Annotated in this window: 52 protein-coding genes (1 of these 52 running past the window's edge); 12 read left to right on the forward strand and 40 right to left on the reverse strand. The window is 64.8% G+C overall.

Annotated features, from left to right (window positions below; genetic code table 11):
- Positions 1-178: 178 nt before the first annotated feature.
- Positions 179-856, reverse strand: coding sequence for an NAD(P)H-binding protein (locus HMPREF3227_RS11925; RefSeq protein WP_066493275.1), 678 nt, complete (start codon positions 854-856; stop codon positions 179-181).
- A gap of 53 nt (positions 857-909) precedes the next feature.
- Between HMPREF3227_RS11925 and HMPREF3227_RS11930 the strand changes: the two genes are divergently transcribed.
- Positions 910-1179 (forward strand): ACT domain-containing protein, encoded by a 270-nt coding sequence (locus HMPREF3227_RS11930; protein WP_066493272.1) that lies wholly within the window; start codon positions 910-912, stop codon positions 1177-1179.
- A gap of 6 nt (positions 1180-1185) precedes the next feature.
- Positions 1186-2550, forward strand: coding sequence for a PFL family protein (locus HMPREF3227_RS11935; protein ID WP_066513322.1), 1365 nt, complete (start codon positions 1186-1188; stop codon positions 2548-2550).
- 55 nt (positions 2551-2605) lie between these two features.
- Here the strand turns inward: HMPREF3227_RS11935 and HMPREF3227_RS11940 are convergent, their stop codons facing one another.
- From HMPREF3227_RS11940 to HMPREF3227_RS12005, 13 genes are all read right to left on the reverse strand, one after another.
- Positions 2606-3685 (reverse strand): ATP-binding cassette domain-containing protein, encoded by a 1080-nt coding sequence (locus tag HMPREF3227_RS11940; protein ID WP_066513326.1) that lies wholly within the window; start codon positions 3683-3685, stop codon positions 2606-2608.
- Positions 3676-4356 carry a CbiQ family ECF transporter T component gene (locus HMPREF3227_RS11945; protein ID WP_066493265.1) on the reverse strand — a complete coding sequence of 227 codons (681 nt, stop codon included), beginning with the start codon at positions 4354-4356 and terminating at the stop codon, positions 3676-3678. The genes HMPREF3227_RS11940 and HMPREF3227_RS11945 overlap by 10 nt, the downstream gene beginning before the upstream one ends.
- A gap of 4 nt (positions 4357-4360) precedes the next feature.
- Positions 4361-5122 (reverse strand): glycosyl transferase family 9, encoded by a 762-nt coding sequence (locus HMPREF3227_RS11950; RefSeq protein WP_066493263.1) that lies wholly within the window; start codon positions 5120-5122, stop codon positions 4361-4363.
- Positions 5123-5221: 99 nt separating this feature from the next.
- Complete coding sequence (locus HMPREF3227_RS11955; protein ID WP_066493261.1) at positions 5222-5431, reverse strand: hypothetical protein; 210 nt, start codon at positions 5429-5431, stop codon at positions 5222-5224.
- 188 nt (positions 5432-5619) lie between these two features.
- Positions 5620-6561, reverse strand: coding sequence for a nucleoside hydrolase (locus HMPREF3227_RS11960; RefSeq protein ID WP_066493259.1), 942 nt, complete (start codon positions 6559-6561; stop codon positions 5620-5622).
- Positions 6561-8192 (reverse strand): ABC-F family ATP-binding cassette domain-containing protein, encoded by a 1632-nt coding sequence (locus HMPREF3227_RS11965; RefSeq protein ID WP_066513327.1) that lies wholly within the window; start codon positions 8190-8192, stop codon positions 6561-6563. Before HMPREF3227_RS11965 ends, HMPREF3227_RS11960 begins: the two co-directional genes overlap by 1 nt.
- 594 nt (positions 8193-8786) lie before the next feature.
- Complete coding sequence (locus HMPREF3227_RS11975; protein WP_066493253.1) at positions 8787-9197, reverse strand: metal-sulfur cluster assembly factor; 411 nt, start codon at positions 9195-9197, stop codon at positions 8787-8789.
- Positions 9194-9652, reverse strand: coding sequence for a Fe-S cluster assembly sulfur transfer protein SufU (gene sufU / locus HMPREF3227_RS11980; RefSeq protein ID WP_066513331.1), 459 nt, complete (start codon positions 9650-9652; stop codon positions 9194-9196). The genes HMPREF3227_RS11975 and sufU overlap by 4 nt, the downstream gene beginning before the upstream one ends.
- 11 nt (positions 9653-9663) lie before the next feature.
- Positions 9664-10932, reverse strand: coding sequence for a cysteine desulfurase (locus HMPREF3227_RS11985; RefSeq protein ID WP_066513334.1), 1269 nt, complete (start codon positions 10930-10932; stop codon positions 9664-9666).
- A gap of 118 nt (positions 10933-11050) precedes the next feature.
- On the reverse strand, positions 11051-11809 hold the full coding sequence (gene sufC / locus HMPREF3227_RS11990) for a Fe-S cluster assembly ATPase SufC (RefSeq protein WP_066493245.1): 759 nt from the start codon (positions 11807-11809) through the stop codon (positions 11051-11053).
- Positions 11810-11862: 53 nt separating this feature from the next.
- Positions 11863-13062, reverse strand: coding sequence for a Fe-S cluster assembly protein SufD (sufD, locus tag HMPREF3227_RS11995; protein ID WP_066513336.1), 1200 nt, complete (start codon positions 13060-13062; stop codon positions 11863-11865).
- A 3-nt stretch (positions 13063-13065) separates the two neighbouring features.
- Complete coding sequence (gene sufB, locus HMPREF3227_RS12000; protein ID WP_141629215.1) at positions 13066-14472, reverse strand: Fe-S cluster assembly protein SufB; 1407 nt, start codon at positions 14470-14472, stop codon at positions 13066-13068.
- 55 nt (positions 14473-14527) lie between these two features.
- Entirely contained in the window at positions 14528-15328 is an 801-nt protein-coding gene (locus HMPREF3227_RS12005; RefSeq protein ID WP_082723336.1) for a helix-turn-helix transcriptional regulator, read from the reverse strand.
- 232 nt (positions 15329-15560) lie between these two features.
- Here HMPREF3227_RS12005 and mptB point away from each other — a divergent pair, with 232 nt between their 5' ends.
- From mptB to HMPREF3227_RS12030, 5 genes are all read left to right on the forward strand, one after another.
- Entirely contained in the window at positions 15561-17348 is a 1788-nt protein-coding gene (gene mptB, locus HMPREF3227_RS12010) for a polyprenol phosphomannose-dependent alpha 1,6 mannosyltransferase MptB (protein WP_066493239.1), read from the forward strand.
- Between the two features lie 6 nt (positions 17349-17354).
- Positions 17355-18278 carry an ABC transporter ATP-binding protein gene (locus tag HMPREF3227_RS12015; protein WP_066493325.1) on the forward strand — a complete coding sequence of 308 codons (924 nt, stop codon included), beginning with the start codon at positions 17355-17357 and terminating at the stop codon, positions 18276-18278.
- Between the two features lie 25 nt (positions 18279-18303).
- A complete protein-coding gene (locus HMPREF3227_RS12020) occupies positions 18304-19086 on the forward strand; it encodes an ABC transporter permease (RefSeq protein ID WP_066513338.1) in 783 nt (260 codons plus the stop codon).
- A gap of 166 nt (positions 19087-19252) precedes the next feature.
- On the forward strand, positions 19253-20188 hold the full coding sequence (locus tag HMPREF3227_RS12025; protein WP_082750362.1) for a COX15/CtaA family protein: 936 nt from the start codon (positions 19253-19255) through the stop codon (positions 20186-20188).
- A gap of 20 nt (positions 20189-20208) precedes the next feature.
- Positions 20209-21174, forward strand: coding sequence for a quinone oxidoreductase family protein (locus HMPREF3227_RS12030; RefSeq protein WP_066513344.1), 966 nt, complete (start codon positions 20209-20211; stop codon positions 21172-21174).
- A 96-nt stretch (positions 21175-21270) separates the two neighbouring features.
- Here HMPREF3227_RS12030 and HMPREF3227_RS12035 read toward each other — a convergent pair whose 3' ends face one another.
- Complete coding sequence (locus tag HMPREF3227_RS12035; protein ID WP_066493320.1) at positions 21271-22215, reverse strand: heme o synthase; 945 nt, start codon at positions 22213-22215, stop codon at positions 21271-21273.
- Positions 22216-22568: 353 nt separating this feature from the next.
- On the opposite strand from HMPREF3227_RS12035, the gene tkt reads away from it, so the two are divergent.
- From tkt to pgl, 5 genes are all read left to right on the forward strand, one after another.
- Positions 22569-24701 carry a transketolase gene (gene tkt / locus HMPREF3227_RS12040; RefSeq protein ID WP_066513346.1) on the forward strand — a complete coding sequence of 711 codons (2133 nt, stop codon included), beginning with the start codon at positions 22569-22571 and terminating at the stop codon, positions 24699-24701.
- 35 nt (positions 24702-24736) lie between these two features.
- Positions 24737-25822 carry a transaldolase gene (gene tal, locus HMPREF3227_RS12045; protein WP_066493226.1) on the forward strand — a complete coding sequence of 362 codons (1086 nt, stop codon included), beginning with the start codon at positions 24737-24739 and terminating at the stop codon, positions 25820-25822.
- Between the two features lie 198 nt (positions 25823-26020).
- The gene (gene zwf / locus HMPREF3227_RS12050) at positions 26021-27559 is read left to right on the forward strand and encodes a glucose-6-phosphate dehydrogenase (RefSeq protein WP_082750359.1); all 1539 of its coding nucleotides are present in this window, start codon (positions 26021-26023) and stop codon (positions 27557-27559) included.
- Between the two features lie 48 nt (positions 27560-27607).
- Positions 27608-28591 carry a glucose-6-phosphate dehydrogenase assembly protein OpcA gene (locus tag HMPREF3227_RS12055; protein WP_066493224.1) on the forward strand — a complete coding sequence of 328 codons (984 nt, stop codon included), beginning with the start codon at positions 27608-27610 and terminating at the stop codon, positions 28589-28591.
- Positions 28592-28620: 29 nt separating this feature from the next.
- A complete protein-coding gene (gene pgl / locus HMPREF3227_RS12060; protein ID WP_066493219.1) occupies positions 28621-29382 on the forward strand; it encodes a 6-phosphogluconolactonase in 762 nt (253 codons plus the stop codon).
- A 431-nt stretch (positions 29383-29813) separates the two neighbouring features.
- Here the strand turns inward: pgl and secG are convergent, their stop codons facing one another.
- From secG to carB, 25 genes are all read right to left on the reverse strand, one after another.
- Entirely contained in the window at positions 29814-30050 is a 237-nt protein-coding gene (gene secG, locus HMPREF3227_RS12065) for a preprotein translocase subunit SecG (protein WP_066493216.1), read from the reverse strand.
- 158 nt (positions 30051-30208) lie between these two features.
- Entirely contained in the window at positions 30209-30988 is a 780-nt protein-coding gene (gene tpiA / locus HMPREF3227_RS12070) for a triose-phosphate isomerase (protein ID WP_066493214.1), read from the reverse strand.
- Positions 30989-31054: 66 nt separating this feature from the next.
- The gene (gene pgk, locus HMPREF3227_RS12075; RefSeq protein WP_066493312.1) at positions 31055-32272 is read right to left on the reverse strand and encodes a phosphoglycerate kinase; all 1218 of its coding nucleotides are present in this window, start codon (positions 32270-32272) and stop codon (positions 31055-31057) included.
- Positions 32273-32525: 253 nt separating this feature from the next.
- A complete protein-coding gene (gene gap / locus HMPREF3227_RS12080; RefSeq protein ID WP_066493213.1) occupies positions 32526-33533 on the reverse strand; it encodes a type I glyceraldehyde-3-phosphate dehydrogenase in 1008 nt (335 codons plus the stop codon).
- A 664-nt stretch (positions 33534-34197) separates the two neighbouring features.
- Positions 34198-35181 carry a DNA-binding protein WhiA gene (gene whiA, locus HMPREF3227_RS12085; protein WP_168162235.1) on the reverse strand — a complete coding sequence of 328 codons (984 nt, stop codon included), beginning with the start codon at positions 35179-35181 and terminating at the stop codon, positions 34198-34200.
- Positions 35182-35328: 147 nt separating this feature from the next.
- Entirely contained in the window at positions 35329-36312 is a 984-nt protein-coding gene (yvcK, locus tag HMPREF3227_RS12090) for a gluconeogenesis factor YvcK family protein (RefSeq protein ID WP_066493207.1), read from the reverse strand.
- Positions 36313-36480: 168 nt separating this feature from the next.
- Entirely contained in the window at positions 36481-37362 is an 882-nt protein-coding gene (rapZ, locus tag HMPREF3227_RS12095; RefSeq protein ID WP_066493206.1) for an RNase adapter RapZ, read from the reverse strand.
- A 29-nt stretch (positions 37363-37391) separates the two neighbouring features.
- On the reverse strand, positions 37392-39506 hold the full coding sequence (gene uvrC / locus HMPREF3227_RS12100) for an excinuclease ABC subunit UvrC (protein ID WP_066513350.1): 2115 nt from the start codon (positions 39504-39506) through the stop codon (positions 37392-37394).
- 8 nt (positions 39507-39514) lie between these two features.
- Positions 39515-40057, reverse strand: coding sequence for a PH domain-containing protein (locus HMPREF3227_RS12105; protein WP_066493202.1), 543 nt, complete (start codon positions 40055-40057; stop codon positions 39515-39517).
- Positions 40058-40077: 20 nt separating this feature from the next.
- Positions 40078-40566, reverse strand: coding sequence for a 6,7-dimethyl-8-ribityllumazine synthase (gene ribH, locus HMPREF3227_RS12110; RefSeq protein WP_066493198.1), 489 nt, complete (start codon positions 40564-40566; stop codon positions 40078-40080).
- Positions 40567-40578: 12 nt separating this feature from the next.
- Positions 40579-41838: a bifunctional 3,4-dihydroxy-2-butanone-4-phosphate synthase/GTP cyclohydrolase II gene (locus tag HMPREF3227_RS12115; RefSeq protein WP_066493196.1), complete on the reverse strand. Its 1260-nt coding sequence runs from the start codon at positions 41836-41838 to the stop codon at positions 40579-40581.
- A gap of 30 nt (positions 41839-41868) precedes the next feature.
- Positions 41869-42504 (reverse strand): riboflavin synthase, encoded by a 636-nt coding sequence (locus HMPREF3227_RS12120; RefSeq protein WP_066513352.1) that lies wholly within the window; start codon positions 42502-42504, stop codon positions 41869-41871.
- Positions 42505-42628: 124 nt separating this feature from the next.
- Positions 42629-43648, reverse strand: a complete 1020-nt coding sequence (gene ribD / locus HMPREF3227_RS12125; RefSeq protein ID WP_066493192.1) for a bifunctional diaminohydroxyphosphoribosylaminopyrimidine deaminase/5-amino-6-(5-phosphoribosylamino)uracil reductase RibD — start codon at positions 43646-43648, stop codon at positions 42629-42631.
- Positions 43648-44313 (reverse strand): ribulose-phosphate 3-epimerase, encoded by a 666-nt coding sequence (gene rpe / locus HMPREF3227_RS12130; protein ID WP_066493190.1) that lies wholly within the window; start codon positions 44311-44313, stop codon positions 43648-43650. Before rpe ends, ribD begins: the two co-directional genes overlap by 1 nt.
- Positions 44314-44353: 40 nt before the next feature.
- Positions 44354-45898: an RsmB/NOP family class I SAM-dependent RNA methyltransferase gene (locus tag HMPREF3227_RS12135; RefSeq protein WP_066493189.1), complete on the reverse strand. Its 1545-nt coding sequence runs from the start codon at positions 45896-45898 to the stop codon at positions 44354-44356.
- Positions 45895-46842, reverse strand: coding sequence for a methionyl-tRNA formyltransferase (gene fmt / locus HMPREF3227_RS12140; protein ID WP_066513354.1), 948 nt, complete (start codon positions 46840-46842; stop codon positions 45895-45897). Before fmt ends, HMPREF3227_RS12135 begins: the two co-directional genes overlap by 4 nt.
- Before the next feature lie 14 nt (positions 46843-46856).
- Positions 46857-47366: a peptide deformylase gene (gene def / locus HMPREF3227_RS12145; protein ID WP_066493184.1), complete on the reverse strand. Its 510-nt coding sequence runs from the start codon at positions 47364-47366 to the stop codon at positions 46857-46859.
- Between the two features lie 448 nt (positions 47367-47814).
- Positions 47815-49845: a primosomal protein N' gene (locus tag HMPREF3227_RS12150; protein WP_066513356.1), complete on the reverse strand. Its 2031-nt coding sequence runs from the start codon at positions 49843-49845 to the stop codon at positions 47815-47817.
- Positions 49846-49872: 27 nt separating this feature from the next.
- Positions 49873-51099: a methionine adenosyltransferase gene (metK, locus tag HMPREF3227_RS12155; protein ID WP_066493180.1), complete on the reverse strand. Its 1227-nt coding sequence runs from the start codon at positions 51097-51099 to the stop codon at positions 49873-49875.
- Positions 51100-51212: 113 nt separating this feature from the next.
- Positions 51213-52466 carry a bifunctional phosphopantothenoylcysteine decarboxylase/phosphopantothenate--cysteine ligase CoaBC gene (coaBC, locus tag HMPREF3227_RS12160; protein ID WP_066513358.1) on the reverse strand — a complete coding sequence of 418 codons (1254 nt, stop codon included), beginning with the start codon at positions 52464-52466 and terminating at the stop codon, positions 51213-51215.
- A 77-nt stretch (positions 52467-52543) separates the two neighbouring features.
- Positions 52544-52840 carry a DNA-directed RNA polymerase subunit omega gene (gene rpoZ / locus HMPREF3227_RS12165; RefSeq protein WP_066493173.1) on the reverse strand — a complete coding sequence of 99 codons (297 nt, stop codon included), beginning with the start codon at positions 52838-52840 and terminating at the stop codon, positions 52544-52546.
- A gap of 56 nt (positions 52841-52896) precedes the next feature.
- Positions 52897-53475 (reverse strand): guanylate kinase, encoded by a 579-nt coding sequence (gene gmk / locus HMPREF3227_RS12170; protein WP_066493168.1) that lies wholly within the window; start codon positions 53473-53475, stop codon positions 52897-52899.
- 25 nt (positions 53476-53500) lie between these two features.
- Complete coding sequence (gene mihF, locus HMPREF3227_RS12175; RefSeq protein ID WP_066493167.1) at positions 53501-53821, reverse strand: integration host factor, actinobacterial type; 321 nt, start codon at positions 53819-53821, stop codon at positions 53501-53503.
- A 372-nt stretch (positions 53822-54193) separates the two neighbouring features.
- Positions 54194-55039, reverse strand: a complete 846-nt coding sequence (gene pyrF, locus HMPREF3227_RS12180) for an orotidine-5'-phosphate decarboxylase (RefSeq protein WP_197418412.1) — start codon at positions 55037-55039, stop codon at positions 54194-54196.
- A gap of 22 nt (positions 55040-55061) precedes the next feature.
- Positions 55062-57671: the 3' portion of a carbamoyl-phosphate synthase large subunit gene (carB, locus tag HMPREF3227_RS12185; RefSeq protein ID WP_066493161.1), read on the reverse strand. The gene runs 726 nt beyond the window's last position; the window shows 2610 of its 3336 coding nt (coding positions 727-3336); its start codon lies off the right edge, out of view — the gene reads right to left on this strand; the stop codon is at positions 55062-55064.

Genomic DNA, 57671 nt, shown 5'->3' on the forward strand with positions numbered 1-57671 from the left:
CTGCCCGAAATCGCCAACTATAGTGTGCAACCGAAAAGGTCATCCACAGGCTTTCCTGAGAAAAACTTGCGTTGTGGTGCGGATTCGGTACTATGGCGCGCCCGCGCGAGGCACCCTCATGGTGGGCGGAAAAACTACGGCCCGGCGGCCTGCAGAAGACCGCCGGGCGGATACGGATCTAGATGGACGCGACGGAGTCGGAGCCGTCAATGAACGCCAGCGGCGACTCCGGGAATGAGTCGCGGGAAACGACCTCCGTGACGACGTCGGCGACAAGCTCGCGCGAGGTGTGCGTGTCCTTGGCGCCGGAAGCCTCGTCCGGCACGACCTTTAGGCCGCCGGCGGGTTCCTCGGTGAGCGCGGAGGGGCCGAGAATGAGGTAGTCGAGCGAAGAGATGTTAAGGCGGGCATCGACAGTCTTCTTCGCCGAAACGTAGGCGTCCCAGGAGTTGCCCTCCAGCGACGGGGAATTCTGAGTCGCCCCGATGTAGGAAATCATGACCAACTTAGGGACAGCGCGGTCCGAGGCGGCGAGAGCCTCCAAGGCGTCGATGACGGTGAGCGCACCATCGCGGTCCACGGCGGTGGTCAGCTCAGCGCCGCCGCGGCCGCCGTTGCCGGCGCCCCAGACCACGACGTCGACGCCGTCGAAGAGCTTCTCCCAGTCCGTCTGCGTCAGCGAAGTAATGTCGCCGAGTACCGGCTGCGCCCCCAACTCCCGCAGCTCGTCGAAGTATTCTTTCTTGCGCACGAGCGAGCGCACGGTGTGACCCGCGGAGACGAGCTTCGGTGTGGAAAGTAGCCCGATCTTGCCGTGGCCGCCGATGTACATGACAGTTTTAGTAGTAGAAGGCATGCCGCCCCACCGTACCACCGACGTAGGAGCGCAGCCGTATAGAATACACAGACATGTATGCCATCATGACTGTCACCGGTGCAGACTCCACCGGCATTATCGCCGCCGTCACCACCGCGATCGCGGAGAAGAACGTCAACGTCGTCGACGTCTCGCAGACCCTCATGTCGGGTTTCTTCACCATGATCCTGCGCGTCGAGTTCGACGAGAAGGAAACGACCATCGCGGACCTCCAGACGCACATGGCTCCGGTCGCCGAGGCCACCGGCCAGGCCATTCGCCTGCAATCCGAGGCCATCTTCACCGCTATGCACGAGGTCTAAGCAGCCATGTCGACACGTTTTAATACCTCCGGTGTCATCGACACCATCGAGATGATCGACAAGTACCGTCTCGATATCCGCACCGTGACCATGGGCATCTCCCTGCTCAGCTGCGCGCGTTCCACCATGGCGGAGACCGCGCAGGCCATCTACGACCACGTCACCCGCCAGGCTTCCCGCCTCGTCGAGGTGTGCGAAGGCATCGAGGCCGAGCTTGGCATCCCCATCGTCAACAAGCGCATCTCCATCACGCCCATCGCGCTCGTCACCGCCGGCGTGGACGGCAGCCCGGTTGAGGCCGCCAAGGCGCTCGACAAGGCGGCCAAGGAAGTCGGCGTCAATTTCGTCGGCGGCTACTCCGCCCTCGTCGAGAAGGGCGCGACCACTGCGGACAAGCGTCTCATCAACTCCATCCCGGAGGCCCTCGCCAACACGGACGTCGTCTGCTCGTCGGTCAATATCGCGTCGTCGCGCGCCGGCATCAATATGAACGCCGCCAAGCGTCTCGGCGAGATTATCAAGGAGTCCGCGGAGCTTACCAAGGACGATTCCGCCATCGCGTGCGCGAAGCTCGTCGTCTTCGCCAACTCCGTAGGCGATAACCCGTTTATGGCCGGCGCCTTCCACGGCATCGAGGAGCCGGATTGCGTCGTCTCCGTCGGTGTCTCCGGCCCTGGCGTCGTCGACCGCGCGCTCGGCTCGCTCGAGGGCGCCACCCTCGACCAAGTCGCCGAGGAAATCAAAAAGGCCGCCTTTAAGATCACCCGCGCCGGCCAGCTCGTGGGCAACCTCGCGGCGGAGCGTCTCGGCGTGCCGTTCGGCATCATCGACCTCTCGCTTGCCCCCACCGCCGAGCTCGGCGACTCGGTAGCGCACATTCTCGAACACATGGGCCTGGACCAGGTCGGCACGCACGGCACCACCGCGGCGCTCGCGCTGCTCAACGACGCGGTGAAGAAGGGCGGCATGATGGCCTGCTCCCGCGTAGGTGGCCTCTCCGGCTCCTTCATCCCGGTCTCTGAAGACAAGGGCATGATCGACGCCGTGCGCTCCGGCAGCATGAAAATCGAGAAGCTCGAGGCCATGACGGCCATCTGCTCGGTGGGCCTCGACATGATTGCGATCCCGGGCGACACCTCGGCCGAGCTTATCGCCGGCATGATTGCGGATGAGGCAGCCATCGGCGTCATGAACCATAAGACGACCGCCGTGCGCGTCATCCCGGTTCCGGGTACGCAGCCCGGCGACGAAGTCAACTTCGGCGGACTCCTCGGCTACGCCCCGGTCATTCCGGTCAACCAGGTGGGCAATTCCACCTTCATTCACCGCGGCGGCTTCATCCCTGCCCCGGTCCACGGTTTCCGCAACTAGCTTGCCGATGCCCCCTTCTCCCCGCCGCCGCAGCCCAGCGCGAGCCCAAGGACGGTCACACGGTGTTGATGCTGCACTCGCGCACCGTGGCATAGGCCGTGATCTCTGCGACGAATGCTGGGTCATGGCACGTGATGATAAGCGCGGAGCCGGCGCTGAGCGCGCGGTGCAGGAGAGAGTGCAGGGCGGTGCGGCCGGTGGCATCGGCAAGCGTGTCGGGCTCGTCGAAGACCACGACTTCGCGGCCCTGCGCTACGGTGGCCGCGACCTGGGCTACGCGCAACTGCGAGGCCGACGCGTCGAGGGGATGCTCGTCCGGCGGAAGCCCTAGCTCTGCGGTGAGCGCGGCGTCGCCCACGAGCTGCGCGAGCGTTGGGGTAATCGCCTGGTCCATGGGCGATTGAAGGGCCATGCCGAGCGAGGAGTGCGCGGGCTCGTGGCCGTCGAGTCCCGCGGCGGCGCGCAGAAGCGTCGTCTTGCCCGAGCCGTTGCCACCGCGCAGCCACGTGACACCGCCATGCTGCACCGGGATGGTGACGGGGCCGACGGCAAACTCGGCGTGCTCGGGGGCTTTGAGCTTCCACCAGCGTCGGCGCTGCGTGCCGCGGGTGGCGCTGAGCGGCCCGAGGGTGAATCCGTCGCCGGGCGCGACGGGCGTGAGGTCGGGTCGGGTGGAACGGGTGTCCGCCTGGACGAGGACGACGGCGGTCTCCCCCAGCCCGTGGAGCAACAGTTCGACTTGGGCGCGCGAGTTGGGATCGAGGCCGGCGTAGGGCTCGACGACGATAAGCACCTTGGGATGTGCGATGGCGACGGCCGCGCAAACAAGGCGGCGGGTCTGGCCGCCGGAGAGCCGGGCCGGGTCGCGTTCGGCCAGCTCGGTGAGACCGACGGCGGCGAGCATGTCATCGACGCGTGCGGCCATCTCGGCGCGCGGGGTTCCGCGGTGCTCGAGGGCCAGGGCGAGTTCTTCGCGGACGGTGGCGCGCAGGAGCGAGACGTGGGCAGAGGCGTCGGCGCCGATGACGGTGTCGACGCCCCACTGCGTCGCGAGCTGGTGGGCGACCTCGTCGGCGTTTTCGTCGAAACCGACCGTGACGGTCGTGACCTCGCCGGGAATGGGTTCTAGAACCATGCGATAACCACCGTAGCGAGAACGAGGAAGCAGCGCAGCGCGCGTTGTGCTGCAGAGTCTGGGACCGGTTGAAGGAGGGTGCGCGGGCCGGGCTCGTCGAAGCCGATGGCGGCGAGAGCGTGGCCTCGCTGGGCGCCCTGCGTGAGCAGTCGCGCGATGACCGGGATGATGACGCGCGGACCGACGTTGCGCAGGCCGATCTTCACACCGGCGAGGCGATTGGCGTCGCGGACTGCGGACATGGCCTGGCGGCCCTGCGGCAGGGACTGCAGGGACGCACCGACGACGTAGGCGGCCTTATATCCGACGCGAGAGACCTGCATCCACTTGGAGACCTCGGAGACAGACAGCGCGGCGGCCGCGGCGAGGACGCAGCCCATAAGGGCGGCGAAGCGCAGGGACAGCGAGCCTGCGAGCGCCAGGCCATCGCTGGTGAGGAGGGGTGCGATGCGGTGCTCGCCGTAGGGGGCGTGGATGAGCACCATGGACAGCGCCGCCGGCACGGTAAGCGCCAGCGTCGTGGCGATGACGGCGACCGAGCGCGCAGCCCAGGTGCCGAGCACGAGTGAGAGGGAAAGGATAAGCGCCGAGGATAGCGGCGTATTAACCGCCACCACGAGGAACCAGCCGCACGCGGCGGCGAGCAAGACGGTGGCGGGGTGTGGGGACATGGGGTTAGGCGGCATCGGCAGGCTGGGGGCGCAGGGAGGCCAGCGTGCGCTTGGGCAGGGCCTTGAGTGCGGCCCAGACGATGAGGAAGACGATGGCCTTATCCAGCGGATCCGAGATGAAGGACTGCATGGTCACCGAGGCGAGCAGCGAATTGCCGAGCTCGCGGAAGAGCGAGACCACGGCGCCGGTACCTACGCCGGCGGTGCCGCCGTAGACGAAGGCCGCGACGGGGGCGGCGATGGCGCCGGTGATAATGCCAATGATGGCGCCGGAGACGATGACAGACCACCAGTGCTTGAACGCGCCAGACTTGACGGCCAACCCGGCGAGCCAACCGGTGGCGGCGGCGCCTGCGGCGAATGGGAGGGCCGCGGGGTTAATGAGGCCCCAGACGACGGACGAGAGCGTGCCGGTAGCCAGGCCCGCAATGGGGCCGGCGAGCGCGGAGACGAGGACCGTGCCCACGGAGTCGAGGTAGAGCGGCAGGCCGATGGTGCCGACGATCTCGCCGACTACGATGTTGAGCACGAGCGCGACGGGGATGACGGCGATGGTGCGTGCGGGCAGCGACGGCAGGGAACCAGCGAGGAGCAGGATGGCGCCTCCGACGTAGCCGCCGAGCGTAATGAGTGCGGAGCTCGAGCCCGCCACGGATTCCCAATCGGTGGGTCGGGCGAGGACGAGGTACAGCCAGGTGAAGAGAACGAGCAAGCCGCCGATAACGACGAGCGTCCGGCGCGCGGGAGTAAGCGAGAGTTGTGACATGTGTTCCTTAAGAGGTCGGCCGCGCGGGGCGCGGCACACGAATGGAGCACGTGCGCGTTCCTATGTCACCTCGGACGCGGCGTGCAAACAGCCCATAGTTTACGACGCGAGCGCGGTGGCACAAACTTGAGGCACGCGGGGGTGACGAGAAAGGCCGAAGGCCTGCCGCTGGTTGTGCTGGCGGCAGGCCTTCTTGGAGTTGAGCTTCTTCTTGTCCGGTATCCGTGTTGCGCGGGCACGCAGGACAAGATGCTCCTGGAGTTGCTCGGGGTTCATCTTCCACATGGAGCGGTCTTTCTTTTGCGCCATCACACCTCCTTTCGCGGTCAGAGTCTTCAGAGACGTGGCTTAGTCTAGCGTCTGCGACGTGTCCGCGATGTACAGGTCAAGCGCCTTCCAGACTTTTCCTGCCGAAGAGGATGATGCAGAACAGCTCGGGAAGCCCGATGGCCATGGTCTTTCGCAGAAAGGGGTGGACTCCCCGACCCTAACACCCGCTACTCGGCGAGGAAACGGGCTGCGCGGAGAAGTTCGGTGTGGGCGGCGTCGATGTCGGCGGCCGTGACCAGACGGGCGTTGTGCGGGGCGTCCCAGTGACTGCGGAGGTCGGCGACGGAGGTGCCACGCAGGAGCGGCGAGTCGGCCTCGACGGCGATGGTGGTATCGACGGCGTCGAAGGTGATGCGGTCGAGCGCGATCATCGTCGTGAGGAGATCGTGAATCTGGGCTTGGTAGCCCTCGCCTTGGGCCTCGTGGAATTCGAAGTAGAAACGCAGCAGTTCGGGCAGGACGGTCGCGATGGGCGCGTCGCCTAGGACGTCAATGAGTTTGTCGAGACGCGGCGAGTCTATGAGGAATTGTTCGGTGACCTCGAGCGAACACAGCGTGGCTAGGTGGCCGGAGTGCCCTAGTTTCTCAAAGAAGCGCGCGGCTGCGTGCGGATCCACATGGAAATTCCACTCCGCCGTGGGCGTCGTGTTGCCGCGGTAGTTCACGGCGCCGCCCATGACGGTGAGCGACGCGAAGTCGTCGAAGCTGCGGCCGGCGGCCCACGTCGCGGCGTTCGTAAGCGGCCCCGTGATAATGAGGTGCGCGCCGACTGCTTGCGCACGCCTCCAGATGGCCCGCCAATCCGCTGCAAACTCATAGGAGTCCGGCGGCGAGAGATAGCCCACGCCGTGCGGGCCGTGGGTCTCCGGCGTCGTGACAAGCGGGACGGCGAGGGGGCTGGGCTGGCCGGGAGCAACGGGGACTTGGCTGAGGCCGAGAGTTTCCAACGCCCACGCGGCGTTGCGCGCGGTCTCCCCCACGCTCACATTGCCAGCAGACGTGGTCACGCCCACGAGCTCAATCTCGCCGACGTGATGGAGCGCGGCGAGGTAGGCCAACGCGAGGGTGTCGTCGATGCCCGGGTCACAGTCGAGAAGAACGCGCTGCATTAGGCGAGCTCCACGATCTCCATGTACTCATCGTTCCACAGGTCCTCGTCGCCGTCGGGCATGATGATGACGCGCTCAGGCTTGAGGGCTTTGACCGCGCCCGGGTCGTGGGTGACAAGGACGACGGCGCCGGTGTAGGTGCCCAGCGCCTCGAGGACCTGTTCGCGCGATTGCGGGTCGAGGTTATTGGTGGGCTCGTCGAGGAGCAGCACGTTGGCACGGGACGACACGAGCGTGGCCAGGGCCAGACGCGTTTTCTCACCGCCGGAGAGCGTGCCTGCGGGCTGTTCCAGCTTGTCGCCGGAGAACATGAATGCGCCGAGCAAGCCGCGCAGGTCCTGCTGGCCGGCGTCGGGGCAGGCCTCGATGGTGTTTTCCCACACCGTCTTGTCCGGGTCGATGGTGTCGTGTTCCTGCGCGAAGTAGCCAATGCGCAGGCCGTGGCCCGTAACAATGCCGCCCTCGCCGTCCGTGCGCTCGACGCCCGCGAGGAGTTTGAGCAGCGTGGTCTTTCCGGCACCGTTATAGCCGAGCACGACGACGCGGGAGCCCTTGTCGATAGCGAGATCGACGCCCGCGAACACCTCGAGGGAGCCGTACATCTTGGTGAGCCCGTGCGCGTTCATAGGGGTTTTGCCGCAGGGCGCCGGCTCCGGGAATTCGATGTGCGCGACCTTGTCGGCGACGCGGACGTCGTCAAGCTGGTTCATCATGCGGTCGGCGCGCGCGAGCATCTGCTTGGCGGCGGCGGCCTTCGTGGCCTTGGCACCCAGCTTGGCGGCCTGCTTTTTCAAGGCCGAGGCCTTCTTCTCCGCGTTGGCGCGCTCGCGGCGACGGCGGGCCTCGTCCGTGGCGCGGGCGTCGAGGTACTTCTTAAAGCCCATGTTGTAGACGTCCGCCTCGCCGCGCACGGCGTCGAGGAACCACACCTTGTTCACAACGGCTTCGAGCAGCTCGACATCGTGGGAAATCATGACGAGCCCGCCCTCGTGCTTAGCGAGGAAGCCGCGCAGCCACGTGATCGAGTCCGCGTCCAGGTGGTTGGTGGGCTCGTCAAGGAGCAAGGTGGTCTGGGACTTGCCTTCGCCTGACGATGCCGCGAACAAAATCTGCGCCAGCTCCACGCGACGGCGTTGGCCGCCTGACAGGGTCTTTAACTGCTGGTCGAGGATGCGCTGCGGCAGGCCTAGATTGTCGCAGATCTGTGCGCACTCCGCGTCAGCTTCGTAACCGCCGAGGCCGTGGTACTCCTCCTCGAGGCGGGAGAACTTGCGGATGGCCTTGTCACGGTGCTTATCGTCCGTGGCGGTTTCCATGATCTCCTGTTGCTTGGCCATGCGGCGTTTGATGTCGTCGAGGCCGCGGGCGGAGAGCACGCGCTCGCGCGCGGTCTGCTCGATATTGCCCTCGCGGGAGTCCTGCGGGAGGTAACCAATGGGGCCCGAGCGGGTCACGGAGCCGCCGTAGGGCTCCGTCTCCCCTGCCAGGATGCGCATGGTCGTCGTCTTGCCCGCTCCGTTGCGGCCGACCAGGCCGATACGATCCCCAGGCTGGACGCGTAGGTGCTGGCCCGGGGCGTCGAGCAGGGTACGGGCGCCGACGCGCACTTCGAAATCATTGGTCACAATCACAAGGAGCCAGTCTATCAACCCGGATTTCTAGGTGGAACTCGCCACCAACTCGCTAGCACAGCTATATTGTGCGGCTATCGCGCACAGCGGCACGGCGGCCCACCGCCGGCTGGCACCGAGTAGACACAGACGTTTCCCTTTGGACATGCGCGTCCCCCAATCTGCCTAGTGCGCTGCGTCCCATCGCTGCCGATGAACAGGATGTGTTCACGACGGCGGGACACGAAGCCTTTCAACGAGGACTCGAAGATGCCGTCGGCCCTATCGACGAGCCTGGCCGTCGCGGCCGCGCATCATAATCGGGGAATCGAGGAACGCTTCCCGGAAGTCGCCGTATGTGGATAAGCGGAACGTCCACTTCTACGTCAACCGCCTGGGGTTTCACATCGTCGAGTTCTACAACCCGCACCATCCGGAACCTCACGCGCCGGCTGACGGTCATCGCGAGGACTGCGAGAAGCGCGAAACTCCCCTCCTCCACAGCATCGATGACTACTTCTTCCGGTTCGAAAAGCGGCGCGGTGAGGCCCCCGATACGCGACGACCCGCGCTCACGCGTAGGTGCGCAAGTGCGAGTTGGTGCGTTCGGACGGCTTAGACCGCGAAGCCGAGGGCCTGGAGCATTTCGCGGCCCTCCTCGGTGATCATGTTCGGGCCCCACGGCGGCATCCAGACCCAGTTAATCTGGACGGCTTCGGCCAGCTTGTTGCCGACCACGGCGTCTTCGACCTGTTCGCCGATGACGTCCGTGAGCGGGCAAGCTGGCGACGTGAGCGTCATATTGATCATGACAGTCTCCTTGCCGTCGACCTCTTCGAACCAGAGGTCGTAGACGAGGCCGAGATCGACCACGTTGATGCCGAGCTCGGGGTCGATGACGTCACGCATATATTCGGTGACGTCGAAGGCCTTGGAAATCTGTTCCTCGGTCTGCGGCGGGCGCTGGCCGCCGCCGTCAAAGTTCGAGCTTTCGTTCTGGTACGGATCGATGAGTTCGTCGCTCATTGTTTATTCTCCAGTTCGTTGAGGGCGTCCGCAGTGGCGGCCTGGAAGGCCTTCCAGCCGAGGAGTGCGCATTTCACACGGGCTGCATATTTCGCCACGCCGGCAAAGGCAATGCCGTCGCCGATGAGGTCCTCGTCGCCTTCGTACTCGCCACGCGAGGTGACCATGTGGTCGAAGTCCTCGAGTTTCTTCATGGCTTCCTCAACGGGCAGGCCGATGACTTCTTCTGCCATGACGGACGTGGAGGCTTGCGAGATGGAGCAGCCTTCGCCGTGGTACGAAACGTCCTCGACGGTCGTGCCGTCGTCCGAGAGCTGCACGCGGAGGGTGAGCTCGTCGCCACAGGACGGGTTGACGTGGTGCACCTCGGCCTGGAACGGGTCGCGCAGGCCAGCATGATGCGGGTGCTTGTAATGATCCAGGATGACGTCCTGGTACATGGAATCAAGGTTCATGGTGCACTTCCCTACTTTGCGTCGTCTTCGTCGACGCCATCGACGCGGAAGAACTTACGTGCGTAGTGGATGGCCGCGACGAGCGCGTCCACTTCCTCGCGGGTGTTGTACAGGTAGAAGCTCGCGCGGGTCGTCGACTGAGCGTCGAGAGCGCGGTGCACAGGCCACGCGCAGTGGTGGCCGGTGCGCACGCACACGCCCTGATCGTCGAGGACCTGGCCGAGGTCGTGCGGGTGGATGCCCTCTACGCTGAAGGACACGGCGGAACCGCGGTTTTCCGGGGTGGTCGGGCCGTAGATGCGCAGGCCCGGAATCTTCTGCAGCTCCTCAAGCGCGTAGGCGGTGAATTCCTGCTCGTGTGCATGGATCTTGTCCATTCCGATCTCACTGAGGAACTCGACGGCGGCGCCGAGGCCGACGACCTGCGAGGTCATCTGGGTGCCGGCCTCGAAGCGCTGCGGCGGCTCGGCGAAGGTGGTGCCTTCCATCTTCACGATCTGAATCATGGAGCCACCGGTGAGGAAGGGCGGGAGCTGATCCAACAGTTCGCGCTTGCCGTACAGGACGCCGACGCCGGACGGGCCGCACATCTTGTGGCCGGAGAACGCAGCGAAGTCGACGTCGAGCGCGTGAAAGTCGACCGGCATGTGCGGCACGGACTGGCACGCGTCGAGGACCACCATGGCACCCACGGCGTGGGCGCGGCGAACGAGCTCCTCGACGGGAGCTTGGGCTCCGGTAACGTTCGACTGGTGGGTAAACGCGACAACCTTGACAGAGTCGTCGAGCTCGAGCGAGTCGAGATCAATGCGGCCATCGGCGGTCGCCGAGTACCACTTAAGGGTCGCGCCAGTCCGGGCGGCGAGCTCCTGCCAGGGCACTAGGTTCGCGTGGTGCTCGACCTCGGTGATGACGATGGTGTCGCCTTCGCCGACGTAGAGGTCGCCCGCACGCTTATCGCCAAGCACGAAGGCGACCTCGTTGAGGGCCTCGGTGGCGTTCTTGGTAAAGGCGATCTCGTCGCCGTCGGCGCCGACGAACTTCGCGATGTTCTCGCGCGCGGTCTCGTAGGCATCCGTGGCTTCCTCCGCGAGCTGGTACGAGCCGCGGTGCACGGGAGCGTTGGTATGGAGGACAAAGTTCTCCTCAGCCTTCCACACCGACAGCGGGCGCTGCGAGGTGGCACCCGAGTCGAGGTAGACCAAGGGCTTATCCTCGCGCACGGTGCGCGAGAGGATCGGGAACTGTTCCCGGATGGCGGTCACGTCTAGGTCAGACATGACACCTCCTTGTTGAAAATCACGTCTAAGTTTGTGTCTAAATATTCGGTTATGCCGCCATGCGGCGGTGGGACGCGAAGGCCCGCCGGGAATGGTCCTGGCGGGCCGGGCGCGGGTGCTACTTGATGAACTTCTCGTAGCCCTCAGCTTCAAGCTGGTCTGCCAGTTCGGCACCGCCCGTCGTGATGATGTGGCCGTTGGCGAAGACGTGGACAAAGTCCGGCTTCACATAGTTGAGGATGCGCTTGTAGTGCGTAATCATGAGAATGCCGCCGCCGGTCTCCTCCTGGTAGCGGTTAATGCCCTCGGAGACGATGCGCAGGGCGTCGACGTCAAGGCCGGAGTCGGTCTCGTCCATGATGGCGAACTTCGGCTTGAGCAGGTCGAGCTGCATGACCTCGTGGCGCTTCTTCTCGCCGCCAGAGAAGCCCTCGTTGACGGAACGGTGTGCAAACGACTTATCGATGTCGAGCTTCTCGCGGGCGGAGGTGAGCTCCTTGTTCCACTCACGAAGCTTCGGGGCCTCGCCGCGGACGGCGGAGACGGCGGAGCGCATGAACTGTGCCATCTTCACGCCGGGGACCTCGGTCGGGTACTGCATAGCGAGGAAGAGGCCGGCGCGAGCACGCTCGTCGACGGACATCTCGAGGACGTTCTCGCCGTCGAGGAGGATCTCGCCGGAGGTGACCTCGTACTTGGGGTGACCAGCGATGACGTAGGACAGCGTGGACTTGCCGGAGCCGTTGGGGCCCATGACGGCGTGGGTCTCGCCGGAGTTAATGGTGAGGTTGACGCCCTTGAGAATCTCCTTGGGAGTCTCATTCTCATCGGACGGAACGACCTGCGCGTGGAGGTCTTTGATTTCCAGGGTAGACATATAAGTTTTCCTGCTTTCGCTAAAAGGCGTGTGGGTGCGTGACGCGGGGTGTTTTAGGCGTTGATCTTGGCAAGCTCAGCAACGACGCGAGCCTCGAGGTCCTCGCGGAGGGACTCGACCGGAATGCGGCCGATGACCTCGGAGAAGAAGCCGTGGATGATGAGGCGGCGGGCCTCAGCCTCCGGAATACCGCGAGACATAAGGTAGAACAGCTCGAGGTCGTCGAAGCGGCCGACGGTGGCGGCGTGGCCGGCACCGACGATCTCGCCGGTCTGGATCTCCAAGTTCGGGATGGCGTCTGCACGCGCGCCCTCGGTGAGGATGAGGTTGTTATTGGTCTCGTAGGTGTCGGTGTTCGTGGCAGACGAACGGATGAGCACGTCGCCCACCCAGCAAGTGCGAGCTTCGTTGCGGTTCGAGGCGCCCATCGCGGCGACGGGGTTCGCGTCGTCCTGGCCGGCGACACCCTGGAGCGCGCCCTTGTAGAACACACGGGAACGGCAGTTCGGCACGTCGTGGTCCACGAGCAGGCGGTTCTCGAAGTACTGGCCGGAGTCCGCGAAGTAGACGCCGAGCATTTCGGCATCGGCACCCGGGGCGTCGAAGACGACGCGCGGGACGAGACGGACGATCTCGCCGCCGAAGACCGCAGTGTTGTGGCGGAAGACGGCGTCGCGGCCGAGCTTGACCACCTGGTGGCCGAGGTGGACCGCGTCATCTTCCCAGTCCGCGTCGACGACGACGGTGACGTTTGCGCCATCACCGAGGATGAACTCGACGTTATCCGCGTGCGTGCCGGAGCCAACGTACTTGAGCACGACGGTGGCCTGCGCGTGGTGGCCGACCTGGATGGAGGTCGCGCCAAAGGAGGTCACTCCCTCGCCAGCACCCGTGATGGTGACTTCCACCGGCTCGGCCGGGGTGGCCTCAGCGTCGATGGTCACAAGCTGAGCCTCGGGCATGGAGGTCCATGCCTGCGCCGCGACACGGTCGGCGGGGGCACCGGCAGTGCCCAAGCGGGCATCGGAAGGCTCAAGCCTCTCCGTGGAGACGCCAGCCGGCGTGGTGACCTGAATCTTCTGCGCGACAACCGGGGCGAACTGGCCGTTGTGCAGGCCGCGGAGCTTGCGCAGCGCGATAAAGCGCCAGACCTCGTCGCGGCCGTGCGGGACCGGGAAGTCCTCGACGTTGAAGGAAGTAAACTGATCGCCCTTCGTGACGTCAGCCGGGTTGAATTCGTTGGAGGCGACCACTGTCTAGCCCACCGATCCTTCCATCTGCAGTTCAATAAGGCGGTTGAGCTCGAGGGCGTATTCCATCGGGAGCTCCTTGGCAATCGGCTCGACGAAGCCGCGGACGATCATCGCCATGGCTTCCTCTTCCTCGAGGCCGCGGGACATGAGGTAGAACAGCTGCTCCTCAGAGACCTGGGAGACCGTTGCCTCGTGGCCGAGCGTGACGTACTCGTTGCGGATGTCGTTGTACGGGTACGTGTCCGAACGCGAGGTGTTATCCACGAGCAGGGCGTCACACTCGACGTTGGCCGTGGAGTGGTACGCGTTCGTGTTGACCTGGACCAGGCCGCGGTAGGCGGCGCGGCCACCGTTGCGGGCCACGGACTTAGAAATGATGTTGGACGACGTGCGCGGTGCCATGTGAACCATCTTGGAGCCGGTGTCTTGCACCTGGCCTTCACCTGCGAACGCCAGGGAGAGGACTTCGCCTTTGGCGTGCTCGCCGGTCATCCACACGGACGGGTACTTCATGGTGACCTTGGAGCCGATGTTGCCGTCGACCCATTCCATGGTGCCGCCCTCTTCGACCTTGGCGCGCTGGGTCACGAGGTTGTAGACGTTGGTGGACCAGTTCTGAATGGTGGTGTAGCGGCAGCGTCCGCCCTTCTTCACCACGATCTCGATGACACCGGTGTGCAGGGAGTCCGAGTTATAAATCGGGGCGGTGCAGCCCTCGATGTAGTGCACGTACGCGTCCTCTTCGACGATGATGAGGGTGCGCTCAAACTGACCCATGTTTTCGGTGTTGATGCGGAAGTAGGCCTGGAGCGGGATGTCCACGTGCACGCCCTTGGGGACGTAGACGAAAGAGCCGCCGGACCAGCAGGCGTTGTTCAGGGCGGAGAACTTGTTGTCGCCGGCCGGGATAACGGTGCCGAAGTACTCTTGGAGGATTTCCGGGTACTCGCGCACGGCGGTATCGGTATCGACGAAGATAACGCCCTGGGCCTCAAGATCCTCGCGGATCTTGTGGTAGACAACCTCGGACTCGTACTGTGCGGCGACGCCGGAGACGAGACGCTTCTTTTCTGCGTCCGGAATACCCAGCTTGTCGTAGGTTTCCTTAATGTCAGACGGGAGATCGTCCCAGGTCTGCGCCTGCTTCTCGGTGGAGCGAACGAAGTACTTAATGTTGTCGAAGTCGATGTCCGAAAGATCGGGGCCCCAGGTCGGGACCGGCTTCTTGTTAAAGATGCGCAGCGCCTTGAGACGGGACTCCAGCATCCATTCCGGCTCGTTCTTCTTCGCCGAGATGTCACGGACGACGTCTTCGCTCAGGCCGCGGTGTGCGGCCTGGCCAGCCTCGTCCGAGTCATGCCAGCCGTAGTCGTAACCACCGATGGAGGAGATGATCTCGTCATCACTCATCTTGGTTTCAAGCCCCGGTGCCGGTTGTGTTTGAGTCACAGCCCGCTCCTTTCACTTACTTTTTATCGATTACTGTCAGGGGGATATTTACGGGGATATTCGTGGTGCAGATGCCGTGACCGTCCGCAATAGAGGCCAAGGGCTGCACGTGTGTGCCTAATAGGGCGGAAAAGACTTCCTGCTCCGCCTCGCACAGCTCCGGGTGCTCCGCCGCGACGTGCACGACCGGGCAATGGTGCTGGCAGATCTGGATGCCGTGACCCGCGTTCGTCACCGTCGCGGCATAACCGTGGGCATCGAGCGCCTCGGCCAGCTTGCGGGCGGTGTCTTCCACGTCCTCGCCGGCGTCCGTCAACGGAGCGACGTCGTCGAGAAGACGCTGGAAGCGCGCCTTGGCGAAGAGCTTGACGGCCTCGGGTCCGCCCACGGCGCGCAGCGCGTCGAGGGCATCGGAAGCCAGCTCATCGTAGGCGTGGCCGAAATGGGCACGGCCCTGATCCGTGAGGCGGAAGTGTTTGGCCGGACGTCCACGCCCACCGGACCCGAGCTTGCCGGGGCGATGGACGATTTCGGTAAGGCCGTCTTCCACCAGAATGTCTAGATGCCGGCGCACGCCGGCGGCGGAAAGCCCAAGCTTCTTTCCCAGGTGGGATGCCGTCACAGGACCGTCTTTGAGCATGAGAAGCATAATCTGGCGGCGGGTGTCCCCCTCCGTCGACCGGGTTTCTTTCTGCACGTCTGCCTCGCGGGACGGCTGCGCGTGTTTCTTTTCTGCGCGTGCGGTGCGCGTGGAGCGCGTGCCGCGCGTAGCAGTTGTCTTCGAGGCGTTGCTGCTCGCCGAAACGGAGCGGGTCATCTCCTCGTCCACCTCCTGCTGGTTGTGGCGCCGTGTAGCGCGGCGCCGACATGAATAGAGAATCCTCATTCTGAGAAGTCCAAAGGGGCTTTACGCCTTTAGACAACACTAGTGTTCCCTAATTCATTCCCAAATGCCACCAGGGCTGCTCGACGGCGTGTCGTTGGTGCCCCCATTCCCCGTGTCGACCGGTATTCGGGCCCAAGTCGGCCTGCCCGCTAAAGTAGGGCGGGTGAAGGAGAACAACGCGGACCACGCGAGCACGACGGATACGTCGGCCCTGCGCGACGCTCTTCCGCGCCTCGGCGCCCCGGGCTCGCGTTCGGCGCTGCTCCATGCAGACGGCGCCACCGGAACCGAGTCTGACGCGCGCTTCGACCTCCTGCCTGTCGATGCCCCCGTGACGGAGCGCTCCACCATCAATCAGCTGCGCCGCTTCTTTGCGCTGCGCTGGATGGGTACGGCAGGCTCCCTGCTCATTGCATTCGGCGGCCTGGGTGCCGGCGCTTTGCCCGTGGTGGGCAATCCGTACGATAACGTGCCCTCGGGCGCGCTCATGTCGCGGCTGTTGCAGAGTTCCTCGGCGCTCGTCTTCGTCGGGATCGGCCTGCTCGTCGTGGCATGGGTAGGCATGGCGCCGTTTGTAGGCCACCGGATCCATCTGCCGCGCTACCGCTGGCGCGCGAGCGAGAAGGACCCGCGGGGTTGGTACCTCGTGCGTCCCGCCACGCCGCGCCGTGTACAACGGCTCGTCACCGAAGGTCAGATGTGGCGCACGTGGGCCGGCTGGGTCGTCCCGCTCATTTTCACTGCACCGTTGTTTACACAGGACATTTACTCGTACCTCGCCAACGGGTCCATCGTTCACCAGGGGCTCGACCCATACGCAGGCGGTCCGGTGGAGATCCTGGGCGCGGATAACCGGCTCGCGCGCTCTGTGCCCTTCATCTGGGCCAACTCTCCCTCGCCCTATGGGCCGGTCTCGCTCGGGCTCGCGGCTGCCATCAGCGTACTCACCCACGACTCGATTATGGCCGGGGTCATCGCGCACCGCCTCCTCTCGCTTGCAGGCATCGTCGCCGCGGGCTGGGCCACGGGACGCCTCGCCCGCCGCTGCCGCGTCTCCCCCGCCGCCGCCCTCTGGCTCGGCGTCCTCAATCCGCTCGCCATCCTCCATCTCGTGGGCGGCATCCACAACGAGTCCATCCTCTTGGGCCTCGTCCTCGTGGGCGTCGAGCTGGCGTTACGGGGCATCGATAAGCTGGGCCGCCTGGGTGACTGGCGCTGGCTGGGCTGGCTTATCGCCTCGGGCGTGCTCATAAGCTGCGCGGGCATGGTCAAGGTCACCGGTTTTATTGGGCTCGGTTTTACGGGCATGGCGCTTGCGCGCTGCCTCGCCCTGCGCCGCGGCTACTCGACGGCCCGGGCACTCGCGACCGCGGTCGCGGTCCAGGTCGTGACCCTGGCTGCATCCATTCTCGCGGTCTCGGCCATCACGGGGATCGGCCTCGGCTGGGTCACCGGTCAAGGTGGCGCTGCGACCATTCGTTCCTGGATTTCCATCTCCACGGACATCGGCGTCATCACCGGCTTCCTGGGCATGCTCCTGGGCCTGGGCGACCACACGGACGCCATCCTGTCTGTCACGCGCGCGGCCGGCGTGTTGCTCGCTGGCGCGTTTATGCTCCGCATGCTCTGGGCCACGTACCGCGGCGCCATCCATCCCGTGGGCGGCCTTGGCGTGGCCACCGCCGTCCTCGTCGCACTCTTTCCCGTCGTGCACCCCTGGTACATCCTGTGGGCTGTCTTTCCCCTGGCAGCGTGGGCAAACCGCCATTTCTTTCGCACCATCGTCGTGGCGTATTCGGTGCCCATGAGCTTCTTCGTGCTGCCCCGCGGCTTGGGCCTGCCGCCGGGCACGGTGCTCGTCATCTACCTTGCAGCGCTGGGCGCCTTCGCGGTTGTTGCTGGGACATGGGCGCTTCTTTTGCGTCGCGCGGGGCTTCATGACTTAGACTGAGTGTCCGTGAATACAACTTTTGACGGACACGAGGCAGCGCTCATCGTCGACTCTGTGGTCAAGGCTTTCGGCGCCACCCGCGCCGTCGACGGCCTGAGCTTCCACGTGAGCCGCGGCGAGCTGCTGTGCTTCCTCGGTCCCAATGGCGCCGGCAAGACGACGACCATCGAAATGTGCGAGGGCTTTGCCGCCCCCACCTCGGGCTCCATCCGCGTGCTGGGCCTTGACCCAGCGACGAATCCGGACGGCGTCCGCGAGCGCATCGGCATCATGCTCCAAGGCGGCGGCTCCTACTCCGGCATTCGCGTCCGCGAGATGCTTGAACTAACCGCGCGCTATTCCCGCAACCCGCTTGACCCGGACTGGCTCATCGAGGTTCTCGGGCTCGAAGGCGTGGCGAAGAATACCTACCGGCGCCTCTCCGGCGGCCAGCAGCAGCGCCTCTCACTCGCGCTCGCGCTCATCGGCCGCCCCGAGCTCGTCTTTCTCGACGAGCCCACCGCCGGCATGGACGCGCAGTCGCGCCTCGCGGTGTGGGAACTCATTCGCGCTCTCAAGCGCGACGGCGTGACCGTCGTACTCACCACCCACCTCATGGACGAGGCCGAGGCCCTCGCGGACCGCGTCATCATCATCGACCATGGCCGCAAGGTCGCTGAGGGTACCCCCGCGGAGCTCATGGACGACAACCGCGGCGCGCAGCTCACCTTTGAGACCGATTGCGAGGTTGACCTCGCCGCACTTCCAGTCAAGGCCGTCGCGCAGCGCCCCTTGCACTACGCGCTTGCCGATGCCCCCACTCCTGCCACCATCGCCGCCCTCACCGCCGCACTCGCCGACCAGGGCGTGCTCCTGCGCCGCCTCGACGCGGCACACGCAACGCTCGAGGACGTCTTCCTCGAACTCACCGGCCGCGAACTGCGCAGCTAACTCACGTTCAAGTTTTGGAGACACCATGACGACATATCAACCCGGCACCTTCACGCCAGCGCCCCAGCGCGCCGGCGTGGGCGCCATCCTCAAGGCGCAGGGCGCCATCGAGTCGAAACTCTTGCTGCGCCACGGTGAGCAACAGCTGCTCAGCATCGTCATCCCCATCATGCTGCTCATCGGCGGCGCGCGTCTCGGCGACGCTGTCTCGCTGCCCGGCAGCGCCCAGGCCAACGGACTCGACGAGCTCTTCCCCATGGTCCTCGCCGTCGCGGCGACCTCGGCGGGCTTTACGGGCCAGGCCATCTCGCTCGCCTTCGACCGCCGCTACGGCGCGCTCAAGCGCACCGGCGCCTCAGGCGTGCCCGCGTGGGCCATCATCGGCGGCAAGATCATCGGCGTGGCCTCGATGGTCCTTGTCCAAGTGGTCGTGCTGGGCCTGACGGCTTATCTCGTGGGCTTTCGCACCTCACCGGGCGGCGTGCTGCTCGCGGCCGTCACGCTCGTCTTCGGCGTCGCGGCGTTTACCGCGCTCGGCCTCATCCTAGGCGGCACGATGTCGAGCGAGCTCGTCCTCGCTCTCGCCAACCTCGTCTGGTTCCTGCTGCTCGGCGTCGTGGGCTGGGCCATGTACTCTACGGGCCTGGGCCACAACGGCGTACTCACGCTCGTGCCCACCGTGGCACTCGCCGGCGGGCTCACTGACGCCTTCCGCGGCGAGATTCCGCTCTTCCAGATCCTCGTCCTCGTGGGTTGGGCGGTCGCCGCGTCGGCTATCGCGGTGAAATGGTTCCGGTTCGACGGCTAAAACCTGCTGAATGTGACTTTTATCTTGAATAGGTCCGGTACGGCCCTAATTGTTACGGGAAGTTCCGTAAAGAAAGGTAACCTCAAGAATCGTGAACATCTCTGAACGTATTCGTCTCTTCTTCCGCGAGGCCGTGCCCACCTTGCACCAGCAGCGCGTTATCGCGATGATCCTGCTGCTGTGCCAGGGCGGGATCACAGTGAGCGGTTCCATCGTCCGCGTCACCGGATCCGGCCTGGGCTGCGATACGTGGCCCAATTGCCAACAAGGCTCTCTCGTGCCCGTGCAGGGCGCGGCGCCTGCCATTCACCAGGCCATCGAGTTCGGCAACCGCCTCCTCACCTTCGTCGACGCCGCGGCTGCTGCCGCCGCTGTCATCGCCATGTACATGGCCTGCCGCCGCACCGAGCTCAAGGTCTACGCCTGGCTCAACGTAGCCGGTATCGTGCTGCAAGCGATCATCGGTGGCATCTCCGTCCACCTCGACCTGCGTTGGTGGGCCGTGGCGCTCCACTTCCTGCCGTCCATGGTCCTCGTCTGGCTCGCCGCGATGCTCTACAACCGTATCCTCCAGCCGGATGACGGCACCCCGGAGCACACCTTCCCGCAGTTCATCCGCTCGCTGGCCGTCGTCGCCACCGTTGCACTGTCCGTCGTCCTCATCACGGGCACGATGGTCACCGGCTCGGGCGTCCACTCCGGCGACGACGGCGTGGGCATGGAAGGCCGCCTCGAGGTCGACACCGAGTGGATGGCACTCACGCACGCGTTCTGCATGTACATCTACCTCATTCTCACCGTGGTCACCGTCATCATGCTCTACCGCCACCGCGCACCACAGGTGGCGAAGAAGGCGGGCCTGGTGCTCATCCTGGCGATTGTGATTCAGTGGGCCATCGGCGTCATTCAGTTCCGCCTCGGCATTCCGCGGTGGACCGTCCCCGTCCACATCGCCATGTCGTCTGTGGTCACTGCCTTTACCGCACTGCTGTGGTCGAACGGCATGATCCGCTCCTACGGCACGCTGGATCTCATCACCGGCTCACCGCGCGGTGACGAAAAGTATGCCCTGCGCCGCGAATCTCTAGCGGCACGTGTCTAGGGTTCGGTAGCCTAAGTAGCATGTTTGCTATTCAGGTTTCCCGCCCCGGCGGCCCAGAAGTCCTCGAGTACGTCGAGGTCAACGCCCCCACTCCCACCGACGATCAGGTCTTGGTCGCCGTGGACGTGGCGGGCGTTAACTATATCGACACCTACTATCGCGAGGGCATTTATCACGCGAAGACCCCCTTCGTCCCCGGGTTTGAGGGCACCGGCCGTGTGCTCAAAGACCCGCGCGGCGAGATTGCCGAGGGCACCAAGGTGGCCTGGGACCAGTCCTTCGGCTCCTACGCGGAGCAGGTCTGCGTCGACCGCAACCGCCTCGTCGCCGTGCCCGATGATTTCTCCGACGAGGTTGCAGCCTCCATGCTCCTCCAGGGCATCACGGCGCACTACCTCACGCACGGCGTCTACCAGCTCGGTGAGGGCGCGTCCTGCCTCATCACCGCCGGCGCCGGCGGCGTAGGCCTCATCGCCACCCAGATGGCCAAGACGCTCGGCGCGACCGTCTACACGGTCGTCTCCTCCGACGAGAAGGAGCAGCTGTCCTACGACGCTGGCGCCGACCATGTCTTCCGCTACTCCGAGGGCCTGGCCGAGGAAGTCCGCCGCTTCAACGGCGGCCGCGGCGTCGACGTTGTCTACGACGGCGTGGGTAAGGACACCTTCCAGGAATCCCTCGAGGTCGTTCGCCCTCGCGGCACGGTCTGTCTCTTCGGCGCTGCATCTGGCCCCGTCCCGCCGGTCGACCCGCAGGTGCTCAACACGCACGGCTCTATCTTCCTCACCCGCCCGTCCATCGGCGCGTGGACGTCCCAGGAAGGTGAGTTCCAGATGCGCGCCCAGGCCGTCGTCCAAGCGGTCGCCGACGGTCACCTCTCGTTCCGAGTCGCAGCGAGCTACCCACTCAAGGACGCAGCCCAGGCGCACCGCGACCTCCAGGACCGCAAGACCACCGGCTCCATCGTCCTGCGCGTCCACGACTAAGCATCGACAACCCAGAAGGGATCCGCCAGACGGGTTCTAGCCAGTTCCAATACTCGCTCGATACCCTCTGCGGATCCCTTTTTTGTGCGGAAGCCCCTAGAAGAGCACCGCCGACCAGCCGAGCATGCGGCCGATGGGCTCCCAGCCCACCACGGCGTCGATGGACAAGCCAATGAAGAGCACGGACAGGTAATTGTTCGAGTAGATGAACAAGCGCATGGGCTTGACCTTCTCGCCCTTCTTCACGCCTTGGTGCAGGCGCACGGCCATCCACAGGAAGACCGCGCCCGAGAGAATCGAAGCGACCAGGTAAATCCAGCTTGCCGCCGGAATGATGAGGAAGGACACGATGAGCGTGCCAATCGTATACCAGATGATTTGGCGGGTGACGACGACCTCGGGGGCGACCACGGGGAGCATCGGCACGCCCGCCGCCTTGTAGTCCTCGCGGTACTTCATGGCCAAGGCCCACGTGTGCGGCGGGGTCCAGAAAAAGATGATGAGGAAGAGCACGATGGCCTGCCACCAGCGGTCGGGCTCGGCGTCGGGCGCGTTATCGCGGATGACGGCCCAACCGACCATGGCGGGCATGCAGCCGGCGAGGCCGCCCCACACGATGTTCTGGCTGTTGCGCATCTTCAAAAACTTCGTGTACACGATGGCATAGAAAAAGTTCGTGAGGATGACGAAGAAGGCCGCGAGCCACGAGTGAGCGAGCACGCCCAGCCACAGCACGGACAGCGCCAGCATGATCCACGCGAAGATGGCGGCGTTGCGGCGCGTCACGGTGTGGCGGACTAGGGGACGTGCGCGGGTGCGCTGCATCTTCTGGTCGAGCTCGAACTCAAGCACGTTGTTAAAGGTGTGCGCGGCGGCCGCGCCCATCCAGCCGCCGAAGATGGTGGACACGATGAGCCACAGGTTGTCGGCTACGGCGTCGACGCCGCGCTGCGCCTGGAGCATGGCCGGGATGGCGGCGACGAGAAGGAGCTCGATGATCCTCGGCTTCGTCAGCGCAATATAGGCCTTGATTGTCTCCAAGGGATAGCCCTCCAGCCTTCCAATTCGCATGTGTATCCAGCGCCGCGGCCTGTACCCCGGCGGGAAGGTGCGCAGCCCCACAAGGCGCGCATTCTAAGTAGTCGCATGTACTTATTCAAAAGTTCCCGTGGTCCGCGCGCTGATTTTCTACAGGTTGCCTCCGCAGGTCGGCCAGCGCGCAGCGCGAAAGGTGCGCCAACAGCACCCCACAGACTACCGGTAAGTGGGCAGAGATCCCGAATCTGGCGCGCGGAGGAATTATTGGTGGGGGTAAGCGGCGTGGCCGTCTACACTAAAAGGGGTCAGTTAATAGATATGTATACGAGAAGAGTGAGTGAGGTTTAAAGACTCTTATGTCGACGTCCCCCTCGAATTCCACCGCCCCAGCGCTGACCCCAGAGCTGGAAGCCAAGACGGTCCGCAACTATCCCGCCGACTGGAGCGATCTGGACACCAAGGCGATCGACACCGTGCGCGTGCTCGCTGCCGATGCCGTCCAGAACTGCGGCTCCGGCCACCCCGGCACCGCCATGTCCCTGGCTCCCCTGGCGTACACGCTCTACCAGCGTGTCCTTAACCACGATCCGAAGGACCCCGAGTGGGCTGGCCGCGACCGCTTCGTGCTGTCGGTCGGGCACTCCTCGCTCACCCAGTACATTCAGCTCTTCCTCGGCGGCTTCGGTCTCGAAATGGACGACCTTAAGGCACTGCGCACATGGGGCTCGCTCACGCCGGGCCACCCGGAGGTCCACCACACCAAGGGCGTCGAAATCACCACGGGCCCGCTGGGCCAGGGCCTCGCGTCGTCTGTGGGTATGGCGATGGCCGCCCGCAAGGAGCGCGGTCTATTCGACCCGGAGGCTCCCGCCGGCGAGTCCCCGTTCGACCACTTCATCTACACCATCTGCTCCGACGGCGATGTCCAGGAGGGCGTAACCTCTGAGGCCTCCTCGCTGGCTGGCACGCAGAAGCTGGGCAACCTCATCGTCTTCTGGGACGACAACAACATCTCTATCGAGGACGACACCAACGTCGCCTTCCAGGAAGACACCGCGGCCCGCTACGAGGCCTACGGTTGGCACGTCCAGACCGTCGAGTCCGGTGAGGACGTCGTGGCCATCCTCGAGGCCGTGAAGAACGCCCAGGCGGAGTCCGAACGTCCGTCTTTCATTCGCGTAAAGACCGTCATCGGCTACCCGGCCCCGAACAAGATGAACACCGGTGGCGTCCACGGCGCTGCCCTGGGTGACGACGAGGTCGCCGCTGTCAAGGATGTCCTCGGCTTCGATCCCGAGCAGTCCTTCTTCATCGAGGACGAGGTCCTCGCGCATACGCGTAAGCTCACCGAGCGCGGCGCCGCCACCCACGCCGAGTGGCAGAAGAAGTTCGACGCGTGGGCTACGGCCAACCCAGACAACAAGGCGCTCTTCGACCGCATGACCGCCCGTGAGCTGCCGGCCGACTTCGACGCGGAGCTGCCCGTGTGGCAGGCCGGTGAAAAGCTCGCCACCCGCAAGGCCTCCGAGGCCGCCATCCAGGCGCTCGCTGCCAAGGTTCCGGAGATGTGGGGCGGCTCCGCCGACCTCGCTGGCTCTAACAACACGGTCATCAAGGGCGCGGATTCCTTCGGTCCGGACTCCATCACGACCACTACATGGACCGCGTCGCCTACCGGCCGCAACCTCCACTTCGGCATTCGTGAGCACGGCATGTCCGCCATCATGAATGGCATCGCCCTGCACGGCAATACTCGCGTCTACGGCGGCACGTTCCTCATCTTCTCCGAGTACATGTACCCCGCCGTCCGCCTGGGCGCGCTCATGTCCACGGATACCTACTACGTGTGGACGCACGACTCCATCGGCCTCGGCGAGGACGGCCCGACCCACCAGCCGGTCGAGACCCTCGCTGCCCTGCGCGCCATCCCGAACCTCTCCGTCATCCGCCCGGCCGACGCGAACGAGACCGCCCAGGCCTGGGCCGCCGCGTTCGAGTACAAGGCCGCTCCGAAGGGCCTCGCGCTCTCTCGCCAGGGCCTGCCAGTGCTTGAGGGCACCGCAGAGAAGGCTCACGACGGCGTCCGCCGCGGCGCCTATGTCTTGGTGGAGGGCTCCAAGGAGACCCCGGACGTCATCCTCATCGCCACCGGCTCCGAGGTGCAGCTCGCCGTCGAGGCCGCACAGACCCTCGAGGAGGCCGGCACCGCCACCCGCGTCGTCTCCGCGCCGTGCCTCGAGTGGTTCGACGAGCAGGACGAGGCCTACCGCGAGTCCGTCCTCCCGTCCGCCGTTCGCGCCCGCGTCTCCATCGAGGCCGCCGTCGCCATGCCGTGGTTCAAGTACACCGGCACCTTCGGCCGCAACGTCTCCCTCGAGCACTTCGGCGCTTCCGCCCCGGCCGAGGAACTCTTCGAGAAGTTCGGCTTTACTGCCGATGCCGTCGTTACGGCCGCCCAGGAGTCCCTGGCCGCCGCAGCCAAGGCCTAAATTTTGCACCTACGCGCAAAGGAGTTTTGTTGAGTATGAGCAACTACATTGACACGCTGCACACCCTGGGCACCTCCACGTGGCTCGATGACCTCTCCCGAGATCGCCTCCAGTCAGGCAACCTGCAGGAGATCATCGACACGAAGTCCATCGTCGGCGTGACTACCAACCCGGCCATCTTCGCTGCGGCGATGGGCCAGGGCACGGCCTATGACGAGGACATCGCCAAGCTCAAGGCGGAAGGCGCGTCCGTGGACGAGGCCGTCTACTCGCTCGCCATCGACGACGTCCGCGCTGCGTGCGACGTCTTCGCGCCCATTTACGAGGCCTCTGGTCACAAGGACGGCCGCGTGTCCATCGAGGTCGACCCGCGCATTTCTGACGATGCCGCCGCGACCATCGCCCAGGCCCGCGAGCTGTGGGCCAAGGTCGACCGCCCCAACCTCATGATCAAGATCCCGGCGACGGACGGCTCCTTGCCGGCCATCTCGGACGCGCTGGCCGAGGGCATGTCGGTCAACGTCACGCTGATCTTCTCCGTGGCGCGCTACCGCCAGGTCATCGCCGCGTTCAAGGAGGGCATCCGCCGCGCCGCCGAGGCTGGCGTTGACGTGCGCACCATCCACTCCGTGGCCTCCTTCTTCGTCTCCCGCGTCGACACCGAGGTCGACAAGCGCCTCGAGGCGATCGGCTCTGAAGAAGCACTCGCACTGCGCGGCCTCGCCGGCGTGGCGAACGCACACCTCGCTTACGGCCTCTTCGTCGACGAGTTTGCGAACGCCACGGATCTGCCGGAGGGCACCAACGTCCAGCGTCCGCTGTGGGCGTCGACCGGTGTGAAGAACCCGGAGTACCCCGCCACGCTTTACGTCTCCGAGCTCGCTGGTCCCAACACGGTCAACACTATGCCGGAAAAGACCATCGACGCCGTTCTCGATTTGGGCAACCTGCACGGTGACACACTCACCGGCACCGCTGCCGCGGCCCAGGAGACCTTCGACAAGCTCGCTGCCGTCGGCATCGATTTCGACGATGTTTTCGCCGTCCTCGAACGTGAGGGTGTAGAGAAGTTCGTCGCCGCCTGGAACGAGCTGCTCGAGTCCATGAGCGCCCGCCTCTAGTCGCCGCCACGCGCGCTATTTACGGCCGACACCGCCTCACCGCGGTGCCGGCCTTTTCACGTTGTGGGCACCGTGGAGCCGCCGCGCGCCCCACGCTGTTCCTCTTGAGCGCCGTGAGGGGTTAGACTAACTGTCGTTCTTAGTGGCTGCCGCGATCCTCGCGGCACCCTCACTGTGGTGAAAGGAAGCATCTGCCCCGTGACTGCCCCACGACCCTGGGTCAATCCCCTGCGCGACGCCAACGACAAGCGCCTACCGCGCATTGCGGGCCCCTCCGGCATGGTCATCTTCGGCGTAACCGGAGACCTCGCCTACAAGAAACTCCTTCCCGCTATCTATGACCTGGCGAACCGCGGCCTGCTTCCTGCTGGTTTCACGCTCGTGGGCTTCGGCCGCCGCCAGTGGTCGAAGCAGGATTTCTGCGACTACGTGCGCGGCGCCGTAGAAAAGGGCGCACGCACCACCTTCAGCGAAAACGTGTGGACGCACTTGGCCGAAGGTATCGAATTCGTCACTGGTAGCTTCGACGACGCCGGCTTCGATCTCCTCCGCGACCGCCTTGCCGAGCTCGACGTCGCCCGCGGTACCGGCAGCAACTGGGCCTATTACCTGTCGGTCCCGCCGGACTTCTTCTCCACAATCTGCCACCAGATGCAGCGCGTCGGCATGGCCACGCCCGCCGAGGGCACGGACGCCTGGCGCCGCGTCATCATCGAAAAGCCCTTCGGCCACGATCAAGAGTCGGCACGCAAACTCAACGCCATCGTCAACGCCGTCTTCCCCGAGTCCTCGGTCTTCCGTATCGACCACTATCTCGGCAAGGAAACGGTGCAAAACATCCTGGCCCTGCGTTTCGCCAACCAGATCTTCGAGCCGATGTGGAACGCCCACTACATCGACCACGTCCAGATCACCATGGCCGAGGACATCGGCTTGGGCGGCCGTGCAGGCTACTACGACGGCATCGGCGCCGCCCGCGACGTCATCCAGAACCATCTCCTCCAATTGCTCGCGCTCGTCGCCATGGAAGAGCCCTCTTCCTTCGAGCCCGCCGCGCTTCAGGCCGAGAAGATCAAGGTTCTGCGCGCCACGAAGCCCGAGTACCCGCTCAATAAGACGACCGCCCGCGGCCAATACGCCGCCGGTTGGCAAGGCTCCGAGTATGTCCAAGGCCTGCGCGAGGAAGAGGGCTTCGACCCACACTCCTCCACGGAGACCTATGCCGCGTGCACGCTCTCGGTGAACTCCCGCCGCTGGGCCGGCGTGCCGTTCTACCTGCGCACGGGCAAGCGCCTGGGCCGCCGCGTCACCGAGATCGCCCTCGTGTTCAAGCACGCGCCCTACCAGCCTTTCGGCGAAGGCCAAACCGAGGCCCTCGGCCAAAACGCCGTCGTCATCCGTGTCCAGCCGGACGAGGGCGTGACCATGCGTTTCGGTTCCAAGGTCCCCGGCTCCACGATGGAGGTCCGTGACGTCAACATGGACTTCGCCTACGCCGAGGCCTTCACGGAGGAATCCCCCGAAGCCTATGAGCGCCTCATCCTCGACGCCCTGCTCGATGAGTCCTCGCTGTTCCCCACGAACGCCGAGGTCGAGCTGTCCTGGTCCATCCTCGACCCCATCCTCAACTACTGGGCCGAGGCCGGACAGCCGGAGGAATACCCCGCAGGCACGTGGGGCCCGCGCTCGGCCGACCGCATGCTCGCGCGCCGTGGCCACGCCTGGCGCCGCCCCTAACCACCAGCTCGAGTCGTTCTCCACAGACCAGAAGGGTTTACTTCCAGCATGATTATCCCGCTGCCGCACACGAGCACCCGCGAAATTGCCTCGAAGCTCGTCGAGGCCCAGGAGCACTACACGCTCACCACGGGCCGCGTGCTCACGCTCATCGTCGTGGCTGATGTCGCGGACGATATCGAAGCGATTCTTGCCTCGGTGCGCGACGCCTCGCACGAGCACCCCTCGCGCGTGCTCGTTGTCGTCACCGGCGACCGCAGCGCCCCCACCGCGCTCGACGCGCAGCTGCGCGTGGGCGGCGAGGCCGGCGCCTCCGAGATGGTCGTCATGCGCCTCCACGGCTCGCTGGCAGACCAGGCCGAGGCCGTCATCACGCCGCTGCTGCTTCCCGATACCCCCATCGTCGCCTGGTGGCCCAGCCAGTTCCCCGAGGCCCCGTCCCACCATCCCGTGGGCGCGCTCGCCCAGCGCCGCATCACCAACGTTGGCGCCGCCGAGTACAACGTGGAGACCGTCTACCTGCGCCTGCAGCAACTCTCACGCGGCTACGCCCCCGGCGATTCGGACATGACGTGGGCCTCGCTCACCCTCTGGCGCGGCATCGTCGCTTCCGCGCTCGACCGCCACCCGCACGAGCCCGTCGAAGCCGTGGAAATCTCCGGCCCGGCTGGCGATCCCGCCGTGGACCTCGCCGCCGCGTGGCTCGCCGATCGCCTCGCCGTCGCCGTACGCCGCACCGACTGCGATATCACGCTCGGTGACACGGACCTCAACTCCGTCGCCGACCCTACCAAGGGCGACGCATACTTCCCCATCCGGAAGCTCGTCTTCTACCGCGCGAACACCGATATCACCGTCGAGGTTATCGACGAATCCACGGTGCGCGTCTCCGTCCCGGGCGCTCCCGAATCCCTCGTGGCTCTGGGCGTGCGCACCCAAGCCGAGGTCCTTTCAGAGGAGCTGCGCTACCTCCATGCAGATAAAACCTATGCCCACGCATTGCGCGCACTCAACCGCGTTTCATACTCATAACCCACATTTTTAAGGCACAATAGATAACCATGGTTACCGTTCACCGCGTCGACGACCTTCAGGATCTCATACGACAGACCGCCCTCGCTTTCATCGAGACTGTGGCCGCCGCACAGGCGCCTGGCGGCGGAGTCCATGGGGATGGCGTCGCACGCGTCGTGCTCACTGGTGGTGGCGCGGGCATCGGAATGCTCCGTGAGCTCGCCCGTCTCGACGCGGCGGCGGATTCCCAGGGCGAGGACTTCCCGGCCCTGCGCGTTGATTGGTCCCGCGTGCACATTTTCTTCGGCGACGAGCGCAATGTGCCTACCTCTGACCCGGACTCAAACGAGGGCCAGGCCCGCGGCGCGCTGCTCCAGCACGTCGACATCCCCGAGCCCCACATCCACGGCTATGACCTCGGCGCCATCGCCATGGAAGCCGCCGCCCAGGCCTATGAGGCCGAGCTGGAGGAATACGCGCCTCAGGGCTTCGACCTCCATCTGCTCGGCATGGGCGGCGAGGGCCACATCAACTCTCTCTTCCCACATTCCGATGCCGTCCGTGAGACCGAGCGCCGCGTCGTCGCCGTCTCCGACTCACCCAAGCCCCCGGCCGAGCGCCTCACGCTCACGCTCCCGGCCGTGCAGTCGGCAGATCGCGTCTGGCTGCTCGTCGCCGGCGAGGCCAAGGCCGAGGCGGCCGCGCGTGTCGCCCACGGCGATGACCCCGATTACTGGCCGGCCTGCGGCGCACAAGGCCGCGTCGAGACCATCCTTTACGTCGCTGAAGACGCCGCCGGCGATATCTAAAGCCCTCGCACAGCTTTCCCGCTCGCCCTCAATCGTGGTGGGCGGGTATTTTTTTGAACATAATCGTCGAATTACGTTCAGAGTCGAGAAGGCCTTACCCTAGTTGCCCGCCGGCCCAGCCGCGTCGGCGCGCGGCCCCGTCCTGCACAGAAGCTTTCGTGACCACGGCACCAGCTGAACCGTCATCGCCATCGACCCCCGCCCCCGCCACCGGGGACCCACGAATTTCAAGGACGTGACTACTACGCAGGCACTGCCCCCGAGGACGCCACGGCCGACTCCGGAGTGGCTCGAACACGGCAACCTTGACCGGAAAATTGCTTTCATTCTCAATGGCATTGCAGCCGGGCACGGCGTCACCCTGGCATAAATAATGCGGTGGTCAGCTCCCAAGTGGAGCTGGCCACCGCACGGTAGCGCGAGCTACGAGCCTATCCGGCGAAAGCCTGGATGAGGTTAAGACCAACGATGCACCCGAGCCACACGATAACCATCACGATGGTGTAGCGGTCGAGGTTCTTCTCGACGACCGTGGAACCCGACAGGTTGGACTGGACGCCGCCGCCGAAGAGGCTGGACAGGCCGCCGCCCTTGCCCTTGTGCAGAAGCACGAAGACGGACATCAGGATAGCTGCGATAACCAGAATGATCTGGAGGGTCAGAACCATGTAAACGTTCCTTGTTTGGGTGTATAAGTCTCTTCCGCGCCACGCGCCGTATGACGGCGGGCACGATTGCTTCCCTCAACAATACACGAAGCACGGGCCGGATTGAGTACCGGTCCGTGCTGGTGTTGTGCGAGTCCTACCGCTTGGCGGTCTAGAAACTACGCGTTGATAGCAGCGTTAGCTGCGAGCTTAGCGAAGTCTTCGCCGTTGAGGGAAGCGCCGCCCACGAGGCCGCCGTCGACGTCCGGCTTGCCCACGATCTCGGCGACGGAGTCAGTCTTCACGGAGCCGCCGTAGAGGATGCGGATTCCGTCAGCGACCTCGTCGCCGGCGAGCTCGCGCACGAGCTGGCGAATAGCAGCGCATACTTCCTGTGCATCGTCCGCAGACGCAACCTTGCCGGTGCCGATGGCCCAGACAGGCTCATAGGCAATGACGGTCTTCTTCAGATCCTCGGCAGACAGGCCCTCGAGGGAGAAACGGGTCTGGTTGACAACGTAGTCAACGTGGGTGCCGGCCTCACGGACAGACAGCGGCTCGCCCACGCAGACGATGGGCGAAATGCCGTGCTTGATAGCAGCGGCAGCCTTCTCCGAGACCAGCTTGTCGGTCTCGCCGTGGTACTCGCGACGCTCGGAGTGGCCCACGACAGCCCAGGTAACGCCGAGCTTGGAGAGCATCTCTCCAGAAACCTCGCCGGTGTAGGCGCCGGAATCATGCTTGGAGATGTCCTGAGCTCCGTAGGTGATCTGCAGCTTGTCGCCATCGACGACAGTCTGGACGGAGCGCAGGTCGGTGAACGGGACCATGAAGGCCACGTCGACCTTCTCGTAGTAGTCCTTAGGCAGGGCGAAGGCGAACTTCTGGACCTGAGAAATAGCCTCGAGGTGGTCGAGGTTCATCTTCCAGTTACCAGCAATAAGCGGGGTACGTGCCATGATGTGAGGTGTCCTTTTCTAGTGGAGTTCGATTAGCGAAGTCGAGTGCGTGACGCGAGGCTTTACTTAAGCCTGCAGAACCTTGACGCCCGGCAATTCCTTGCCCTCGAGGAATTCGAGGGAAGCCCCGCCACCGGTCGAGATGTGGCTGAAGCCGTCCTCATCCAGGCCCAGCAGACGGACGGACGCGGCGGAGTCACCGCCGCCGACGACGGTGAAGGAGCCGTTGTTGGCGGTGGCGTCGATGATGGCCTGTGCGACACCCGCGGTGCCCTTGGAGAAAGCTTCCATCTCGAACACGCCCATCGGGCCGTTCCAGAACACGGTCTTGGAGGTGGCGATGACCTCGGCGAAGTGCTTGACGGACTCCGGTCCGATGTCGAGGGACATCCAGCCCTCCGGAATACCGTCGAGGCTGACGACCTTGGTCTCGGCGTCAGCAGCGAACTCGGACGCAGCGGTGAGGTCGACCGGCAGAACGAGCTTGTCGCCGAAGCGCTCGAGCAGCTCCTTGCAGGCATCAATCTGGTCTTCCTGCAGCAGGGACTTCTGAACGTTGTATCCCTGAGCGGCGAGCAGCGTGTAGCACATACCGCCACCGATGATGACCTTGTCTGCCTTGCCAGCGAGGGCCTCGATCACGCCGAGCTTGTCCGAGACCTTGGCGCCGCCGAGGACGACGACGTACGGGTGCTCTGGGTTCTCAGCGACTGTAGCGAGGGTCTCAACTTCCTTCTGCACGAGCTTGCCAGCGTAGGCCGGCAGACGCTTGGCAACGTCGTAGACAGATGCCTGTGCGCGGTGGACAACGCCGAAGCCGTCGGAGACGAAGGCGCCATTGTCAGCAGCCAGTGCGACGAGCTCATCGGCAAAGGCACCGCGCTCAGCCTCGTCCTTAGAAGTCTCGCGAGCATCGAAACGAACGTTCTCGACGAGCAGGACATCGCCGTCGTTGAGACCGTTGGCGCGCTCGTGTGCGTCCTCACCGGAGACGTCGGATGCCAGCGCGACGTACTGGCCAAGGGCCTCAGACAGCGCCTCCGCAACTGGTGCGAGTGAGTACTTCGAGTTGACTTCGCCCTTCGGGCGACCAAGGTGGGCGGTGAGGATGACCTTTGCGCCACCGTCGACGAGAGCCTTGATGGTGGGCAGCGAGGCGTTGATACGACCCGGGTCTGTGATGTTGCCGTCCTCGTCGAGCGGGACATTGAAATCAGAACGGACGAGGACGTGGCGGGACTCCACGCCTTCGGCGAGCAGATCATCGAGGGTCTTGAATGCCATGAGCATATCTCCTTGGAAGTGATTTATTAGTCGACGTTGTCGTTCGAGCTATGCAGTTTTAAAGCTAAAGGAGACGCGAATGTCGATGTGATGACGGGGCGCGCCTAGCCCCTAAAAGAATACCGGCCCGCGCGAGCCCTGGAGGGCGTTCGCGAGGGCCGGTAACTCATATCAGGTGCTTATCCGCCGAGCCGGTAATGGATGCGTGTACGTTCATGCGATTCACGAAGCGCGGCGGTGAGCAGCCTGACTCTTACAGCTTGGAGGCAACGAGCTTGGTGGTGCGGACGAGCTGGCTGGTGTAGCCCCACTCGTTGTCGTACCAGCCGAGGACCTTGACCAGGTTGCCGTTGGAGACCTTGGTCATGCCAGCGTCGAAGATGCAGCCGTGGGAGTCGGTGACGATGTCGGTGGAGACAATCGGATCCTCGGTGTAGCCCAGGGTCTCACCGAACTCGCCGGTGGCAGCTTCCTTGATGGCGGCGTTGATTTCCTCAACAGTGACGTCGCGGGATGCCTGGAAGGTCAGGTCGGTTGCGGAGCCGGTGATCACGGGAACGCGCATTGCGTAACCGTCGAGCTTGCCCTCGAGCTCCGGAAGAACCAGGGACACGGCCTTGGCAGCGCCGGTGGAGGTCGGAACCATGTTCTGGGCTGCGGCGCGAGCGCGGCGCAGGTCGCGGTGCGGAGCATCCTGAATGCGCTGGTCACCGGTGTAAGCGTGGACGGTGGTCATGAGGCCCTTCTCAATGCCGAACTTGTCGTTGAGGACCTTGGCCATCGGAGCCAGGCAGTTGGTGGTGCAGGAGGCTGCGGAGATGACGTTGTGGTTTGCAGCGTCGTAGGAGTCGGAGTTGACGCCGTAGACGAAGGTTGCGTCCACGTTCTTCGCCGGAGCGGAGATGATGACCTTCTTGGCACCAGCCTCGATGTGAGCCTTAGCAGCCTCGCCATCGGTGAAGAAGCCGGTGGACTCGATGACGACGTCGACGTTGAGGTCGGCCCAGTTCAGGTTCTTCGGGTCGCGCTCAGCGGAAGCGTGGATTTTCTTGCCGTCGACGGTGATGGACTCGTCATCGTAGGAGACCTCAGCACCGAGCTTTCCCAGCACGGAGTCGTACTTGAGCAGGTGAGCCAGGGTGTGGTTGTCGGTCAGGTCGTTAATGCCGACGATCTCCAGGTCGCCCGGGTTCTGCTGGACGGCGCGGAAGAAGTTGCGGCCGATGCGGCCGAAGCCATTGATGCCTACGCGGATAGTCACGTTAGTGTCTCCTCAAAAATTGACGTTCGTTATTCCATGGGATTACCGAGGTTTCAAGCGTCATTGTGGTCTCTCCCGCTCAACGCGCTGAGCGCCGTGCGGATTACCTATGGTGTTCTTCTGTGTGACGAAGTCCTCGACAACTTCCCAACGCTTCCGAGTCTACCGACTGTTTCCGAATGCTGCAGCAAGAAACTGCCCGTCCCCACTAAAAACCACATCAGAGTACCAGTTTCGCTATGGGATACATCACGAATCACGACGAAACACGCCGCAAATCACCAGCTAGATGGACGTATTTCCCCAATGCCCGTTTGTGTTGATTTACGTTGCGATAAATATCACCCCACACTCTGACTAAAACAAGGTAAGGCAACACCACTGAGAAGGGACTGCACCCTGGATCGTCTACCGCAGTGCTTCAAGCGGAGCAGCATCGCACCAGCCCAGGCCCAATTTCTGTATCTTTGGCTAGTTGCGCCCTTGTGAACCCCCATCCTCCATCGCGCCACAATGTGCACTCTGTCATCGGAAGCACTGCGCCCGCGTCTCGGACATGAACATTAGGCAAACACTCGGCGTTCTTCACGCCTACATACAGGAAAACGGACGCACACGGACATAAAGAAATGCCTCACGAAGTCGTGAGGCGCGTCCACAGCGACTACTCGCTGTCGTTCTTCGGTCCGTGTGCGTACTCATGCGTATCCGGAATACCGAGTTCTTCCGCACGCTTGTCGGCCATCGATAGTAGGCGTCGAATGCGGCCGGCGACGGCGTCCTTGGTCATGGGCGGATCCGCGTGGCGGCCGAGCTCCTCAAGCGACGCATCGCGAAATTTCACGCGGAGGTAGCCGGCATCTGCCAGATGCTCGGGCACGTCGTCGCCCAGAATGTCCATCGCGCGGGACACGCGATTGGCTGCGGCCTCTGCGGCACGCGCGGAACGACGCTGGTTGGCATCGTCGAAGTTCTCCAGACGCGTGTTGGAGGACTCGTGAGCCTCCGAGCGCAAGCGCTTGCGTTCCCACTCTAAGCGCGTGCGGTGCGCGCCCATCCTGGTGAGCAGGGCACCGATGGCATCCCCTTCGCGCACGACCACGCGGTCGGCGCCGCGAGTTTCTTTCGTCTTAGCGGCAATGCCCAAACGGCGCGCGCAGCCAACGAGCGCTAACGCAGCCTCTTGACGCGGGCACACAATTTCCAGAGACGACGAGCGTCCAGGTTCCGTGAGCACGCCCTGAGCAAGAAAAGCGCCGCGCCACGCAGCCTCGGCGTCGGCGACAGAACCGGAAACGACCTGCGGTGGCAAGCCGATGACGGGGTGGCCAGAGCGCGTAATGAGACCAAGGCGGCGCGTGAGTTCCTTTGCCTCGCCCACGCGCATCTGTACGCGCGGACGTTTTGACGTCGAGCCCGGTCCCACGATGTGGGTTGAGGACTTCACGCCGTAGAGATCGTCGAGGAATTCCGCGAGCCGCTTGGCCGTCACTTCATCATCGAATTCGACTTCGTAGCTCATGTGGTCGCCGTTGACGTGCAGTTCGCCAGCGAACCGAAGCATGGCCGACGCCTCTGCCGCACGCGCCGACTGACGCGGCAGCGTGACCTGGGCCAGCTCCTGTTTGACCTTTTCTGTAAGCGACAAAGCCACCTCGACGCTCCCTTTCTTCCTCGCCTTGGGTGCGAGGCTGCGGTCCGATGAATACGACATGCTTTCCTTACCTGGGGCGTAGAAAGCTGCCGGGGCACGCAGCTCCGGCACTTAAAGCGAACAATAGTCTAGCGCGCCGGGCTAGACCTCGCCGCGATAGATCTCGCCGAAGACGCGCGCAAGTTTCGCGGGATCGTGGAGATTACGGCGCCCGCCGTCCTCGTCTTGTGCGCTCACTTCAGCGAAAACCACCGCGGCGCCGAGAGAATCAGCAGCACGTTGCAGATACTTCTTCTCCGTATCCGCCAGCGGTGCAGCCGAGTCAACGACGATCCGGTCAATGTGCAGTCCTGCAGCATGCTGTGCAAGTACCTGTACATGGCGCTCCGCGGAAAAACCGTGGGTCTCCCCTGGCTCAGCGGACAGATTCAACACCACGACGCGCGGTGCGCTGGAAGCGTTAATTGCATCGACAATGTCGGGCACCAGCACGTGCGGAATGACGGAGGTGAACCACGAGCCGGGGCCAAGCGTGATGAAGTCCGCACGTGACAAGGCTTCGAGGGCTGCGGGGTTAGCAGCCGGCGCCTGCGGAAGAATGCGAACGCGGCGCACATTACCCGGCGTGGTGGCGACGGCGACCTGTCCGCGGACTGGGCGCATGACCGTCGGGTCCTCATCGAGCCCGGCGACCTCAGCCTCTATGTCAAGCGGCTGCTCGACGACCGGGTAGACGCGGCCATGCGAGCGCGTGAGACGCGCGACGATATCGAGCGCCTCCTGCATCTCCCCGACCACTTCCGTGAGTCCGGCGATGAGCAGATTGCCCACGGCGTGACCGGCAAGAGCGCCGGTTCCGCCAAAGCGGTGCTGCAACGTGGTGGCCCACAACCCTTCTTGCTCGCCGTCGTCGGCGAGGGCCGCCAGCGCCATGCGCAGGTCTCCGGGCGGGATAAGATCGAGCTCACGGCGCAGCCGGCCGGACGAGCCGCCATCATCTGCGACGGTGACGATCGCCGAGATTTTCTCCGAATCAAGGTCACGGGCGGCAAGTAGGGTTTGAAAGAGGCCATGCCCGCCGCCCAGGCAGGCGATGTGATGGGGAGTGGCAGGGAGTCGAGCCATGGGGAGTTCGCCGCTCCTTTCTAACAAGTAAGGGGTAGCGCACAGGGAGCGCACTAAGTTGGGGAAATCCTATACAATTATTATGCCGTTATTAGTAATCGGCCAAAAAGGTCGCGTCGTTACGGGGTAAGGAGTAAAGGAAAGGTTCCCCGTGAGACGCATCTGGGTTTAATCGCGTGTGATGTCGCGGTGGAGAACGCTGACATCGACGCGATCTTCGTCGCGCAAGCGGCGCGCGATCTCTTCAGTGACGGCCACCGAACGGTGATGCCCGCCGGTGCAGCCGATGCCGATGGTGATAAAGTTCTTTCCTTCGTGCCTGTATCCAGCAAGCATGGAGTCCAGCATGTTGATGAAACGGTCAACGAAATCCGCGGCACCTGGCTGCGAGAGAACGTAGTCGCTCACGGGCGCATCCGTGCCGCGGTATCCACGAAGCTCCGGCACCCAGTAGGGATTAGGGAGGAAACGCACGTCCATGACGAGGTCGGCGTCGCGCGGCGAACCGTGCTTGAAGCCGAAGGACTCCAGCGTGATGTGTTGCTTTTCGGAGCCCATGTTGCCGAATGCGGCCTCGATGGCCCGGCGGAGGTCATGCACCGAGAGGTTCGTGGTGTCGATGATGACGTCGGCGCGGGTACGCACGGGAGCGAGCTGCACGCGTTCGCGCTGTATGCCGTGCTTGAGGGTATCCCCGCCCTGGAGCGGGTGCGTGCGGCGGACGCCATCGAAACGACGAATGAGTACGTCGTCGCGCGCGTCCATGAACAGCACCGTCGGGCGCATATCGGCCTCTTCGAGGCCGTTGATGGTGTCGATGAGCGAACCAGGGAAGACACGGCTGCGCACGTCGACAACAACGGCGACTTTGGTCACCGGCGAGTCCTCTTGGGCGCAGAGTGTGAGCAGCTCGATGACCATGACCGACGGAATATTTTGGGCCACGTAATAGCCTTTGTCTTCAAGGACCTTGGCGGCGGTAGACAAGCCACCGCCAGACATACCCGTCAACAGGATGGGGGGAGTTTCAAACTGCGTCATATGCCCCATAGTAGACGCGCGGGGCGTACCCGCGCGCTCTAATGAAGGTGTTCGTAGACAGTGTGCGCCAATTTGGGACCAAATCCCTTGACTTCTCCAATCTCTTCCACCGATGCGAGCTTCAGCTTCTTCACGGAGCCGAAGTGCTTGACCAGATCGGTCCTGCGCTGCGGGCCAAGGCCTGGGATGGAATCGAGTACGGAGGAGCGCATGCGCTTCGAGCGCTGTTGGCGGTGGTACGTGATGGCGAAGCGGTGCGATTCGTCACGGACCTGCTGAAGCAAGTACAGCGCCTGGGAGTTGCGCGGCAGAATGACGGGGTCCTCCTCCCCCGGCACCCAGATCTCCTCGAGACGCTTGGCCAGGCCGACGAGGGTGACGTCGACGATGCCGAGCTCGTCGAAGACCTCCTGGGCCGCGGCGACCTGCGGTGCGCCACCGTCGACGATGAAGAGTTGCGGCGGGTAGGCAAAACGGCGACCGGCCTCGGCGGAGTCCTCCGCCACGGCCTCGTCACTAAACGTGGACTCCTCGACTTCCTCGTCGGGGTTCGCCAGCTTGTCTTCGTTATGCCGCTTGAAGCGGCGGCGCGTGACCTCTGCGATAGAGCCCACGTCGTTGGAGTGGCCGTCGCCGGCGGCTTCCTTGATGCGGTATCGCCGGTAATCCGACTTGCGTGGCAAGCCATCCTCGAAGACGACAAGGGAGGCGACGACGTCCGTGCCCTGGATATGCGAAATATCCGTACATTCGATGCGCAGCGGCGCCTGCTCCATGCCAAGCGCCTCTTGGATGTCCTGGAGTGCGGCCGAGCGTGCGGTGAGATCGCCCACGCGCTTGAGCTTGTGCTGGCGCAACTGTTCCTTCGCGTTCTTGCGCACGGTCTCCATGAGCGCGCGCTTGTCGCCACGCTGCGGCACGCGCAGCGAGACATGGGTGCCGCGCAGTCGCTCCAGAAGCTCTTGGACTTCCGTGGCCTCGTCCGGCATGGCCTGGACCAGGATTTCGCGTGGGATGACCTGCACCTTCTTTGCCTCCTCGTGGGAGGCTTGGTCGACGCCGCGGCGTGCGAAGTCTCCCTCGAGGGGCGCGGAGGCGCCCTCGGGCGACGGCAACGCGGTGGAGGGGGCATCGGCAAGCTTGGCGTCCTCGGCGTCCTCCTGGGCTTGACGCTCGACGGCATCGGAGTAGAACTGGATGAGGAAGTTCTGGATGACGGCGCCGACCGCCGGGTCTGGCTGGCCCTCCTCGAGGGGCTCAGAGCTGGCCTGGTCCCCGACCTTGTCCACGACCCAGCCGCGCTGGCCGCGGATGCGCCCGTCGCGGACGTGGAAAATCTGGACGGCGGCCTCGAGCTCGTCCGTCTCGACGGCAATGAGGTCCGCGTCCGTGCCGTCGGTGAAGACGACGGCTTGCTGCTCCATAATTTTATTGATGGCACCCAAGTCGTCGCGCAGGCGGGCGGCACGCTCAAACTCGAGGCTTTCCGCGGCCTCTTCCATCTCCTTGGTGAGACGACGCGTAACCGGCGCGGTATTGCCGTTCATGAAGGAGACCAGGTTATTGACAGTCTCGCGGTGCTCGGCGGGGCTCACGCGGCCGATGCACGGGGCATCGCACTTGCCAATGTAGCCAAGGAGACATGGGCGGCCGAGGGTCTGGTGACGGTTATAAACGCCCTTGGCGCACGTGCGCATGGGGAACACGCGCGTCAATAGATCGAGGGTCTCGCGCACAGCCCACGCATGGGAATACGGTCCGAAGTAGCGCACGCCCTTGCGGCGCGGGCCGCGATAGAAGAAGGCACGCGGAATCTGCTCCCCAACGGAGACGGCCAGCATGGGGTACGTCTTGTCGTCGCGGTACATGACGTTGAAGTGGGGGTCGAAGCGCTTGATCCACGTGTACTCGAGCTGGAGGGCTTCGACCTCGCTGGCGACGACGGTCCACTCCACGCTCGCAGCAGTGAGCACCATCTGGCGGGTGCGCGGGTGGAGCTGCGTAATGTCCTGGAAGTAGTTGGACAGGCGCGCGCGAAGATTCTTCGCCTTCCCGACGTAGATGACGCGCCGGTTGTCGTCACGGAATTTATAAACGCCCGGGTCCGTGGGGATAGCCCCCGGCGCCGGGCGGTACGTGGTGGGGTCGGCCATAGAGAGGCTTAATCCTCCGGCATGTAATCGGCCTCAAGGTCGCGGAAGGCCTGCACGTCGCGGATAACGGTGGCCTTATCGCCGGACTGCAAGGCCCAGACGGGAACGAATTCGAAGTTGGGCAGCTCGATGTGTGCCATGCGCGAGCCCTCCGGGAAGGACAGGCCATAGATGAGCTGCCACGGGTAGAAACGCGTGCCCACGAGGTTGCGGACCTCCACGCCGTCCGAATTCGCGCGCAGGCGCGGACGAGTGAGCATGAGCCACACGAAGAAGGAAATGATAATGCCCACGCCCGGGTAGGCGAAGCGGTCGATCGTCGTCACCGACGCGCCGGTATACGACAAGCCGACGGTCACGCCCATAAAGATATGAACGGCCATGATGACGATGACGCAGATGATAGCGATCTTGCGCAGGTACGCGGACTTTAAGGTGAGCTCCCACGGCTTGGTGGACGTCGACGCGAACGGGTCCGCGGCGGTGTACTCCAGGACTTCTTCATCCGTGAGCTCGATGCGACGCTGGGCGTCTTTCGACTGTTCAGTCATATGTAGCAGTGTCTCCTGGGCTAGGCGCGCGTGCGCGCGGTCTCTTCTACCTTACGCAGGGTGGCAACGGTATCCAACGCGGCGACCATGGCCTCCGCGCCCTTGTCTTCCACGGAGCCGTCGAAGCCCGCGCGATCCACCGCCTGCTGGTGATCGTTCGTGGTGAGCACGCCGTTGGCAATCGGCTTACCGGTATCGAGCGCAATGCGCGTAAGCCCCTGCGTGACGGAGTCGCAGACGTACTCGAAGTGTGGGGTGCCGCCGCGGATGACGCAGCCGAGCGCCACGACTGCGTCATAGTTTTGTGCTGCGCGCTGCACAACGACAGGCAGCTCGAGCGCGCCCACGACGCGGAAGGAATCCACGGTGGCGCCAGCCTCCGTGCCTGCCGCGATGGCGCGGGCTTCGAGCTGGTCGCAGATCTCCGCGTTCCACGTGGAGGTGACCACGGCGACGGTCATTCCTTGCGCGTCGACGGCCTTGACCTCGGGCAGTCCTTCTTTGCTCATTGTGGGTCTCCTCTACTTGGCGTGGTCCGCATCCCAGCGCGCGACCTGCGGTAGGTCGTGGCCCATGCGGTCGCGCTTGGTGCGCAGGTACTCAATATTATCGGCGTTGGCCTCGATTTCCAGCGGGGTGCGGCCGGTAATCTCCACGCCGAAGCCCGCCAAGCCCTCGCCCTTGGCCGGGTTATTGGTGAGCAGGTTGACGCTCTTGATGCCTAGGTCGCGCAGGACCTGGCCCGCAGCCGAGTATTCGCGCGCGTCCTCGGGCAGGCCCTGTTCAAGGTTGGCGTCAACAGTGTCGCGCCCGTTGTCCTGCAGCTCATAGGCTTTCAGCTTATTGAGCAAGCCGATGCCCCGTCCCTCCTGGCCCCGCAGGTACACGATGACGCCGCTGCCGGCGTCGTGAACTGCCTTCTGCGCGGCGTGGAGCTGCGGGCCGCAATCACAACGGTGCGAACCAAAGACGTCGCCGGTGAGGCACTCGGAATGCACGCGCACGAGGACATCCTCGGCGCCGTCGAGGGCCTTGAGGTCGCCCGCGACGAGCGCCACATGCTCTTGGCCGTCCAGGATATTACGGAAACCGAGCGCGGTGAACTCGCCGAACTCGGTGGGCAGTCGCGTCTCGACAACGCGGTCGACCTGGTTCTCGTGGTGGCGACGCCACTCGATGAGCTGCTCGATGGAGATCATCTTCAGGCCGTGGGAGTCGGCGAAGCGGCGCAGCTCCGGCGAGCGCGCCATGTCCGTGGGGTCTTCCTCGGAGACGATTTCGCACAGCACGCCAGCCGGTCGCAGGCCTGCCAGGCGGGCCAAGTCTATCGATGCCTCCGTGTGGCCGTCGCGCTCCAGCACACCGCCCGGGCGCGCGGCGAGCGGAACCACGTGGCCGGGGCGCGTGAAGTCGCCCGGGTGTGACTCGGGGTTGGCGAGCGCGAGAATGGTCTCGCAGCGCGACTTCGCGGAAATGCCCGTGGAGCCCGTCGCGAGATCGACCGTAACGGTATACGCGGTGCCGCGCACGTCCTGGTTCTTCGCCATCATGGGCGGCAGGTTGAGGCGGTCGCAGTCATCCGGGGTGAGCGGCGCACAGATGTAGCCGGAGGAATACCGCACCATGAAGGCGACGAGTTCTGGCGTGGCCTTTTCCGCGGCGAAGATGAGGTCGCCTTCGTTTTCACGGTCCTCGTTATCAACGACGACGACGGCTTTACCGACTGCGATATCTGCAATGGCTTCCTCGACGGTATCGAGGCGCACGCTCTGTTCACTCATGTCTGTCAACTCTAGTCTGGAACGCTCGTACTACTTACTTTCGGGGTGCATGTCCGCTGTATCCACGGTGAGCTGCATTTTCTCGACGTATTTGGCCAGCACGTCAACTTCAAGGTTGACGCGTGCGCCAGGTGTAAGCTCGCCCAGAATGGTCTCGCGCAGCGTGGCTGGAATAAGGGAGACCTCAAACCACGGCTCGCTCGCCCCTGGCTGGGAGATAGCCGCGACCGTGAGCGACGTACCGGAGACTGCGATGGAGCCTTTCTCCACGACATAGCGCTCCAGCTCGCGCGGCAGTTCGAAGCGCAGAACCTCCCAGTGCTCGGACGGCGTACGGCTGAGCAACCGCGCCGTGCCGTCGACGTGGCCCTGCATGATGTGGCCACCCAGGCGCGTGGTGGGTAGCAGCGCGCGCTCGAGGTTCACCGGCGCGCCCACGGTGAGCTCCCCCAGCGACGTCCGGTTGAGCGACTCCTGCATGACATCGGCCGTAAACGTGTCGCCGTCCAGTGTCGCGACGGTCAAGCACACGCCGTTGACGGCAATGGATGCGCCGAGTTCCGCATCACTCGTCACGAGCGGACCCGTGAGGCTCAGACGCATCGCATCGCCCTGCGGCTCCATCGCGCTCACGCGGCCGACCTCTTCCACCAATCCGGTAAACAATCCCAAGCTCCTTTAATCAATTCGATTCTTCCAACGCCGCTGTGGGCGTCCTATTCCGGTTCGTTCCCTACGTGGCTGCCAAAAATCGTCTTCTGCGAACGACTTTCTCGACAATTTTCGGCAACTACGACCGCTCGACCGTGAAATCCACGACGAGATCCGCACCCAGTTCCTCCACGCGGGTGCGCCGCAACGCCAACGCATCCGTCAGAGTTGATGCGACCGGTTCGGCAAACACGCCACGCCCGGCCCCAAGCAACGTCGGCGCGATATACGCGCGCACGGCGTCGACGAATCCCTCCTGCACGAAGGAACTCGCAAGCCCCGCGCCGCCTTCGACGAGCACGTCCCGCGCCCCAGACTCCCACAGCGCGTCCAGCGCCGCGGACGGCGAGGCGTATTGCTCAAAGCCGAGCTCCTCGAGGTGCGCGGCACGCCCCTCAAGTGAACGCGCGCCCACCACGACGCGGCGCGGCTGTGCCGCGTAGAGCGAGCCATCCGCGCGGCGGGCGGTGAGCGAAGGATTATCCGCCAAAGCGGTGCCTGTGCCGATGAGGATGGCGTCGCGACGCGTACGGTCCACATGGACGTGCGCCCGCGCGTCCGGGCCGGTGATCCACTGGCTCGTGCCGTCCACCGCGGCGGTGAGACCGTCGAGGGTCTGCGCGAACTTGAGGGTCACGTGCGGGCGCCCCATCCGGATGGCGGCGAGCCACGGGACAAGGGCGTCCTCGACGGACGCCGCCGCGGCACGCTCCTCAACGGATGCGAGGCGCGCTGGAATGCCGCGCGCGGCGAGAGTCTCGGCCCCGCCTGCGGCCTGCGGATTCGGGTCTGGATGCAAGTAGACGACAGACGCTACGCCTGCGTCCGCGAGCGCCACCGCGCACGGACCGGTGCGGCCGGTATGCGAACACGGCTCGAGCGTGACGACGGCCGTTGCGCTCTCCGCTAAAGGCCCAGCCTCGCGCAGCGCCATGACCTCGGCATGCGGCCCGCCCACGGGTTGGGTGCCGCCTACGCCCACAACCTCGCCGTTCGGAGAGACAAGCACTGCGCCCACGGGCGGGTTGGGGCTCGTCGTGCCCTTGACGCCCAGGCCCGCGGACTTGGCGAGCGCGAGCGCCTCTGCAATCGAGGCCACTACAGGGTCGCCAGCTCGCGCAGTTCAGCGACGGCCGCGGCGCGGTCATCCTGCTTGAACACGGCGGAACCGGCGACGAACGCGTCGCAGCCGGCCTCGGCGCAGGCGCGAATGGTCTCGGCGGAGACGCCGCCGTCAATCTCAATCACCGTGTCGAGCCCGCGCTCATCAATCGTCGAGCGCAGCGCACGCACCTTGTCGAGCATCTCCGGCATAAACTTCTGACCGCCGAAGCCCGGCTCCACGCTCATGACGAGCACCTCGTCAAAGTGCTCAAGCTTATCCAGCCACGGCTCGATGGGCGTGCCCGGCTTAACGGAGAACCCAGCGCGCACGCCCAGATCGCGAATCTTGCGAGCGAGCGCCAGCGCGGCCTCCTCGTTGGCGACGGCCTCGACGTGGAAGATGATGCAATCCGCGCCGGCCTTGGCGTAGGTCTCGACCCACTTCTCCGGCTCCTCGATCATGAGGTGCACGTCGAGCTCCTGCGCGGTGAGACCGTCCACCGTGGAGGTAACGTCTGGGCCAAAGGACAGGTTGGGCACGAAGTGGCCATCCATGATGTCGACGTGGAGCCAGTCGCCCGAGGCGACGGAGGCGACCTCCGTGCCCAGCTGGGCGAAGTCGGCGGCGAGAATGGACGGCGCAATAATCGGTTCAGACATGCCTAAAGTCTAGCGTGCGTGACCGCGCGCCACGGGGAACTTAGGCCCCGCGACACAGTGCGGCGAAGAACATCGCGTCCGTGCCGTGACGGTGTGGCCACATCTGCACGGACAGCTCACGGCCGGTGTCCCCCATGTCAGGGATGAGCTCGTGCGCATCGAGCTCGACGGCGCCGAGCTCTTGCTTGGCACGGTCGACGATGGCGCGGGTCTCGCGCAGGTCCGGCGAACAGGTCGAGTACACGACGATGCCGCCCGGGCGCACGAGGTTCAGCGCCGAGCTCAGGAGCTCGAACTGCAGGGGCGCGAGCTTTCCGATGTCCTCTTCTTCCTTGCGCCAGCGTGCCTCCGGGCGTCGGCGCAGGGCGCCAAGGCCCGAGCACGGCGCGTCGACGAGGACGCGGTCGAAGCCGGGCTCAAGGTCCGGTGTGCGCCCGTCGGCGACATGGACGTCGACGGGCAGGCCGTCCGTGGTTTTACGCACGAGTTCGGCGCGGTGGGGCGAGACCTCAACGGCGTCGACGCGCGCACCCTCGATACGAGCGAGCGCACCCATGAGTGCCGCCTTGCCGCCGGGGCCAGCGCAGAGATCGAGCCAGCGTCCGCCATCGGTGCCCTCGATGGGGGCCTCCGCGACGGCGCGGGCGATGAGCTGCGAGCCTTCGTCCTGAACCGCGGCCAGGCCCTGCTTCACGGGTTCGAGGTCGCCCGGGTCGCCGTGCTCCATGTAGACGGCGTACGGCGAATACTTGCCTTCCTCGAAGCCGGTCATAAGCGCGAGTTCCTCGGCGGAAATTTCGCCGGGGCGGGCCACGAGGTGGACGAGCGGGCGCTGTGAGTCAGCATCGAGCGCCTCCTCGAGCTCACCGAGTCCGAGCACGCGAGAGAAGGACTCGGCGATCCAGGCCGGGTGCGCATGCTTGAACGCAAGCGCTGGAATTTCTCCGGCGGGAGCCAGCCGGTTGAGCCACGCCTCCGGAGTCGTGCGGGTAATTGTGCGCATGATGCCGTTGGCAAAGCCTTTGGCCTGCTCGTGCCCGGCGGCTTCGACGAGGCGCACCGTCGTGTCGACCGCGGCGTGCGGTTCCACGCGGGTGTAGAGCACTTGGTAGGTGCCCAGGCGCAGCGCGGTGTGAACCTCGCGCGCCATGGCCTCGAGACCGCGGGTCGCGCAGCGCGCGATGACCGCATCGAGGACGCCGAGGGCGCGCAGCGTGCCATAGGTCAGTTCCGTAGCAAATGCCGCGTCACGGCCCTCGAGCTTCGCTTTACGCAGCGCCTTGGGCAGCACGAGGTTGGCAAAGGCGTCATCGGTCTCGACACGCAGCAGCGTATCGAAGGCAACGGCGCGCGGTGCGTCGACGCCTACCTGGCGCGCGGAGCGCAGGAAATCCTTGGCGGCCTGCTCACGGGAAGTGCCGCGGCGCTGCTGGCCCTGGCCCTTGCCGCGATCGCGGTTACGGGAACCGCGGTGGTCATCGCGGCGCTGGCCACGGTCGCGGCGCTCCTCGCGCCGTTCGCGGTTGTCGCGCTCGGGTTTGGGCTTGTCTCCCGACTTCGAACGGGAACGGAATCCTCCGGTCATTGGAACATCACCTCTCCACTTTCGACATCCGCGAGCGCACCACGCGCCCAGTCTGCGGCGTTCATCATTTTCTTTCCTGGCGGTTGAATCTGCCCCAAGCGTACGGTGTCCGTCGCTGTTCCGACGAAGACTGCCTTCTTGGTGACGGCGAGCTGGCCTGGGGCCAGCGGCGAGGGGGCATCGGCAAGCTGGATGGGGCCAATCTTGATGCGATCCGCCCCCAACATGGTCCAGGCCCCGGGGCCTGGGGTGTGTGCGCGGATGTGGCGATCGACGGCGAAGGCAGGCGTCGACCAGTCGATGCGCGCGTCCTCGGTCGTAATCTTGTGCGCGTACGTCGCCTCCCCCTCCTGCGGGCGCGGATCGATGATCCCGGCAGCGAGACCGTCCATTGTCGCGACAAGGAGATCGCCGCCGGCGTAGGCCAGGCGCGTGAGGAGATCGTCAGCGGTGTCCGTGTCGCGGATAGCCTCGGTCATCGTGCCGAGGACGACGCCGGTGTCGAGCCCCTCGTCGATACGGAAGGTGGTGGCACCCGTGATGTCATCGCCAGCGGCGATGGCGGCCTGGACCGGAGCGGCGCCGCGCCAGGCGGGCAACAGCGAGAAGTGCAGATTCACCCAACCGTGCGTAGGCACGTCGAGGAGATCCTTGGTAATGAGATTGCCGTAAGCGACAACCGGAATGCACTCGGGCTGGAGTTCCGCGAGACGGGCGCGCAGGGCCTGGCCGTCCTCGGTGCCGGGCCCCAGCGTGGTGGGCGTAAGCACCTCAATACCGTGCTCCATGGCCAGCGCCTTGACCGGGCTGGGGTGGAGCGTGCGGCCGCGACCCCGGCGCGCGTCGGGACGAGTAATGACGGCCACGACCTCGTGCTCGGAGGCGATGAGCTTCTCTAAAGCCACGACGGCGGGTTCGGGCGTGCCAGCAAAAATCAGTCGCATGTGGGATCTCCTTTTTACGCGTTGAACCAGTCGGAGGCGCGGACCTCGGCCATGGCCTGCTTGCGCACGTCGCCTTGGAGGCGGTCGAGGAAGAGCACGCCGTCGAGGTGATCCGTCTCGTGCTGAACGCAACGCGCCATGAGTCCGGAGACGGCCATGCCAACGGGGCGGCCGAAGACGTCGAAGCCGGAGACGCGCACCGTTTCATGGCGCACAGTTTCCGCCGAGATATCCGGAATGGACAGGCAGCCCTCGGGGCCGACCTGGAGCATGTCCCCCAGCGGCTGCCACACGGGGTTGATGAGCGCGCCACGCATCCCCGGCTGCACGTGCGAGCAGTCATAGACGAAGATGCGCTTGGTGAGTCCAATCTGGTTGGCGGCCAGGCCCACTCCGCCAGCGTCTTCCATGGTCTCGAACATGTCATTGGCGAGCCGCTCGAGACTCGAATCAAACGTGTCGAATGGCGTGGCGATGCTGGTCAAGACCGGATCGCCGTAGATGCGGATATCGCGAATGCTCAAGGTGCTGCTCGTTCTCCTGCGTAATAGTTTTTGGTAATAGACAGTCAAGTGACCAGAATAGTGCACGTCGGACCCGAAAAGCGCGACGGCCCCGCGCCGTGGGCTCTTCCTTCTCGAGAAAACTCGCAGGGCGGCGTGGACTCACGCGACAACTGAGTTGTTGCCCAGTTGCTACCTCGTCGCAGGCTGGGTACAGCCTGACTGCTGCGTCGTTGCTGCGTCGATGCTGCGGCGGCGGACCAGGAAGAGTCCAGCCAGGGCGAGCACGAAGCCAACAAGGATGAGCATCCAGACGGTGGCGCAGGGTTGGCCAGCTCGTCCTTATCGGACGCAATTCCATGCCAGGCTATTCATTAAACGCCAAACACACGCTACGGGGGTGAAAATAAACCGTGTGAAATGCATGGTGTCATTAACACCATTAGCTTGAGAAACAACCTATTCCGATTTAACCGATGTTTATGGGGTCTACTTGGATACGCAGCGGGAGGTCGTCTTTGCGGATGCTGCGAGCGGCATTCGCTTTCCGCAGCGCGGTGCCCAGCTGTGCACGCGGCCCCAGCGGGATGCGAATGAGGACGCGTTGCGCCGGGCCGTACTTCTCCTCGTCATACTGTCCCGGCGGGGTCACTCCGACAGGCAGCAGGACCGGACCAAGGACTTCGGCATGATCGGGAAGCTCAGCGGTGCGTAAGAACTCTTCGAGCGACGCATGGGCGCCATCGACGGCAGCCATGTGGACCGCGGGCGGGAAACGCACTTCACGGCGGGCGGCGAGCTCCGCCTGCGCGGCGCCCACCATGTCCCACCGGCACAGGTAGTCGACGACGGGCAGCTCCGGCTCCGCGGTAATGATCACTTCCCCGCCCTTCATGGCAGGACTCACGAGGGTGACGGCATGCGCCCACGTATCGAGGGCGTCCTCGGTGGCGCGCATATCCTGGCGCCCAAGCAGCGCGCCGGGCTCGAGGAGCAACGCTGCGCCGTAGCGCTCCCCGCCCTCCACGTGGGGCTCGGCGCCGGGCGTGGCGATCACAAGCGCCGGCTTAAACGGGATCTCGTCTATCACCTTGTTACCGCCGGAGACGATGATCCGCGTCTTCGTAAACGCACGGCCGAGTTCCTCGGCGGTACGCTCAGTGCCCAGGACGATGGCGCGGAGTTTGGGCGATCCGCACTCGGTGCACCGGTACTTGGCGTCGACGCGGCCGCACCAGGCGCAGGTGGGCAGCGAGCCGCGCTCAGGGTCGGAGCCCTGCTGGCTCATGCCCAGTGGGCCGCCACAGTGACGACAGCGAGCGGGGTTGCCGCAGTTGCCACACGAGAGGATGGGCGCGTAGCCCTTACGTGGGACCTGGACTAGGACGGGTTCGCCGCGTTCGAGCGCACCACGGGCGGCTTGGTACGCGGGGCCGGACACGGAGGTCGTGCCGCCGCGCATGTCGCGGGAGATAGTAAGGCCGTAGCGGCCCACCGCGGCAATCTGCGGGCAACGGGCATGCAATGTCGCGGCGCTCGCCACAAGGTCATGAGCCCAGCCAGACTCGACGAGGAGCTGGGTCTCCGCCGTGCGCGCATGGCCGGCGAGGATAAGGCTGGCATGTTCCAACGCGGAGCGCGTTGTGAGAACCTCACGGGCGTGCACGTAAGGCTTGAGCGGATCGACAAGGTTATCGTCGCCATCGTCAAGGATGACCGCCAATCGCAGGTCGTGTACAGGTGCGAAGGCGGCAGAACGCGTGCCCAGCACAATACGCGCCTGGCCCTGGAGAGCCGAAAGGTAGCGTCGGTAACGCGCCTGAGGGCCCAAGGAGTTCGCCAACGTGGTGACCTGCTTGGCGCCTACGACGGCGCGGAAAGCTGCTTCGAGACGATCGAGGGACTTCTGGTTTGGAACGACCATGAGCACTCCTCCCCCGTCGCGGGCGACCTTCGCGCCTAAGGCCGCGAGCGCGCTGGCCCAATCATCGCCGGGCGCGATCTGCCACGCGGCGCGGGCGACGTTTCCGGCGAGGACGGCATCGACAAAGGATTCACCATGGAGATAAGCGGACCATCCGGACAGGTCAGGCTCGACAGACTCGCCGAGTTCCTCCCATGGCGTGGTGAGATCTGACTCTTCCGCCTTCGCGTGGCGCGGCGGGATTGCCACGCGAATGATATCCGAGCGCGCGCCGCCGTAGCGTTTGGCAAGCGACTCCACGAGAGCAGAGAGTTTCTCCGTATAGACGGGATATGGCGAAACCACGCGGTCGATAAAGCGCAGCGTTCCTTGGAATTCAGTCTCCGCGCCGCGGGCCAGGATGATGCCGTCCTGAAGTTGGCCATTGAAGCGAATGCGCACGCGAACGCCGGGTTGGGCGACCTCGGACTCCGCCTCGTCGACGTAGTAGTCGAACGCCCGGTCCAAGTGCGCCACCCGCAACAACGGCAACACCCGCACGACCGGGTCAACGGCGGCGGGTGTTTTCTTAGGCATAGCGCTCGATTCTAGCGCGTGCGGGGGCTAGAGACCGGCGGCGGCGCGCAGCAGCGGCGCACGCGAGGTGTCCTCCCAGGGCAGGTTCACGTCGGTGCGGCCAAAGTGACCATACGCGGCGGTCGCGCGGTAGATCGGACGCAGCAGGTCAAGGTCCGCGATGATCTTGTGCGGGCGCAGGTCGAAGACCTCGTTGACGGCGGCCTGAATCTGGCCGTCGGTGAGCCCGTTCTTGGCGGTGCCGAAGGTCTCGACGTAGAGGCCGACCGGCTGGGAGCGGCCAATGGCGTAGGCCACCTGGACCTCCGCGCGGTCCGCGAGCTCAGCGGCGACGATGGTCTTCGCGACCCAACGCATGGCGTAGGCCGCAGAACGGTCGACTTTGCTCGGGTCCTTACCGGAGAAGGCGCCGCCGCCGTGGCGGGCCATGCCGCCATAGGTATCGACGATGATCTTGCGACCGGTGAGGCCCGCGTCGCCCATAGGGCCGCCGAGAATGAAGGAGCCCGACGGGTTGATGAGCAGCTTCGTCTGCTCGTCGTAGTAGCGATCAAGGTCGTTGGCCTTGATGACGTACTCGACGACCTCGGTGCGCAGCGGCTCGACGAGCCACTCGCGGTCGACCTCCGGATCGTGCTGGGTGGAGATGACGATGGTGTCGATGCGCACCGGGTTTTCGTCTTCGTCGTAGGCGAAGGTGACCTGTGTCTTGCCGTCCGGGCGCAGGTGCGGGACGATGCCCTCCTTGCGCACGGCGGTGAGGCGGCGTGCAAGGTGGTGAGCCGTGGAGATAGGCAGCGGCATGAATTCCGGGGTCTCGTTCGTGGCGTAGCCAAACATGAGGCCCTGGTCGCCGGCGCCGGTCTGCTCGAGGTCGTCACCGGCCTCGCCGGAGCGAATCTCGTCCGCGACATCGACGCCTGCGCCGATCTCCGGGGACTGTTCGCCAATGGCGACGTTGACGCCACAGGTGGTGCCGTCGAATCCGACGTCGGAGGAGATGAATCCGATGTCGACGAGGGTTTTGCGCACGAGTTGCGGGATTTCGACATAGCCCGTCGTGGAAACCTCGCCCACGACGTGGACCTGGCCGGTCGTTACGAGGGTTTCCACGGCGACGCGGGCGTGGGGGTCTTTCTCGAGCAAGGCGTCGAGGATGGTGTCGGAAATGGCGTCACAGATTTTATCGGGGTGGCCTTCAGTGACCGACTCAGACGTAAAGAGTCGGGTCGCGGTCACGGCGTTATTCGTCACGTTATGTGTGTCCTTTGTATAACAGGGGTGAATAGACGGCGCATGGTTCTGGCCCCAAGCGTTGACAAAGGGCAATATTAGACCAAGCGGTCTATCTTGGCAATTAACGCGGCCTACTCCGAGGCAATTGCATTCACGGCATCCAAGATCTGGGCCGCGACCACCTGTTTACTGCCCAGCTCCACAACGGTCGGCTCAGCACCGCGACGCAGAATCCAGCCCGAGTTCGTCGTCTGGCCGAGTACTTTGCCCACGCCGACCTCATTCGCCATGAGCACGTCGCAGCCCTTGCGTTCAAACTTCGCGCGCGCGTAATCGAGCGCCGAATGCATCGCATCGCCCGTCTCCGCAGCGAAGCCAGCGATGACGACGCCGTCTTTGAGCTCACCGGCGTCGCGGCGCGCGACGAGCCCTTTGAGGATGTCCGGATTCTCCACGAGGTGCAGCGTCGCAAGCTCTTCGTCCGCGCTCCCCTTCTTCATCTTCGAGTCGGCGACGTCCGCGGGACGGTAGTCCGCCACAGCCGCAGCCATGATGATGACGTCGGCCTCCGGCGCGCGCTCGTTCATGGCGGCTTCCATCTCCCGCGTCGAGCCCACGCGTACAATCTCTGCGCCCGAGGGAGTCTCCAACACGTCCGTCGCGCCAGCCACGATGGTCACGCGCGCGCCACGCTGCGCGGCAATCTCCGCCAACGCATAGCCCTGGCGCCCCGACGAACGGTTGCCAATATAACGCACTGGGTCCACGTTCTCCTGGGTGCCGCCAGCCGAGATAAGCACGCGACGACCCTCCCAGTCGAAGGGCGTGCGATAACCGGCGAGCTCCGTGCGGACAAACTCCGCAATCTGGGACGGCTCCGGCAGGCGTCCTGGGCCAGAGTCCTTGCCCGTGAGTCGGCCATGTGCGGGCTCCATGACGGTCACACCGCGGCGGCGGAGCGTGGCGACGTTCTCCCGCGTGGCCGGGTTGTTCCACATCTCCGTGTGCATGGCAGGCACGACAATGACAGGACACGTGGCCACGAGCACCGTCGCAGTGAGCAAATCATCGGCGCGTCCGGCCACGAGGCGTGCAAGGACGTCGGCGGTAGCGGGCGCGATAACGACGGCATCGGCATGCTGGCCCACGTTGACGTGCTGGACCTCGTCGACGGCATCGAAGACCGTCGTGGAGACAGGATGGCCGGACAGGGCCTCGAAAGTCGCGGCACCGACAAACTGCAACGCGTTGGGCGTAGGCACGACGCGCACGTCGTCGCCATGCTCTTTCAAGTCGCGCACGAGATGGCAGGCTTTATAGGCGGCAATGCCTCCGGCGACGCCGACAACAATTTTTCGAGGTAATGCAGAAGCGGAAGAAGTCACGGGCCAATACTACGCGAAACCCCGCGTCCGGCCCGTGAAACGGGTAGACGCGGGGTGGTCGCGACGGAGCGAGCGGCTTACTTTCCTTCCTCGTGGTCGAGGAGGCCAGCCTGAATCTCGCGCAGGGCGATAGACAGCGGCTTCTCGCCCGGCTCCGGGGTTACCAGCGGGCCGACGAACTCGAAGACGCCGTCGTCCTGCTCCTGGTAGTAGCTGTTGATCTGTCGCGCGCGCTTCGCGGCGAAGATAACCAGCGCGTACTTGGAAGAGACCTTCTCCAGCAGCTCATCGATCGGTGGGGCGGTAATGCCCGTGGGCGGATCGAAGACCGGCTCGACCTTGGCCTCGTTGTTCACGGCGGTCACGTTAGTCACATGCACCTTTTCGTCAATTGTGGTTGTGAAAGAATTCTTTGGGCAGTCTCCGCAGCTTAAGCGGACTCTCCTTGCAGGATAGCACTGATAGCTGCGACGGCGTCATCGAGATTTTCGTTGACGATGACGGTGTCGAACTCATCTTGTGCCGCCAGCTCCTTGCGGGCTGTCTGCAGCCTGCGCTCAATGACCTCCGGCGTTTCCGTACCGCGGCCGGTGAGACGCTCGACGAGCACCTCCCAGGACGGCGGAGCCAGGAAGACAGTGTGAGCATCGGGCAACGCAAGCTTGACGTTGCGTGCACCCGCCAGGTCTACTTCCACCAGCACGGGACGGCCGGCCGCGCGGGCCTCCGCCACAGGGCCTGCCGGCGTTCCAGAACGCTGCAGGCCTCCGTGAATCTCTGCCCATTCCAGCATGGAGCCGGAATCGATCTGAGATTGAAACTCCTCCGGAGTAACGAAGAAGTAGTCGACCCCATCGCGTTCGCCGGGACGGGGCTGGCGCGTCGTCATGGACACGCTGAAGTAGAGCTGGTCTACGTCGTTGCGCAGGCGCTGGACCACAGAGGACTTACCCACGCCGGCAGGGCCCGCCAGAACGACGAGCTCACCGTGTGTTTGTGCTCCAGACACTTCTGCCTTCTTCTAGGTCCGGGGTTTAGGACTCGTAGCCGAAGTGCTCGAGCAGGGCACGACGCTGACGGTCGCCCAGGCCGCGCAGACGGCGGGTCTGAGCGATCTCGAGGTTGTCCATGATCTCCTTGGCCTTGACCTTGCCGACCTTCGGGAGAGCCTCGAGGAGTGCGGACACCTTGGTCTTGCCGATGATCTCGTCGGTCTCGGCCTTCTCCAGGACCTCCTTGAGGTTGGTCTCGCCGCGCTTGAGTGCTGCCTTCAGCTCAGCACGAGCCTTACGGGCCTCAGCGGCCTTTGCGAGTGCTTCCTTGCGCTGCTCGTCAGTCAACTTAGGGAGTGCCACTTCGGTATCCTCCGATATTTCTAGGTGATTAATGGGTCTGCTTGGCGCTACAGGCGCCGAAGTTCTCGGTAAAAACTGCCTCTCAACGGGGCAACTCGTGCAAGTTACATCCATGGAAGCATACCGACTTCTGGCAATCCTAGCACCGGTTTTGTTCCTGCGACGATAACAGGGCCGAACGCGCCGCCACTAGTGCGACGTTGTGGCACGTCATCGCGCTGCGTGTCATAAAATACCAGCACAACGGCCTAAGGATTAAATCGAGCTGGAATTTTCTTGAAAAAACTCCCCTACCTGCGCAAATACTCCGGCCCGAAAACGCACAAAGAGCCCGGATGGCCTGCATCCGGGCTGCTCAAGGCGGTAAAAACTCTAGGCTTCCGCTCTAAACTCCGCGGCCTGGCTGCGCACCGCGTCGCACAGCGCGTCGACGCTCGGCCCGTGGCGCAGGACGGAGCGCGAAACATTGGCAAAGCCAAGCTCCGGCGCCGCCTGGGTAATAGCGAGCACGTCGCTTGCCGATGCCCCCTGCGCGCCGACGCCCGGCAAGAGCACCGGGCCGCCCAGGGCGTCGAGGACCGGCGGCTGCGCGAGGGTCGCGCCGACGACGACACCGACGTTGCCGGGGCGTCCAACAGCCGCGTGCGGCGCGTTATACGTTGCCGCCTCGTCGACCATGCGCTGGGCGATGGTGCGGCCGTCCGCGTCCGTGATGGACTGCAGCTCGACAGCCTCCGGGTTCGACGTCGCGGCGAGGACGAAGACGCCGCCGCCCACACGCTCGGCCGTCTCGAAGACCGGTGCCAGCGCGCCAATGCCGAGATACGGCGAGACCGTCACCGAGTCTGCGCGCAGCGGCGAGGTCTCCCCCAGCCACGCATCCGCGTAGCCGACCATGGTGCTGCCGATGTCGCCGCGTTTGGCGTCCGCAATCGTGAGGCAGCCCGCGTCGCGCAGGTCCGCGAGCGCGCGCTCGAGAACCGCGAAGCCCTGCGAGCCGAAGCGCTCGAAGAACGCGACCTGCGGCTTGACCACCGCAGCCGTCTCGGCAAACGCCTCGACACACGTCTGCGTGAACGTGCGAAGGCCATCGACGGTGTTGTCGAGGCCCCAGGCCTCGAGCAGGTGAGCGTGTGGGTCAATGCCCACGCACAGACGCCCACGATCGCGGCCGGCGGCGACGAGACGCTCACCGAACGTCGCATCGCTCCGCGTCACCGCGCTGTGCTCGGTGACGGAGTTATTTGGCTGGGGCATGCTCGAGCTCCTGGAGGGAACGCACGGTGAGGTTGCCCTGGCGCAGGGCCTCGATGCCCTGGACCGCGGCCGTAACACCCTGGACCGTGGTCACGCACGGGATGCCAGCCTTGACGGCAGCCGTACGAATCTCGTAGCCGTCGTGGCGAGCGCCTGCCGAACCGGCCGGGGTGTTGAGCACCAGGTCGATGTCGCCGGAGAGGATCTGGTCACGAATGGTGGCCTTGCCCTCGGGGTTCTCGGAGACCTTGACCGCGACCTCGCACTCGACGCCGTTGCGGCGCAGCATCTGGGCGGTACCGCGGGTAGCGACGATTTCGAAGCCCATGAGCGCCAGGCGCTGAATCGGGAAAATGAGCATGCGCTTGTCGTGGTTGGCGACGGAGACGAAGATGGTGCCCTCGGTGGGCAGCGCACCGAACGCGGCGAGCTCGCCCTTGGCGTAAGCCGCGCCGAAGTTGCTGGCCAAGCCCATGACCTCGCCGGTGGACTTCATCTCCGGGCTGAGCAGCGTATCGAGCGGCTGGCCATCCGGGCGACGGAAGCGGTTGAACGGCAGGACGGCTTCCTTGACCGCGATGGGGTGATCGAGCGGCAGCGAGCCGCCGTCGTAGTTCTCCGGCAGCACGCCCTCGGCACGCAGCTCCTTGATGGAGGCGCCCATCATGATGCGCGCGGCGGCCTTCGCCATCTGCACGCCCGTCGCCTTGGAGACGAATGGCACGGTGCGCGAAGCACGCGGGTTGGCCTCGATGACATAGAGGATGTCGTCCTTGAGCGCGTACTGGACGTTCATGAGGCCCTTGACGCCAATGCCGTGGGCCAACTTGCGCGTGGACTCGCGGACGTTCTCAATGTCCTCCGGGCCGAGCGTCATCGGTGGAAGCGCACAGGAAGAGTCGCCGGAGTGAATGCCGGCTTCCTCGATGTGCTCCATAACGCCGCCCAGGTAGACCTCGTCGCCGTCGCACAGCGCGTCGACGTCAATCTCGATGGCGTTATCGAGGAAGCGGTCGACGAGCACCGGGTGGTCCGAGGTGATCTCGGTGGCGCGGTCGATGTAATCCTGCAGGGAGGCCTCGTCGTAGACGATCTCCATGCCGCGGCCGCCCAGGACGTAGGACGGACGCACGAGCACCGGGTAGCCGATTTCCGCGGCGACAGCCTTGGCCTCGTCGAAGGAGGTGGCGGTGCCGAACGCCGGTGCCGGGAGCTCCGCACGGCTAAGCACCTGGCCAAACTCGCCACGATCCTCGGCGAGGTTGATGGCGTCGGCCGTGGTGCCGACAACCGGGACGCCAGCCTCGGTGAGCTTCTCCGCGAGGCCCAGCGGGGTCTGTCCGCCGAGCTGGACGATGACGCCCGCGACGGTGCCGGAGGTAGCCTCGGCGTTGTAGACCTCCATGACGTCTTCGAAGGTCAGCGGCTCGAAGTAGAGGCGGTCGGCCGTGTCGTAGTCGGTGGAGACGGTCTCCGGGTTGCAGTTGACCATGACGGTCTCGTAGCCCGCGCGGGAGAGCTCGAGGGCTGCGTGGACACAGGAGTAGTCGAACTCAATGCCCTGGCCGATGCGGTTCGGGCCGGAGCCCAAGATGATGACCTTTTCGCGGTCGCGCTGCTCGGCAACTTCGGACTCTGCATTCGGGTCGAGCTCGTAGGCCGAGTAGTGGTACGGCGTCTGCGCCTCGAACTCGCCGGCACACGTATCAACCGTCTTGTAGACCGGGCGAATGCCCAGCGACCAACGCAGGCGGCGCACGCCGTCCTCGCCCGCGAACTCGGGGCGCACGGCGGCAATCTGAGCGTCAGACAGGCCCATGTACTTGGCCTCGCGCAGGAGGTCTTCGTCGAGCACGGGGGCATCGGCAAGCCGCTCGCGGAAGTCGACGAGGGCTTTGAGCTCGGCAAGGAACCACGGGTCAATCATGGAGTGCTCGAAGACCTGCTCGACGGTCGCGCCCAGGCGCAGGGCGAGCTCGACGTCGTACATGCGGCCCTCGGTCGGGGTCTCGAGGTCCTTGAGAACGGCCTCGACGTCGGTGGCGCGGTCGCCCGCGAAGTACTCGTCCGGTCGGGTCCAGAAGCCAGCCATCTTGGTTTCCATGGAACGCATGACCTTGTTGAGGCCCGCAATGTAGTTGCGGCCGATACCCATGGCCTCGCCCACGGACTTCATGGTGGTGGTGAGCGTGTCGTCCGCACCCGGGAACTTCTCGAAGGCGAAGCGCGGAGACTTAACGATGACGTAGTCGAGGGTCGGCTCGAAGGCGGCCGGGGTCACGCCGGTAATGTCGTTGGTGACCTCGTCGAGGGTGTAGCCGATGGCGAGCTTGGCAGCGAGCTTCGCGATCGGGAAACCGGTGGCCTTGGACGCCAGCGCGGAGGAACGGGACACGCGCGGGTTCATCTCGATGACGATGATGCGGCCGTCGTTCGGGTTCACGGCGAACTGGATGTTGCAGCCGCCGGTATCGACGCCGACGGCGCGAATGATGGCGATGCCGAGGTCACGCATCTTCTGGTACTCGCGGTCCGTGAGGGTAAGCGCCGGGGCGACCGTGACGGAGTCGCCGGTGTGAACGCCCAGGGCGTC

It is taken from the genome of Corynebacterium sp. CMW7794, from assembly GCF_001563605.1.
Taxonomy (GTDB): Bacteria; Actinomycetota; Actinomycetes; order Mycobacteriales; family Mycobacteriaceae; genus Corynebacterium; species Corynebacterium phoceense.

What these genes read in the sequence shown, in the direction of transcription:
- HMPREF3227_RS11925 (WP_066493275.1), bottom strand. Translation starts at nt 856, where the DNA reads ATGCCTTCTACTACTAAAACTGTCATGTACATCGGCGGCCACGGCAAG.
- HMPREF3227_RS11930 (WP_066493272.1), top strand. Translation starts at nt 910, where the DNA reads ATGTATGCCATCATGACTGTCACCGGTGCAGACTCCACCGGCATTATC.
- HMPREF3227_RS11935 (WP_066513322.1), top strand. Translation starts at nt 1,186, where the DNA reads ATGTCGACACGTTTTAATACCTCCGGTGTCATCGACACCATCGAGATG.
- HMPREF3227_RS11940 (WP_066513326.1), bottom strand. Translation starts at nt 3,685, where the DNA reads ATGGTTCTAGAACCCATTCCCGGCGAGGTCACGACCGTCACGGTCGGT.
- HMPREF3227_RS11945 (WP_066493265.1), bottom strand. Translation starts at nt 4,356, where the DNA reads ATGTCCCCACACCCCGCCACCGTCTTGCTCGCCGCCGCGTGCGGCTGG.
- HMPREF3227_RS11950 (WP_066493263.1), bottom strand. Translation starts at nt 5,122, where the DNA reads ATGTCACAACTCTCGCTTACTCCCGCGCGCCGGACGCTCGTCGTTATC.
- HMPREF3227_RS11955 (WP_066493261.1), bottom strand. Translation starts at nt 5,431, where the DNA reads ATGGCGCAAAAGAAAGACCGCTCCATGTGGAAGATGAACCCCGAGCAA.
- HMPREF3227_RS11960 (WP_066493259.1), bottom strand. Translation starts at nt 6,561, where the DNA reads ATGCAGCGCGTTCTTCTCGACTGTGACCCGGGCATCGACGACACCCTC.
- HMPREF3227_RS11975 (WP_066493253.1), bottom strand. Translation starts at nt 9,197, where the DNA reads ATGAGCGACGAACTCATCGATCCGTACCAGAACGAAAGCTCGAACTTT.
- sufU (WP_066513331.1), bottom strand. Translation starts at nt 9,652, where the DNA reads ATGAACCTTGATTCCATGTACCAGGACGTCATCCTGGATCATTACAAG.
- HMPREF3227_RS11985 (WP_066513334.1), bottom strand. Translation starts at nt 10,932, where the DNA reads ATGTCTGACCTAGACGTGACCGCCATCCGGGAACAGTTCCCGATCCTC.
- sufC (WP_066493245.1), bottom strand. Translation starts at nt 11,809, where the DNA reads ATGTCTACCCTGGAAATCAAAGACCTCCACGCGCAGGTCGTTCCGTCC.
- sufB (WP_141629215.1), bottom strand. Translation starts at nt 14,472, where the DNA reads ATGAGTGATGACGAGATCATCTCCTCCATCGGTGGTTACGACTACGGC.
- HMPREF3227_RS12005 (WP_082723336.1), bottom strand. Translation starts at nt 15,328, where the DNA reads ATGACCCGCTCCGTTTCGGCGAGCAGCAACGCCTCGAAGACAACTGCT.
- HMPREF3227_RS12020 (WP_066513338.1), top strand. Translation starts at nt 18,304, where the DNA reads ATGACGACATATCAACCCGGCACCTTCACGCCAGCGCCCCAGCGCGCC.
- HMPREF3227_RS12025 (WP_082750362.1), top strand. Translation starts at nt 19,253, where the DNA reads ATGATCCTGCTGCTGTGCCAGGGCGGGATCACAGTGAGCGGTTCCATC.
- HMPREF3227_RS12030 (WP_066513344.1), top strand. Translation starts at nt 20,209, where the DNA reads ATGTTTGCTATTCAGGTTTCCCGCCCCGGCGGCCCAGAAGTCCTCGAG.
- tkt (WP_066513346.1), top strand. Translation starts at nt 22,569, where the DNA reads ATGTCGACGTCCCCCTCGAATTCCACCGCCCCAGCGCTGACCCCAGAG.
- tal (WP_066493226.1), top strand. Translation starts at nt 24,737, where the DNA reads ATGAGCAACTACATTGACACGCTGCACACCCTGGGCACCTCCACGTGG.
- HMPREF3227_RS12055 (WP_066493224.1), top strand. Translation starts at nt 27,608, where the DNA reads ATGATTATCCCGCTGCCGCACACGAGCACCCGCGAAATTGCCTCGAAG.
- pgl (WP_066493219.1), top strand. Translation starts at nt 28,621, where the DNA reads ATGGTTACCGTTCACCGCGTCGACGACCTTCAGGATCTCATACGACAG.
- secG (WP_066493216.1), bottom strand. Translation starts at nt 30,050, where the DNA reads ATGGTTCTGACCCTCCAGATCATTCTGGTTATCGCAGCTATCCTGATG.
- tpiA (WP_066493214.1), bottom strand. Translation starts at nt 30,988, where the DNA reads ATGGCACGTACCCCGCTTATTGCTGGTAACTGGAAGATGAACCTCGAC.
- pgk (WP_066493312.1), bottom strand. Translation starts at nt 32,272, where the DNA reads ATGGCATTCAAGACCCTCGATGATCTGCTCGCCGAAGGCGTGGAGTCC.
- yvcK (WP_066493207.1), bottom strand. Translation starts at nt 36,312, where the DNA reads ATGGCTCGACTCCCTGCCACTCCCCATCACATCGCCTGCCTGGGCGGC.
- rapZ (WP_066493206.1), bottom strand. Translation starts at nt 37,362, where the DNA reads ATGGGGCATATGACGCAGTTTGAAACTCCCCCCATCCTGTTGACGGGT.
- uvrC (WP_066513350.1), bottom strand. Translation starts at nt 39,506, where the DNA reads ATGGCCGACCCCACCACGTACCGCCCGGCGCCGGGGGCTATCCCCACG.
- HMPREF3227_RS12105 (WP_066493202.1), bottom strand. Translation starts at nt 40,057, where the DNA reads ATGACTGAACAGTCGAAAGACGCCCAGCGTCGCATCGAGCTCACGGAT.
- ribH (WP_066493198.1), bottom strand. Translation starts at nt 40,566, where the DNA reads ATGAGCAAAGAAGGACTGCCCGAGGTCAAGGCCGTCGACGCGCAAGGA.
- HMPREF3227_RS12115 (WP_066493196.1), bottom strand. Translation starts at nt 41,838, where the DNA reads ATGAGTGAACAGAGCGTGCGCCTCGATACCGTCGAGGAAGCCATTGCA.
- rpe (WP_066493190.1), bottom strand. Translation starts at nt 44,313, where the DNA reads ATGTCTGAACCGATTATTGCGCCGTCCATTCTCGCCGCCGACTTCGCC.
- HMPREF3227_RS12135 (WP_066493189.1), bottom strand. Translation starts at nt 45,898, where the DNA reads ATGACCGGAGGATTCCGTTCCCGTTCGAAGTCGGGAGACAAGCCCAAA.
- fmt (WP_066513354.1), bottom strand. Translation starts at nt 46,842, where the DNA reads ATGCGACTGATTTTTGCTGGCACGCCCGAACCCGCCGTCGTGGCTTTA.
- HMPREF3227_RS12150 (WP_066513356.1), bottom strand. Translation starts at nt 49,845, where the DNA reads ATGCCTAAGAAAACACCCGCCGCCGTTGACCCGGTCGTGCGGGTGTTG.